The organism is Ensifer sp. 2TAB8 (assembly GCF_052115125.1).
In the GTDB taxonomy this organism is placed as follows: Bacteria; Pseudomonadota; Alphaproteobacteria; order Rhizobiales; family Rhizobiaceae; genus Ensifer.
Window position 1 is genome coordinate 56,423 of record NZ_JBFRGB010000005.1, and the last position, 57,200, is coordinate 113,622.

The window sequence follows — 57,200 nt, forward strand, 5'->3', positions numbered from 1 at the left end:
CAGACGCCCGCCAAGATCGGCATCCAGCTCGGCCATGCCGGGCGCAAGGGTGCGACGAGGGTCGCCTGGGAGGGGATCGACCAGCCCTTGGCTGAAGGCGGCTGGCCGCTCATCTCCGCATCCGCCCTGCCCTACCTCAAGCATTCGGATACACCGCGTGAAATGACGCGGCAGGATATGGACCGGGTCATCGCCGATTTCGTGCACGCCACCGAACGGGCCCGCGACCTCGGCTTCGATATTCTCGAACTGCACGTGGCGCACGGCTACCTGTTGTCGAGCTTCCTGTCGCCGCTCACCAATCTGCGCACCGACGACTATGGCGGCGATCACGCCGCCCGCGCCCGCTTCCCGCTCGAAGTGTTCAACGCCGTCCGTAAGGTCTGGCCCGAGGACAGGCCGATGTCGGTGCGCCTGTCGACCCATGACTGGCACGAGGGCGGCAACACGCCCGAGGACGCGGCGATTTTCGCCCGCCTGTTCAAGGAAGCCGGCGCCGACATGATCGACTGCTCCTCCGGCCAGGTGGTGAAGGAGGAAAAGCCGGTTTATGGCCGGCTGTTCCAGACGCCGTTTTCCGACAAGATCCGCAACGAGATCCAGGTTCCGACCATTGCCGTCGGGGCGATTTCCGAGGCCGACCACGCCAATTCGATCATTGCCGCCGGTCGCGCCGATCTCTGCGCGATTGCCCGTCCGCATCTGGCCGACCCGTCCTTCGTCATGCATGAGGCGGCGAAGATCGGCTACGAGGAGCAGCCCTGGCCGAAACAGTACCATTCCGCTCGGGCACAGTACGTGAACAACCTGGCGCGCGCCGCAACGACGGCGGGCAAGCCATGACCAAGAGACACGCCCTCATCACCGGTGCGGGAAGCGGTATCGGCAAGGCGATCGCGCTGGCGCTTGCCGCCGACGGCCATCTCGTCAGCCTCGCCGGCCGGCGCGCAGCACCGCTTGAAGCCGTGCAGGGCGAAATCTTTGCTTCCGGCGGAGAGGCGCTTGTCCGTGACGGCTTCGATGTGACCGACCCCGCGGCCGTCGAGCGTGGTATTTCGGCCGCGATCGCGGAAGCCGGAGACATCGCCGTTCTCGTCAATTGCGCGGGGGAAGCACCCTCGGCACCGTTCGAAAAGACCGACTTCGCGCTATGGCAGCGGGTGCTTTCCATCAACCTCACCGGCGTCTATCTGGTGACGCAGGCAGCGCTTGCTTCCTTGCGGCGGGCCGGCAACGGCCGGATCGTCAACGTCGCAAGCACCGCGGGCCTCACCGGCTATGCATATGTGTCGGCCTATTGCGCATCGAAGCACGGCGTCGTCGGCCTGACGCGCGCACTGGCGCTTGAGCTTGCCCGCAGCGACGTCACCGTGAACGCCGTCTGCCCCGGCTTCACCGACACGCCGCTGATCGACGGCGCGCTCGATACGATCAGCGAAAAGACCGGCCGCTCGCGCGAGGAAGCCCGCGCCAGCCTTGCCCGTTCCAACCCACAGGGGCGCCTGGTGACGCCGGACGAAGTCGCCCACACGGTCTCCTGGCTGGTGTCGGAAAAGGCGACCGCAATCACCGGCCAGGCGATAGCTGTCGCCGGCGGCGAAGTTCTCGGAGGATAGAGATGACAAACCCGATGCAGGCCAAGAAGCGCGCCTTCAAGGACCACAAGGCCAGGCACTTCCTGTTCGAAACGGATGCCGACGGGCGCGTCGCCACGATCACCCTCAACCGTCCGGAAAAAAAGAACCCGCTGACCTTCGAAAGCTACGAGGAGCTCTGCGATCTTTTCCGCTCGCTTGCCCGCGCCAGCGACGTGCGCGCCGTGGTGCTGGCCGGCGCCGGTGACAACTTTTCTTCCGGCGGCGACGTCTTCGAGATCATCGAGCCGCTGACGCGCATGCCGATGCCCGATCTTCTGGATTTCACCCGCATGACCGGCGAACTGGTGCGTCAGATCCGCGCCTGCCCGCAGCCGGTGATAGCAGCGGTCGACGGCATCTGCGCCGGCGCTGGCGCCATTCTGGCCATGGCCTCGGACTTCCGTGTGGCAACGCCGGAGGCGAAGACAGCCTTTCTCTTTACCCGCGTCGGGCTGGCCGGCGCCGACATGGGCGCCTGCGGCATTCTTCCCCGCATCATCGGCCAGGGCCGCGCCGCCGAACTGCTCTTCACCGGCCGCGTCATGACCGCGACGGAGGGCAATGCCTGGGGCTTCTACAATGCCCTGCACGAGCGTCCGTCGCTGCTTACCGAAGCCCAGAAATTCGCACGCAATATCGCCGACGGTCCCTGGTTTGCCCATGCTATGACCAAGAAGATGCTCGACCAGGAATGGGCGATGGGCATCGACCAATTGATCGAATCGGAAGCGCAGGCGCAGGCGATCTGCATGGCGACCGGCGACTTCCGCCGCGCCTTCGAGGCCTTTGCCGCCAAGGCGAAGCCGGAATTCAAGGGGAACTGAGCATGGGCTCCCCTGATACCGCCATAGGCGCACCGACCCGCGACCATCTCGACTGGCCGTTCTACGATGACAGTCACCGTGCGCTCGCTACGCAGCTCGATGCCTTCGTGGCCCGTGGCGGCCTCGGGGAAGTCGATCACGCCGATGTCGATGCGGCCTGCAGGAAGCTGGTCGCAGCGCTCGGCGCTGCAGGCGTGCTCCGCCATTGCGTGCCGGAGACGTTCGGCGGCGTCAGCGAGGAGATCGACAGCCGGTCGCTGTGCCTCATCCGGGAAACGCTCGCCTACACGGACGGCCTTGCCGACTTCGCCTTTGCCATGCAGGGGCTCGGGACCGGCGCAATCAGCCTGTCCGGCTCCGAGGCGCTGAAGCAGGCCGTCCTGCCTAAGGTCGCCCGTGGCGATTGGATCGCTGCCTTTGCACTGTCTGAGCCTGAGGCCGGCTCGGATGTCGCGGCGATGGCGTGCGGCGCGCGGCGCGACGGCGATCACTTCGTGATCGACGGCGAAAAGACCTGGATTTCGAACGGCGGTATCGCTGACGTCTATACCGTCTTTGCGCGCACTGGCGAAGCACCCGGCACGCGCGGCATTTCGGCCTTCGTGGTCTTTGCCGATACGCCGGGCTTCACGATCGCCGAGCGCATCGAGACGATCGCGCCGCATCCGCTTGCCCGGCTCCGTTTTGACAATTGCCGCATCCCAGCCTCGCAGCTTTTGGGCGCGCCTGGCGAAGGCTTCAAGATCGCCATGCGCACACTCGATATTTTCCGCCCTTCGGTGGCTGCCGCCGCGATCGGCTTCGCCCGCCGCGCGCTCGACGAAGCGGTGTCTCACGCGAAGAACCGCAAGATGTTCGGTGCGACCCTTGGCGATCTGCCGACCGCGCAAAGCACGCTCGGCGAGATGGCGACCGCTATTGACGCAGCAGCACTCTTAACCTGCCGCACCGCCTGGCAGCGCGACGTGCAGAAACGACCAACCACGCGGGAAGCAGCCATGGCGAAGATGACGGCGACCGAGAACGCGCAATGGGTCATCGACCAGGCGCTGCAGCTCTTCGGCGGCCGCGGCGTGCGCGTCGGCGAGATCACCGAGCGGCTCTATCGCGAGATCCGCGCGCTCAGAATCTACGAGGGCGCGACCGAGGTTCAAAAGCTCATCATTGGCCGCGAGCTGATGAAGGGCGCGGGGCGATAACGAGGGGGTGTCGAACATGCATGGTTCTAAGGCGTCATTCGACTGGCAGGATCCGTTCAACCTGGATGCGCAGTTGACCGAAGAAGAGCGCATGGTGCGGCGCACGGCCCAAGGCTACGCCGAAGACCGGCTGGCCCCGCGCGTCCAGGAGGCCTTCCGCCACGAGAAGACCGACCCGTCGATCTTCGCCGAAATGGGTGAGCTTGGCCTGCTGGGTCCGATGGTGTCGGAGGAATACGGTGGCGCCGGCCTCAACTACGTTTCCTATGGCCTGATCGCCCGCGAGGTCGAGCGCATCGACAGCGGCTACCGCTCGATGATGAGCGTGCAGTCTTCGCTCGTCATCGTGCCGATCTATACCTTCGGCAGCGAAGCGCAGAAGCGCAAATACCTGCCGGGACTGATCGCCGGCAGCAAGATCGGCTGCTTCGGCCTGACCGAGCCCGACCACGGATCCGACCCGGGTTCGATGATCTCCAAGGCCGCCAAGGTCGATGGCGGCTATCTGCTGTCGGGTTCCAAGACCTGGATCTCCAATGCGCCGATCGCCGATATCTTCGTCGTCTGGGCGAAGACGTCGGATGGTCTGATCCGCGGCTTCATCCTCGAAAAGGGATGGAAGGGTCTGAGCGCTCCGGCGATCCACGGCAAGGTGGGACTTCGCGCCTCGATCACCGGCCAGATCGTCATGGACGAGGTCTTCGTGCCGGACGAAAACATGCTGCCTGAGGTGACCGGCCTCAAGGGCCCCTTCACCTGCCTCAACTCCGCGCGCTTCGGCATTGCCTGGGGTGCGCTTGGTGCAGCGGAATCCTGCTACGAGACGGCGCGGCAATACGTGATCGACCGCAAGCAGTTCGGCCGGCCGCTCGCCGCCAACCAGCTGATCCAGAAGAAGCTCGCGGACATGGCAACCGAGATCGCCCTTGGCCTGCAGGGCTGCCTGCGCCTCGGACGCATGAAGGATGAAGGCAATCCGCCGGTCGAGCTGACCTCGATCCTCAAGCGCAATTCCTGTGGCAAGGCACTGGAGATCGCCCGAACGGCGCGCGACATGCTCGGCGGCAACGGCATTTCGGACGAATTTCCGGTCGCCCGCCATCTCGTCAACCTCGAAGTGGTCAACACCTATGAGGGCACGCACGACATCCATGCGCTGATCCTTGGCCGTGCCATTACCGGCATCGCCGCCTTTGCCAACTGAGGTCCGGCATCGATGTTCAGGACCAAAAGACCGCTGCGCTTTGGAGACTGCGACCCCTCGGGGATCGCCTATTTCCCGTCCTACCTCAACATTCTCGTCGGGGTGACGGAGGACTTCTTTTCGTCTCTCGGTTTTCCCTGGAAGGCCATGAACGACGAGCGTCGGATCGGCGTGCCGACGGTACGGCTCGATCTCACTTTCTCTCGTCCGGGCTTTCAGGGCGACGAACTGGATTTCGCGCTGGCGGTGCGCGGCATTGGCCGATCGTCGCTCGACGTGGAGCACACGGTCTCCGCGAGAGGCACCGTGCTCTGGACCGCGAAACAGCGGGTCGTTGCCACCTCGCTCGACACTCACGCTTCTTTTGCCTGGCCGGACGATATCCGCGCCGCGCTGACACAACATCTGGAGACCACCGATGCACACCATCCTGCAACCTGAAGGCTGGGCAAAGCCCATCGGCTATTCCAACGGCGTTTCGGCCAAGGGCCGCACCGTCTTCGTCGGGGGCCAGATCGGCTGGAATGCGCAGTCCGAGTTCGAAACCGACGATTTCGTCGAGCAGGTGCGCCAGACCCTGAAGAACGTTGTTGCCGTGCTTGCGGCCGGCGGCGCCGAACCGCAGCACATCACCACCATGACCTGGTACTTCACCGACAAGCAGGAATATGTCGGCAATCTGCGCGGCATCGGCCAGGCCTATCGCGAGACCATCGGCCGGCATTTCCCGGCGATGGCGGCGATGCAGGTGGTGTCGCTCGTCGAGGACCGCGCCAAGATCGAAATCCAGGCCACCGCCGTCGTCCCCGATTGAGGTTTGGCAGCATGGCCGAGATCCGATTTTCCGAGAGTGTGTCCGCCCGACTTCAGGACGGCGTTCTCGTTGCTACCATCGACAACCCGCCTGTCAACGCGCTCTCCGCGCATGTCCGTTCCGGCCTGATGGCGGCACTTGATCATGCAGCCGAACGGCCGGCGATTGCGGGGCTTGTCATCACCGGCGCCGGCAATACCTTCATCGGCGGCGCGGATATCAGGGAGTTCGGCAAGCCGCCGGTCGAACCGGTGCTTCCCGAAGTGATCGAGCGCATCGAGGCCTTCAACAAGCCGGTTGCCTCCGCCGTCAACGGCGCTGCCCTTGGCGGTGGCTGCGAGGTAGCGCTTGCCTGCCACGGCCGCATCGCCGGCGAGAAGGCATCGTTCGGCCTGCCCGAAGTCAAGCTCGGGCTTGTCCCGGGCGCCGGCGGGACGCAGCGTCTGCCGCGCCTGACCGGCATGGTCGCGGCGATCGAACTCATCGGAACCGGGCGTGCCGTCAAGGGCGCCGAAGCTGTGACACTTGGCCTTGCCGACAGCGTTGCCGCCGATCCCGTCGTCGCCGCGCTGGCTTTCATACAGGAACAGGCCGGCAAGCCGCTTCGTCGGACCGGCATGATCGCGGTTCTGCCTGCGGACGGCGAAGCCATCGGCGTGGCGGAAGCGAAGGTTCTGGCGAAGGCCCGCGGCCAGGCGGCCCCCGCCGAGGCAATCCGTCTCGTCAAGGCAGCCGGCGAATTCGACCTCAAACAGGGACTGGCTGAGGAACGCGCGACCTTCTTGAGGCTTCGCGATTCCACGGAGTCCGCTGCCCTCAGGCATGTGTTCTTTGCCGAGCGCGCCGCCGGCAAGGTCGAAGGGCTCGATAAAGTTTCGCCTCGGCCGGTCGTCACCGTCGGCGTGGTCGGCACCGGGTTGATGGGGTCCGGCATCGCCGTCTCCGCCTTGACCTCCGGCTACCGCGTGGTCGCCTTGGAGCAGACGGAGGAAGCCGCAGCCGGTGGACGGGCGCGCATCACCGAGACGCTGGAGAAGACCGTGCGGGCCGGGCGGCTGACCGCTAATGGGCGCGAAGAATGCCTGGTGCGGCTTCAGACGACGGCTGACGCCGCGGAGCTCGCGAAAGCTGACCTCGTCATCGAAGCGGTGTTCGACGACCTCACGGTCAAGACGGAGCTGTTTCAGAAGCTCGACGGCATCGTCGCCCCCGGCGCCATTCTTGCGACCAACACCAGCTATCTCGATCCCGACGCGATCGCGGCGGCCACTGCCGATCCGTCGCGAGTGGTAGGCCTGCATTTCTTCTCGCCCGCCAACGTGATGCGGCTCGTCGAAGTCGTTCAATGCGCGGAGACGGCGCCGGATGTGCTGGCATCGGCACTTGCCTTCGTCAAACGCCTCGGCAAGCTGCCGGTCGTAACCGGCGTCACCGAAGGCTTCATCGGCAACCGCATCTTCTCGGCCTATCGCCGCGAGGCGGAGTTCATGTTGGAGGATGGGGCACTCCCGCAGGAGATCGACGCCGCGCTTGAGGCCTATGGTTTTCCGATGGGCATCTTCGCCGTCAACGACATGGCCGGGCTCGAGATCGCCTGGGCACGACGCAAGCGACAGGCAGCAACCCGCGATCCCGCCACACGCTATGTCGAAATCGCCGACAGGCTCTGCGAGGCCGGCCGTCTCGGCCGCAAGAGTGGCCGCGGCTGGTACGCCTATCCCGATGGGCAGCGGACAGTCGATCCCGACGTCACGGCGGTGATCGAGGCGGCGCGTGCAGCCAAGGGCATCACGCCGCGCGCCTTCGCGACAGGAGAGATCATGACCCGCCTGCTGAGCGCCATGGACGATGAAGGCAGGGCACTCTTGGCAGAAGGCATCGCGGCACGTCCCGGCGACATCGATCTCGTGATGATCAACGGCTACGGATTTCCCGCGCACAAGGGCGGGCCGATGTTCGCCGCCGGGCAAAGCAAAGGATAAATCTCATGGCTGAAGCCTACATCGTCGGCGGCGTGCGCACGCCCATCGGCCGCTACGGCGGTGCGCTGTCGAGTGCCCGCCCAGATGATCTGGCAGCGCATGTGATCCGCGAGGCGCTGGCGCGTGTCGCATCCGTTTCGGCCGAGGCGATCGACGAGGTCGTGCTTGGCTGCGCCAACCAGGCGGGCGAGGACAATCGCAACATCGCCCGCATGGCCGCCTTGCTCGCCGGGCTACCGGAGACGGTCGCCGGAACGACAATCAACCGCCTCTGTGGTTCCGGTCTGGACGCGGTCGGTTATGCCGCCCGAGCGATCCGGCTGGGCGAAGCCGAAATCATGGTTGCCGGCGGCGTCGAAAGCATGTCGCGCGCACCCTTCGTCATGCCGAAGGCGGAAGGCCCGTTCCAGCGCAGCGCCGAGATCCACGACACGACGATCGGGTGGCGCTTCGTCAACCCGGTCATGAAACACCAATACGGCATCGACTCGATGCCGGAGACCGCCGAAAACGTCGCCGCCGAGTTTTCCATCTCGCGCGAAGACCAGGACGGCTTTGCGCTGCGCAGCCAGGCGCGCGCAGCGGCAGCGCAAAAGAGCGGGCGTTTCGCCCGCGAGATCGCCCCCTATGCGATCAAGGGACGCAAGGGTGAAACGACCCTTGTCGAACACGACGAACATCCGCGCGAGACGACGATCGAAAAGCTCGGCAGCCTGCAGACGCCCTTCCGCGCCAATGGCACGGTGACCGCCGGCAATGCTTCCGGCGTCAACGACGGTGCCGCCGCGCTCATTCTCGCCTCGGCCGGCGCAGTCCAGCGTTACGGACTACGGCCCTTGGCGCGGGTCGACGGCATGGCAACGGCGGGTGTCGCACCGCGCATCATGGGCATCGGCCCCGTCTTTTCCACGCGGAAGCTGTTGGAGCGCCTTGGTCTCGGCATCGGCGACATCGATATCGTCGAGTTGAACGAGGCCTTTGCGGCGCAGGCGCTCGCCTGCATGCGGCAGCTCGGCCTTGCCGACGATGCGCCTCATGTCAATCCGAACGGCGGCGCCATCGCGCTTGGCCATCCGCTTGGCATGTCCGGTGCGCGCCTTGCGTTGACCGCCGCATTGGAGCTCGAAGCGCAGGGCGCGAGGCGTGCGATCGCCGCCATGTGCATCGGCGTCGGACAGGGCATCTCCATGCTGCTCGCGCGGCCGTGACGCCTCCATTTCCAACGTCCGCCGGAGATGATCTTCGATCAGATCGAACGCGTGACAGCATCGGGCGGCGGATCCGATGGGTGTGCGCCTGACAAATCACGTCTTGATATTGTCGGCGGAAGCGCCCAACTGATCCGCATCGCGCGCCTTTCGACTTTCCACAGCGGCGCGTCCTCATTCGAAGCGATAGACGTCAATCTCCAAAGGTTCCCCCATGACCCAGTATCCGGATATCCTCCTTCACATCGACGGCACCTGGCGGCCGGCACGCGCGGGCAAGACCATTCCCGTCATCGACCCTGCCACCGAGGAGGCCATCGGCCATGTGGCGTGGGCGGAAATTGCGGATCTGGATGAAGCGCTGAGTGCTGCCCAGAAAGGCTTCCAGGTCTGGCGGTCGACCTCGGCATTCGACCGGGCAAAAGTCATGCGGACGGCAGCCGGTCTGCTGCGCGAGCGCGCCGGCGACATCGCCTGGCTGATGACGCGGGAACAGGGCAAGCCGCTTTCCCAGTCCAAGGGCGAAATATTAAGCGCCGCCGAGATCATCGAATGGTTCGCCGAGGAAGGAAAGCGCGCCTATGGCCAGATCATCCCGCCGCGTGCGCCTGATGTCACCCAGATGACGGTCAAGCTGCCGGTCGGCCCGGTCGCTGCCTTCACACCCTGGAATTTCCCGATCAATCAGGTGGTGCGCAAGCTGTCCGCCGCGCTGACGACCGGCTGCTCGATCATCGTCAAGGCGCCCGAGGAAACGCCGGCCTCGCCGGCCGAACTGATCCGCTGCTTCGTCGATGCCGGCATTCCCGCTGGCGTCGTCAACCTGGTCTACGGCGTGCCGGCGGTCATCTCGGAGTATCTGATCTCCCATCCGGTGATCCGCAAGATGTCCTTCACCGGCTCGACACCGGTCGGCAAGATACTGGCATCCCTCGCCGGCCAGCACATGAAGCGCGCGACGATGGAACTCGGCGGCCATGCCCCGGTCATCGTCACCGAAGACGCCGACATTGAGCAGGCGGTCGCGATAATGTCCGGCAGCAAGTATCGCAATGCCGGGCAGGTGTGCGTGTCGCCGACCCGCTTCCTGGTGCAGGAACGGGTGGCGGACCAGTTCCTCGAAGGCTTCGTTGCCGCATCGAAAAAGATCAAGGTCGGCAATGGCCTGGAAGCCGGCATCGACATGGGACCGCTTGCCAATGAGCGGCGCATCCCGGCGATCGAGAGCCTGGTCGCCGATGCCGTCGAGCATGGCGGCCGGCTGGCAACCGGTGGCCATCGCATCGGCAATCGCGGCTATTTCTTCGAGCCGACGGTTCTTGCCGACGTGCCGCTCAGCGCCCGCATCATGAACGACGAACCCTTCGGCCCCGTTTCCATCATCAACCGCTTCGGCACTTTGGACGACGCGATCAACGAGGCCAACCGCCTGCCGTTCGGACTTGCGGCCTATGCCTTCACCGGTTCGGAAAGAAGCGCCCATCGCCTCGCCACCGAGGTCGAGAGCGGAATGATCTCGATCAACCATCTTGGCCTGGCGCTGCCAGAAGTCCCCTTCGGCGGCATCAAGGATTCCGGCTACGGCACCGAAGGCGGCTCCGAGGCGATCGAAGCCTATCTGGAAACCCGCTTCGTCACGCGCAAGAGCCTGTAATCGTTGCTTCTATGCCTCCCGTTCGCGCCTGATTGCACGGGCGGGAGGCAAGGCCCGCATAGTAGCAACCGCAAATTTACGTCCTCGTTACCAAATATGGCCACCATCCCCGCCAGGCATGATGCCGAGGGAGAGCAATGATGGGCTATGATTGGGATGGCGCGCGTGGCCGCCGCATGAAAATCGCGCGATTTGGCACGGCCGTTGCCCTGGCCGCCCTGCTGGTATCGGTCGCGGCACAGGTCGTGGCCCGGGCGATCTGAACGCGCCCTATCGTTCTCTTCCGCGTCGTCTCCGGAGGGATGTCTGCACATCGGTATGAAGCGGCGACCGGCGAAGCTCCGAAACCCGTTCCTGAGATTGCATTCTTGCGTTGCCCATCGGCCAGCGACCTGGTGATAGCCGGTGTGCCGGGTTTCCAGCGACGATCGAAGCTGATACGTTCCATTTTTGTTCCGAGTCATCTGCCGAAAACGATGGATCAGATCTCCGTGAACCGGAATCCGTGAAGTCTTTCAAAGACATGGACGGGAACAATTCGGAAATCTTGCTGAGAACGCCTGGACACGAATGAGCGCCGCCTATCTCGAAAAACTGAATGACCGCCAGCGCGAGGCGGTGGTGCATGGTGTGGGATTGCCGCATGGCGAGGCCGGTGGCCCTCTGCTGATCATCGCGGGCGCCGGGTCTGGCAAGACGAACACGCTTGCGCATCGGGTCGCGCATCTGATCGTCAACGGCGCGGACCCGCGCCGCATTCTGCTGATGACCTTTTCGCGCCGCGCCGCCGCGGAGATGACGCGCCGGGTCGGGCGTATCTGTCGCCAGGTGCTCGGCGACAACGCCGCGGTCATGACCGACGCGCTTTCCTGGGCCGGCACGTTCCACGGGATCGGCTCGCGGATCCTGAGGATCTATGCCGAACAGATCGGCCTCGGCGCGGATTTTACCATCCATGATCGCGAAGACAGCGCCGACCTCATGAACCTTGTCCGCCACGAACTCGGCTTCTCCAAGATGGAAAGCCGCTTTCCGACCAAAGGCACATGCCTTGCGATCTACTCGCGCGTCGTGAATTCGGAGAGCTCGATCATCGATGTCCTGAAAACCGCGTATCCGTGGGCCGTGAGCTGGGAACAGCAACTGAAGGAACTGTTTGCCGGCTACGTGGAGGCCAAGCAAACGCAGAACGTGCTCGATTACGACGATCTCCTTCTCTACTGGGCCCAGATGGTGTCCGACGCAGAACTGGCCCAGGATATCAGCGGCCGTTTCGATCACATCCTGGTCGACGAGTATCAGGATACGAACCGCCTTCAGTCCTCGATCCTGCTGTCGCTCAAACCCGAGGGCCACGGCCTGACCGTCGTCGGGGACGACGCCCAGTCGATCTATTCTTTCCGGGCCGCGACGGTCCGCAACATCCTCGATTTCCCGAATGCGTTTTCGCCGGAACCCGCCGACGTCATCACGCTCGATCAGAACTATCGCTCGACCCAGCCGATCCTCGCGGCCGCCAACGGCGTCATCGGGCTCGCACGGGAACGGTTCACCAAGAACCTCTGGACCGACAGGCAGTCGGAACAGCGCCCGCAGCTTGTCACCGTCAAGGACGAGGCCGATCAGGCCGCCTACATCGTCGAGCAGGTTCTCGCCAATCGCGAGGTCGGCATAGCGCTGAAGCAGCAGGCCGTGCTGTTTCGCTCCGCCAACCACAGCGGCACGCTCGAAGTCGAGCTCACCCGTCGCAACATTCCCTTCGTGAAGTTTGGCGGTCTCAAGTTCCTCGACAGCGCCCATGTCAAGGATCTGCTGGCAACCTTGCGTTTCGCACAGAACCCGCGTGACCGCGTCGCAGGCTTCCGTCTGCTGCAGATGCTGCCCGGGATCGGCCCGCAGACGGCGGGCAAGATTCTCGACGCGATCGCCGCCGATCCGGAACCGCTCGCAGCGCTGGCGGAAATCCCGGCGCCACCCAAGACCGGAGCGGATTGGGCGAGCTTCGTCGATCTCGTTTCCGCTCTGCGGAAGGTCGACGCAGCATGGCCGGCGGACATCGCGACCGCGCGTGCCTGGTACGAACCGCACCTCGACCGCATTCACGAAGACGCCGAAACGCGCAAGGCCGATCTCGTGCAACTCGAGCAGATTGCCGGCGGCTACCAGAACCGCGAGCGTTTCCTGACCGAACTGACGCTCGATCCGCCCGATGCCACCAGCGATCAGGCAGGCGTGCCCCTGCTCGACGAGGACTATCTGATCCTTTCGACCATCCATTCGGCCAAAGGGCAGGAATGGCGCTCGGTCTTCATGCTCAATGTCGTCGACGGCTGCATCCCATCCGACCTCGGCGTCGGCACGACCGCCGAACTCGAAGAGGAGCGGCGGCTGCTCTATGTCGGCATGACGCGGGCGCGCGATCATCTCCAATTGGTGCTGCCGCAGAGGTTCTTCACCTACGGTCAGAACAGCCAGGGCGACCGGCACGTCTACGCCTCGCGGACCCGCTTCATTCCGGCGACGCTGCTGCAGTTTTTCGAGACGACGAGCTGGCCGAAGGTCTCGGCGGCCGCCGGCGAGCGTAGCGCCAAACAGATCCGCATCGACGTCGGTGCCCGGATGCGTTCCATGTGGAAATGAGGGTGGGGTTGGCGCGAGCGGTGCTCCAGCCCTGAACCGCCGGGCGCCTAGCCGAAATTGCGCTTGTACGTCGCCGCAATCAGCGTCTCGGCCGCGGACGCTGCCGCCTCGCCGTCGCGAGCTTCGATCGCTGACAGGATCGCCTCATGCTGCGCCAGAGACTGGCCGAACCCGCCCGAAGCCGCCATGGTCTTCGGGATGCTAATCGACAGCGCTGCCCGAATGACGGATGCGACGGGCAGCAGAAAGCGGTTGTGCGCCGCCTGGAAGATCTGCAGGTGGAAGGCGATATCGGCCTCGATCGCCTCTTCGACACGCACGCCCCCCTCTGCCATGCGCAGGAATGCGGCGCGTATGTCGGCAAGTTCGGCAGCGGAGCCGCGCTTTGCCGCAAGCCGTGCGGCAAGCGGCTCGATCGAAAGGCGGATTTCGAACAACTCTTCAGCGAGCGCCTCCTGGTCCTCGGCGTCGCCCTGCCAGGAAAGCACGACGGGATCCAGCGTGTTCCAGTGCTCCGCGGCGCGCACCCGGGTTCCGAGGCGGGGCTTCGCTTCGATGAAGCCCTTGGTCGAAAGGATCTTCAGCGCTTCGCGCAGCGTCGTGCGGCTGACGCCGAGCGTCGCCAGCATGTCGGCTTCCTTCGGCAGGGTATCGCCGACCTTCAGCTCGCCGAGCGTGATGCGGCGGCCGATATCGCCCGCAATACGGGCCGGCAGGCCGCGATCCTCCCGAGCGATTGCCTTCATGCCCGCACTCTCCGTTGCATCTCCGCCCCGTTCATAGCCGGTCGCCCCAGTCAGGAAAAGCCACCCATCGCAGCGGCGTAGCGGCGCGTCATCTCGATGCCAATTGCGGTCGGTCGCATGGCCGGCGCACGGTCGTGGATGGCTATGCCCGCCCGCTCGCCGAAAAGGCGCTTGCCGTAACAAAGCAGTGTCTCGATGCCTTGCATGGTAAAGACCACACCGGGCAGCATCTGCCGATAAGCCTCTTCCGCGTGCTCGTCCCAACCGTCTGAAAAGAACTCATAGGCGCGCACGGCGTAGTCGATCGAGTCAGGCGCGAGGATCAGACCATGGCAACCGATGCGCAGGTTCTCGAGCAGCTCAAGGCCCGCACGGCCATTGAACACCGGCAGCCGGCCCTCGGTAACCTCGATGAGATGCGCTATGTCGACGACGGGCCCCTCGCCCTTCACCAGCCGGATATTTGAATGCTGGCGTACAAGCTCGCGGATATCGGCGGCCGTCAGCCCGCGGCCCATCAAGGCCGGGGCATTCTGGATGGCAAGCGGCAGATCGGTCTGATCGGCGACGCGGCCGAAGAAGCGCATGTATTCGGCGGCCGAGAGCTGGCCGACCATCGGCGGCTGGAGGATCAGCCAGTCGGCGCCGGCCCGTGCCGCATGCCGCGCCTGGCGCACCTGCTCCTCGACCGACGAGCCAAAGATCGTCAGCGCGACCGGTACACGGCCGCCCGTGTCCTCGACCAGCCACTCCATGATCGCCATGCGTTCGGCCTCGTCGAGCTTTGAGGCCTCGGTTGCCAAGCCAAGCCCGGCCATGCCGTGCACGCCGCTTTCCAGGCAGATTTCCGTCTGGCGTCGCATGGCGGCACGGTCGAGCTTTTCGTCTGCGTCGAACAACGCGTAGAGGATAGCGTGGATGCCGTGAAGGTTTTCGATGCGGAAGTCGTCCACCGTTGCCTCCTCAGTGGCTTTCGCGCGGAACCGCGTGGCCGCGGCCGCCGACAAGGAAATCGAGATCCGCTCCGGTGTCGGCCTGCATCACGCGCTCGACATAGAGGCCCTGGTAGCCACCTGTCATTTCCGGGATCGGTGCGGTCCAGGCGGCTTTTCGGCGCGCCAGTTCCTCTTCGCTCACGTCGAGATGGAGGCGGCGGCCGACAACGTCGAGTTCGATCCAGTCGCCGTCTCGCACCAGCGCCAGCGGGCCGCCGACAGCGGCTTCCGGCGCCGTATGGAGAACGACAGTGCCAAAGGCGGTGCCCGACATCCGGGCATCCGAAATCCTGACCATGTCGCGCACACCGTTTTTCAGCAGCTTCTGAGGGAGAGCCATGTTGCCGACCTCCGCCATGCCCGGATATCCCTTCGGGCCGCAGTTCTTCAGCACCATGATCGAGGTCTCGTCGATATTAAGATCCGGGTCATCGATACGCGCCTTGTAATGATCGATGGTTTCGAACACGACAGCGCGACCACGGTGCTGCATCAGCGCCGGTGTCGCCGCGGAAGGCTTGATGATCGCGCCATCAGGCGCAAGGTTGCCGCGCAATACGGCAATCCCGCCGCTTGCGGTGAGAGCCCGATCGAGCGGCAGGATGACATCGTCGTCGTAGTTCTCGACGCTTTCGATGTTGGCGCCGACGTTCTGTCCCGTCACCGTCAACGCGCCGAGGTCCAGGAGGTCAGCGATCTCCTTCATGACGGCAGGCAGCCCGCCGGCATAATGGAAATCTTCCATCAAATAGCGACCCGAAGGCATGAGGTTGAGGATGGTCGGGACGTCGCGACCGAGCCGATCCCAGTCGTCAAGCGAGAGTGCCGTACCGATCCGGCCGGCAATCGCCAGGAGGTGCACCACCGCATTGGTGGAACCGCCGATCGCGCCATTGACGCGGATGGCGTTAGCGAAGGCCTCACGGGTCAGGATCTTCGACAGGCGCAGATCCTCTGCCACCATCTCGACGATCCGCCGCCCGGTCAGCCGCGCCAGCCGGGCGCGGCCGGCGTCAACCGCCGGACAGGCCGCATTGCCGGGCAGCGCAAGCCCGAGCGCCTCAACCATGGACGCCATGGTTGAGGCGGTGCCCATCGTCATGCAGTGCCCCGGCGAGCGCGACATGGCGCTTTCGGCGGCCATGAAATCCTGTTGCGACATGACACCTGCACGCACGTCTTCGGAAAACTTCCACACGTCCGTCCCCGAACCGATCGTCCTGCCCTTGAAACGGCCGTTCAACATCGGCCCGCCGGAAATGACGATCGAAGGAAGATCACAGGACGCGGCCCCCATCACCAGTGACGGCGTGGTCTTGTCGCAGCCTGCCATCAGCACGACGCCGTCGATCGGGTTGCCGCGGATCGCCTCCTCGACATCCATCGAGGCGAGGTTACGGAACAACATGGCGGTCGGCCGCAGGTTGGACTCGCCGCAGGAAAACACCGGAAACTCCAGCGGCAGCCCACCTGCCTCGAGCACGCCCGCCTTGATGTGCTCGACCAGCCCTCGGAAATGCGCGTTGCAGGGCGTCAACTCCGAGAAGGTGTTGCAGATACCGATCACCGGCCGCCCGTCGAAGACATCGTCGGGCAATCCGTTGTTCTTCATCCAGCTGCGATGAATGAACGCGTCCTTGTCCAGCCCGCCGAACCAATGCTGCGATCGCAATTTTCTGGTCATGTGCCCTCCGATGCCCCGCCAGGTCTCCCGTGATCCTGACTTTGTATTTCTCATATAATCGGAGTTATTTTTTGGTCAAGCATTTCTGCGGCTACGGAGATCGGCAATCAGGCATTGGGGTCCGTGTGCGAACCATCGCGAACTGACGCTGAGCGTGGCAGGTAGAAGTGAGCGCTCAGCAGAGGACGCGGTAGACGGCCACGTCTGCGGGAGAGGACTGTCGCCCGCTCGTCTGACTGTCTTCATCTCATGATGGCAAAGACCGGTGAAGACAGGTGATCTACCGAGACGTCGCGGTCGTGGCCGATGTCGGCTCGCTCACGGCACGGTTTCTTCCGCGAGCTACATTCGGCAAAATCTCAATGCCCGAAGGGTTCGGGCGCCAACCAGCCGCGGACGCCGGCGACTGGAGGATGGAACGTGCCGTAGCAACCGGCGCCGGCCGCTCGCTGGCACCCGCCTCTGTGGATAGACTTGTTGCGGACCGAAGTCTCAGGGATGATGCAGCACGCTCATCCCGCCATCGACTGTCAGGCAGGTGGCATTCATGAACGGGCATTCGTCCGAGATCATGAAGAGCGCAGCCTTGGCTATTTCCTCTGGGCTGGCAATGCGGCCGCCGGGATGAAGCTTCATCGTGTCCGCCTCGGCGGCGACCGGATCGGGGAACGAATTCCAGTATTCCACGGCCTTCTGCGTGCGGACATAGCCCGGCGCCAGCGCATTCACACGCACGCCCTGCCCGGCATATTCGAGCCCCAGCGCCTTGGTCATGCCGAGAAGCGCATGTTTGGCGACGGGATAGGGGAAGGTGTGCGGGATGATGGTGAAGGCGTGGGTCGAGGCGATATTGAGGATTACGCCGCCTCCTGCCTCGATCATGCCCGGCAGCACAGCCTTGCTGCAATTCCACGCGCCCTTGAGATTGATGTCGAAGCAGCGCTGCCAATCGGTATCCGAGAGTTTCAACGGCTCGAAGAAGACATTGACGCCGGCATTGTTGACGAGCGCATTCGGCTGGCCGATCTCGCGGGCAGCGGCAGAAATGGCCTCTTCGATGGCATCGGCATCGGTGATATCGGCCGTGGTATAGCCGACCGTTCCGCCCGACGCACGCAGGCGCTCGGCTTCGCTCGCCAACAGGTCGCCGTCACGGTCGATGAGGAAGAGGCTCGCCCCCTCGCCAAGGAAGGTTTCGGCGATCGCAAGGCCGATGCCCTGTGCGGCGCCGGTGACAACGACGCGTTTTCCGTCAAGGCGACCCGCCATATCCGCGCTCCCTACCACTCGGCGACGCTGCCGTCGGCGTGGCGCCAGACCGGGTTGCGCCAGCGATGGCCTTCCTTCGCCCGTTCGATCACATATTGCTCATCCACCTCGATGCCGAGACCCGGTCCTTGCGGGATCGAGACAAAGCCATCCGCGTAGTGGAAGACTTCCTTGTTGGAGACGTAGTCGAGAATATCGTTACCGGTATTGTAGTGGATGCCGAGGCTCTGTTCCTGGATGAAGGCGTTGTAGCTGACGGCATCGACCTGAAGGCAGGCGGCAAGCGCGATCGGCCCCAGCGGGCAATGCGGTGCCAGCGCCACGTCGTAGGCTTCCGCCATCGCAGCAATCTTGCGGCACTCGGTGATGCCACCGGCATGCGAGAGGTCGGGCTGCAGGATATCGACATAACCGTCGGCCAGCACCGACTTGAAGTCCCAGCGCGAATAGAGCCGCTCACCGAGCGCGATCGGCGTCGAGCAATGGTTGGCGATTTCCTTCAGCGCCTCGCGGTTTTCCGAAAGCACCGGCTCTTCGATGAACATCAGGTTGAAGGGCTGCAGCTCCTTCGCCAGAACCTTGGCCATCGGCCGGTGAACGCGGCCGTGGAAATCGACGCCGATGCCGATATGCGGGCCGATCGCCTCGCGGATCGTCGCGATGGTTTCGACCGCCTTCTCCACCTTTTCCCAGGTGTCGACGATCTGCATTTCCTCGCAACCATTGAGCTTGATCGCCTTGAAGCCGCGGGCAACCACGTCGCGCGCATTGTTGGCGACGTCGGACGGGCGGTCGCCGCCGATCCAGGAATAGACCTTGATACGGTCACGCACCTGGCCGCCGAGCAGCGCATGCACCGGCTGGCCGTATGCCTTGCCCTTGATGTCCCAAAGCGCCTGGTCGATGCCGGCAATCGCCGACATGTGGACCGCGCCGCCGCGGTAGAAGCCGCCGCGATACATGACCTGCCAGTGGTCCTCGATCAGCAGCGGATCCTTGCCGATGAGATAGTCCGAGAGTTCGTTGACGGCAGCCTCGACCGTCAGGGCACGCCCTTCGACAACCGGCTCACCCCAGCCGACGATGCCCTCGTCGGTTTCGATCTTCAGAAACAGCCAGCGCGGCGGAACGATGTAGGTGGTGAGCTTGGTTATCTTCATGGTGCGATATCCGCTGGGTGAAACAAGGCGGCGAAGGCCGCCCGGGAAAGGGTTTCAGCGCGCCGACGGGGCGGGCCGGTGACGTTCGACGGCAAGCTTGAGGTCGCGTGCTGCCAGATCCAGCATGCGCGTGGAACAGTCGCGCGCCCGGCCCTTGTCGCGCAGGCGCAGCGCCTCGACCAGTTCGCCATGAATGTCGATTGCTTCGTCACGGCGCTCGGCGACTTCGTTAGAGGCGTGCAGCGAGAACTTCAGCGCCGCCTGGATGATGCCGACGAGCTGCAGGAACACCTGGTTGTGGCTGGCCTTGAGCAGGCATGTATGAAAGGCGACGTCGGCATCGGTGAAGCCGACGACATCGCGTTCACCGTCACGCATCGCCTGCCAGGCGCGCTCGAGGTCGGCGATTTCCTGGACGGTGGCGCGCTCGGCCGCAAATTCAGCCGCCGCCGGCTCGATCGCCCGACGCGCCTCCAGAACGCAGTTCAAGAGGTCGAATTCGAAGATGCGCTCGCCGATCCATTCGAGCACCTGGGAATCGAGGATGTTCCACTCGTCCTTGTTGCAGACGATCGTGCCCACCCGAGAGCGGCCGCGAACCATGCCCTTCGATTCAAGGACTTTCAGTGTTTCGCGGATGACGGTCCGGCTGACGCCATAGCGCTCGCACAGGTCGTTTTCGCGCGGCAGAAAGGAGCCGACCGGAAAGACGTCGGTGCAGATATCCGAGGCGATGGCGCGCGTCACATTCTTCTGAACGCGAGGGCGACGCTGGCCGCGCTCCTCCACGCCGTTGCTGTAGTCCTGCTCTTCCACCGCCGTTTTCCTCCCGCTTCCGTCTCCCTGTCGCTCCATAGCGCAGACGCTTGAAGGCGACAACGCAGCGAAGCACATTATCGTTATACATCACTATATCATTCATCATACAAAGGCAATTGACGAATATGATGATTCATCATACACAAATGTTCACTGCAGGAGGCAGTTCACCAGGGAGAGACATCATGCGCTTTATCAAGGCAGCCATTCTGGCTGGTACCGTCGCCGTGTTCGCGGCAACTTCTGCGTTTGCTGCCGACGTCAAGATCGGCTTCATCGTCAAGCAGCCGGAAGAGCCGTGGTTCCAGGACGAATGGAAATTCGCCGACGTCGCCGCCAAGGAAAAGGGCTTCACGCTGGTCAAGATCGGCGCCGAAGACGGCGAAAAGGTTCAGTCCGCAATCGACAATCTTGGCGCCCAGGGTGCGCAGGGCTTCATCGTCTGCACGCCTGACGTCAAGCTCGGCCCCGGCATCGTCGCCAAGGCCGCCGCCAACGACCTCAAGCTGATGACGGTCGACGACCGTTTGGTCAACGCCGACGGCAGCCCGATTGAAGACGTGCCCCACATGGGCATTTCGGCAACGAAAATTGGCGAAGCCGTTGGTCAGGCCCTTGTCGACGAAATAAAGAAGCGCGGCTGGGACATGAAGGACGTCGGCGCGATCCGCGTTTCCTACGATCAGCTCCCGACCGCAGTCGACCGCGTCGAGGGCGCGCTTTCGGTGCTGAAGGCCAACGGCTTCCCGGAAGCCAACATCTTCGATGCGCCGCAGGCCAAGACCGACACGGAAGCAGCACTCAACGCCTCGACGATCGTGCTCAATAAGAATGCCGGCATCAAGAAGTGGGTCGCGATCGGCCTCAATGACGAAGCGGTGCTCGGCGCCGTGCGCGCGACCGAAACGGTCGGCATTCCCGCCGACAGCATGATCGGCGTCGGCATCGGCGGCGCGGATTCGGCGATCAACGAGTTCAAGAAGCCTGCAGCCACCGGCTTCTTCGGCACGGTCATCATCTCGCCGAAGCGCCACGGCTACGAGACCGCCCTCAACATGTATGAGTGGATCGCCAACGGCAAGGAGCCGGAAAAGCTGACCCTGACTGCCGGCCAACTGGCGCTGCGCGACACTTATGAAGCCGTGCGCAAGGACCTCGGCATCGAGTAAACGCCCCTTGCGATACCATCTGCCCGGCGGCTTGTCCGCCGGGCGTTCCGCTTCGGAGCCGCGCATGCAAGACTTTCTTGAATTCCGTTCCATCTCGAAAGGCTATCCCGGCGTCCAGGCGCTGTCGGATGTCTCGTTTTCCGTGCGCAAGGGCGCCGTCCATGGGCTCATGGGCGAGAACGGCGCGGGCAAGTCGACGCTCATCCGCCTGCTGTCCGGCGACCAGGCCGCCGACGAGGGAGAGATCCTGATCGACGGCGCGGCGCAGAGCTATCGGTCCGTGCGCGACGCCTTTCGCGCCGGTGTGATCGTCATCCATCAGGAACTGCAGCTCGTTCCGGAACTGACRGTGGCCGAAAACCTCTGGCTCGGTCACTTCCCCGGCAAGGGCGGCGTCATCGATCGCCGCAGGCTGATCGGCATCGTCGGTGAAAAACTCTCCGAAATCGGTATCGACGTCGATCCGTCGGCCAAGATCGCCTCGCTCTCGATCGGCGAGCGCCAGATGGTCGAGATCGCCAAGGCGGTCATGCTCGATGCACGTGTCATCGCACTCGACGAACCGACCTCGTCACTGTCGTCCCGCGAAAGTGAAATCCTCTTTGCGCTCATCGAACGCCTGCGGTCTAATGGTACGGTGATCCTCTACGTGTCCCACCGACTCGATGAGATCTTCCGTCTTTGCGACGGCCTGACGGTGTTGCGCGACGGCAAGCTTGCCGCGCACCATACCGACATTTCCAAGGTGACACGCGACCAGATCATCGCCGAAATGGTCGGGCGCGAAATCTCCAACATCTGGGGTTGGCGAGCGCGCGACCTTGGGCCTGAGCGCCTGCGCGTCGAAGCGATCTCCGGGCCGAAGCTAAAAACACCCCTAAGCTTCTCGGTCCGGCGCGGCGAGATTCTCGGCTTCTTCGGCCTGATCGGCGCCGGCCGCAGCGAGATGGCACGGCTCGTCTACGGCGCGGACAACCGCGCCCAGGGAACGGTTACCATCGACGGTCAGAAGGTGCCGGCCGACAGCCCGCCCCACTCGATCCGCGCCGGTATGGTGCTGTGCCCGGAGGACCGCAAGTTCGACGGCATCGTGCAGGGACGCAGCATCGAGGAGAATATGGCGATTTCGTCGCGCCGGCACTTCTCGCCCTTCGGCATCCTCGATCTCAAGAAGGAAGCGGAGCTTGCCGAGCGTTTCATCGCCAAGCTTCGGGTGCGCACGCCCTCGCGCAAGCAGGACATCATCAATCTCTCCGGTGGCAACCAGCAAAAGGTCATCCTCGGCCGCTGGCTTTCCGAACAGGGCGTGAAAGTCCTTGTCATCGACGAGCCGACGCGCGGTATCGATGTCGGCGCCAAGTCGGAAATCTATGAAATCCTCTACGAACTCGCCGGTCAGGGCATGGCGATCGTCGTCATCTCCAGCGAGTTGCCCGAGGTGATGGGCATCACCGACCGCATCCTCGTCATGTGCCAGGGCCGCATCGCGGCGGATATCGCGCGCGCCGATTTCGACGAACGCCGCATCCTCGCCGCCGCCCTTCCCGATGTTCCAACCGAGCAGGTTCAGCCGTCATGACTTCCCTAAAAAAACTTCTTCTCGGCGAACAGGGTCTGGTCGTCATCTTCGCCGTCGCCTTCGCCATCGTGGCGCTGACGGTTCCAAACTTCCTGACCGAGCGCAACATGCTCGGCCTGCTGCAGTCGGTCGTGACCATCGGCATCGTCGCCTGCACGATGATGTTCTGCCTCGCCTCGCGTGACTTCGACCTCTCGGTCGGCTCCACCGTCGCCTTCTCAGGCATGGCCGCCGTCATGGCATCGAACGCCTCCGGCTCCATCCTCGTCGGCCTGATTGCGGCACTCCTGTGCGGCGGCTTCGTCGGCCTCGTCAACGGCGTGGTGATTGCGCATTTCCGCATCAACGCGCTGATCACGACGCTTGCCACCATGCAGATCGTGCGCGGCTTCGCACTGATTGCCTCCGACGGCCGCGCCGTCGGCATCAACGACCCGAGCTTCTACCAGCTGGCGCTGTCGAAGTTCCTGGGCATCCCGACGCCGATCTGGGTGATGGGCTTCTTCTTCCTCGTCTTCGGCTTCGTCTTGAACCGCACCGTCTTCGGCAAAAACACACTCGCGATCGGCGGCAACCCGGAGGCTTCGCGCCTTGCCGGCGTCAACGTCTCAAACATGCGCATCTGGATCTTCGCCCTGCAGGGCCTCGTTTGCGCCGTTGCCGGTGTGCTGCTCGCCTCGCGTATCACCTCGGGCCAGCCGAATGCCGCGACCGGCCTCGAGCTCTCGGTCATCTCGGCCTGCGTGCTCGGCGGCGTCTCGCTAGCCGGCGGCCGTGCGGCCATGACCGGCGTAATCGTCGGCGTTCTCATCATGGGCATTGCCGAAAACGTCATGAACCTCCTCAACATCCAGGCCTTCTACCAGTACGTGGTACGTGGTCTGATCCTTCTGCTCGCGGTGCTGCTCGACAATCTGCGCTCAGCTGCCGCTGGTCGTCGCAGCTAGGGGCATGACGGACGACACCGTCCTCCTCGAAAACGAAGAAGGGCTCACCGTCGAGGTGAGCCCGCTTGGCGGCGCCATCCTCACAGCCCGCTGGCGCGGGACGCCGGTGCTTGTGCCGACGCCGACACCGGGCCTCGCCTCGCAGGTGCTCGGCGCCGAAGCCTGCTTTCCGCTCGTACCCTTCGGCAACCGCATCGAAGGCAACGGCTTCCGCTTCGAAGGTCGAGACTACACGCTGGCGCCCAACACGGCCGATCCGCTCGTTCTGCATGGTGAGGGCTGGCTTCGGCGTTGGTCGATCTTGCGCCAGGACCGTCATTCGCTTGCGCTGCACGACCGGCAGGCGGCAAGCGCCGCCACGCCCTTCGCCTATGAGACGGTGCAGACGATCACGATCGACGGCGCGAGCTTGACGTTTTCGCTCACCGTCGCCAACCACTCAGCAGACGCGCTCCCCTACGGCCTGGGCCTCCATCCCTATTTTCCGCGCACGCCGGACACACGCCTTTTTGCCCATGCCAGCCGCCACTGGACCGAGCGGGAGGGTCACCTGCCGGGTGCGGCACAGCCTGTACCGCGCGATAGGGACTTCACCTCCGGCGCCCCTCTGCCGCCAGGCTGGCTGAACAATGCCTTCGACGGCTGGGATGGAAAGATGCGCGTCGAGTGGCCCGAAACCGGCCTCGCACTTTCGCTGGATGCGGACGAGAGCTTTGGTGTCTTCGTGCTTTACTCTCCCTCCACCGAAGCCGAATTCTTCTGCTTCGAGCCGATGAGCCACCGGCCGAACGCCCATCGCCGGCCCGAGGGCGGCGGTCTCGTCAGGCTGGCACAGGGCGAAACGCTGGAAGGCACCGTCACGCTGCGGATCCATGCGCTCGGGCCGTGAACGACACTGACGCACCTCTCTCCGCCAATCCCAAAGAAGAAGGCGGCGCCCCTTTCGGAGCACCGCCTTTTTTCCTTGTATCTGCCGAAGCAGCGTTATGCGGGCTGCTGATCTTCGCGCGTCTTCACGAGGCTCCAGACCACGCCCATGGCGATGATCGCGAAGGTGACGCCGAGCGACAGCGCGGCCGGGAACTTCTCGAGCCCCAGGAGATCGGCGACGAAGATCTTCGAACCGATAAAGATCAGGACGACGGCCAGTGCCGGCTTCAGGTAGCGGAAGCGATGGATCATCGCAGCAAGAGCAAAGTATAGCGCGCGCAGGCCAAGGATAGCGAAGATGTTCGACGTGTAGACGATGAACGGGTCCGTGGTGATCGCGAAGATCGCGGGAACCGAGTCGACGGCGAAGATCACGTCCGCCACCTCGACCATGACCAGCGCCATGAAGAGGGGCGTGATGAACCACGTCATCTTGCCGGTCTTGGGATTTACAAGCTTCACGAAGAAGCGCTCGCCATGGTGCTCTTCGGTGACGTTGAAGCGGCTACGCATGAAGCGGACCAGCATGTTGTCCGAAACGTCGGGCTCGGCCTCCTTCATGACCAGCATCTTGATGCCGGTGAAGACGAGGAACGCCGCGAAGATATAGAGAACCCAGGAGAATTCAGCGACGAGTGTCGCACCGACGCCGATCATGATCGCGCGCAGCACGATAACGCCGAGGATACCCCAGAAGAGCACGCGGTGCTGGTAGATGCGCGGGACGGCGAAGAAGGAGAAGATCAGGGCGATGACGAAGACGTTGTCGAGCGCCAGGGTCTTTTCGACCACGAAGCCGGTCATATAGGCAAGGCCGGACTCGGCACCGAGATACCACCAGACGAAGCCGCCGAAGCTCAGGCCGAGGGCGATATAGAAGGCGGAAAGCTTGACGCTTTCGGCAACGTTGATCTCCTTGTTCTCCTTATGGAGAATACCAAGGTCGAACGACAGGATAGCGATCACCAGGGCGAAAAAGCTCGCCCACAGCCACAGTGGCGTTCCCAGCCACATTACAGACATGAAGGAAAAGTCCACAGACGGGTCCCCAATCGGCACATGTTGTCGGAATAAGGTCCGACATCGCAAGAGTGCCGAAGCTCTCGCCAGAGGGGCCCGGACCAGCGGGTTGGGCGAGAGATGGGTTGCCGAATTTCGCCGTTCAAGAGCGCAACCCCATTTTTTTGAAGAATTTCGAAAAGCGCAGTCGGCTCCCCGATCCGGCTCACAAACCTGGCCCTGTTTGCTCGGAACAAGACGGGGCGTAGCGGCCGCCATGCCTCGCTCTCCGGCTTCGCCGCACCGCCAGCAAGCTCACCGCCACCGCCGCGCCGGCCACCATGGCTGCCACCGGCGGCAGGGCCTGCGGCGACAGGGACTCCAGAGTGAGCCCGCCGACGGCCGTGCCGAGCGCGACGCCCACATGCATCGCCGAGAGATTGAGACCAACCCCCGCCTCCGCCGTATCGGGGCCGGTCGCCATCAGGAAACTCTGCACCACCGGCGAGATCATCCAGCTGATGCACCCCCACACCATCATGACGGCAATGAAGGCCCAAGGGGTCGATGATGCCAGCGGGATGACGAGCAAGGCCAGCAGATAGGCGAAAGGCGCAATGACGATCGCGCGGCGCGGCGTTGCGGCATCCGCAAGCCAGCCGCCGAGATAACCGCCGCTGACCCCCGCCACGCCGAAGGCGACGAAGGCCAGCACGAGTTCCGCCCGGCCGAGACCGACACGGTCGGTGATGTAGGGAGCGAGATAAGCGAAGAGGACAAAATGACCGCCGATCATCAATATCGAAACGAGCTGCCCGGCCAGGAGCGGCAGGGACCTGATATGCTGCCAATAGCCAGACGCACCTTGCGGCCGCCGGCCTGAAGGCTTGAGGCTGACGTAGCAGACGACGAAGATCAGCAGGACAAATAGGGCGAGCGCCACGAATACGCTACGCCAACCAAAGAGGCCGGAGACGACCATGCCGACCGGAACGCCCAGCACCATCGAGCCGCTGATGCCCATGAAGATGACGCCGATGGCGCGGCCGCGCATGCCAGGCCCCGCCAGCTCCGTCGCGAGCATGGTTGCGACCAGACAGACGGTCGCGCTGGCCATCGCCATCGCAATGCGGGCGATAAACAGCATCGCAAAATTCGGGCTCAGCGCTGCGGCAATGTTGCTTGCTACGAACAGCGCAAGCGCAGACAAAAAGATCGTCCTGCGCTCCAGACGCACCGTCAGCAATTGCGCCGCTGGGGCGCTCAGCGCAAACGCGACTGAAAAGACCGCCGTCAACTGACCGGCAAGGCCGACCGAGACGGAAAGTCCTTTGGCGACATCGGGGAGGATGCCGATGACGATGTTTTCGGCGGTCCCGGTTGCGAAGGTCGCCAGAGCCAGAAGAAATAGACGCGGGTTCATGCCACCATCCCGATACATTGCCGCCTTGCGCGGAAGGACGGTAATCCTTCGCGGTCTTGCGGCGAGTTGCGTTATGGGGTTTCGGGGCGCGAGCTTCGGTTATCCCTCACCGGATTGGTATCACGTCATTCGGCGGTCGAAAAGATGGATCGGGATCGGGGATTGAGTGCGGTCTTCGGTCCCAGAAGTCGGTTGCCATCCGCCCACCTCCTGACGGGCGCCGCCGCCTTTTCTGCAAACGCCGGGAATAGGTTCCTCTCTTCGCCGTTCTTCCTGCATCTGTCATGAGGAGAACAGCGATGGCACTCGCCCTTCTGAAGAAACCGCAGCCCCGGCTTACCTTTCTCTGCCGCAGGCAAGATGAAGGTGTGATCCCGGCGCCTGTGCGCGCCAAGACTGTACTACCCGATTGGTTCCGAAAGCTGCCGGCCGTCGATGAAAACCATGTCTCGCCGACGAGCAGCGGCATCACGGTCAAGCGCTGCATGCCCTTCCTCGATGCCATGGCAACCGGCTGGGTCATCGGGCTTGCGGCAACCGTACGCATGGAGATTTCAGAGAGTGGCCGGCAGGTCGATTGCGGATGGGATTTCGACCGGACGATGGTGAGCAACCACGCGAGCCATCAGGTCGCGGGCAATCCGCGCGCGCCGTTGCCGCCCTGCAAGTTCCACAATTACTGGACCATCCGTACGCCGCGCGGCTGGAGTTGCCTCTTCGTGCCGCCGCTCAACCGGTCGAACGGCGTGTTCGAGATCGTCGCTGGGGTCGTCGATACTGACACTTACCAATCGGAAATCCACTTCCCGTTCTTCGCCACCGGTGCAGACGGGTTGCATGTACTGGAGCGTGGCACACCCATCGCTCAGCTCATCCCCTTCCGCCGAGAAACATCCGATCTCGACGCGGACATTCGCGGCGAAAGTGAAACGGAGGGGACGGTCCGCAAGACGATCCTCCGCAAGACGCTTGCTTCCGACGGCTGGTACAGAAAGTTCGCCCGCGCGCAGCGCTAAGCCGAGCCTGCCGAAGACGTTTCAGCGACGCCGCACCCGGCGACGGCGGCGGTGCTTCCATGCCGAATATAGACCACCTATATCATTGAAAAAACTTCTGTTTTCCTGGGAATATGCATGTTCGGCCGACGTTCCTCCCTTGCAGTCAACGAGGCTGTCCCCACGAAGGAGAAACGTGATGAAAAAAGTCCTCGCAGTTCTGAGTGCATTCCTGGTGGTTGGCGCGGCAGGCCCCGCACCTGCCGTCGCCGACGACGACCCGGTTACCCGCTTCCTGCAAAAGGCGACCGGCAAAGGCAAGAGCCATGCGCGCTCCAGCCGGGACGACGGCGGAAGCTGGATCTCCAACCGCAGTTCCAACGGCTCATCGAACTCTTCGCGGAACTCAAGCTCGAATTCGAGTTCGAACTCAAGCTCGAATAGCAGGTCCAATTCGTCGAGCAACTCAAGCTCGAACAGCTCGAGCAACTCCTCGTCGAACTCGTCCTCCAATTCCTCGTCCGACGACGATTGAGACACCGCTTTCAAGAAACAGGAAGCAGTGCGGAGAATATTGTCCCTCGCGTCGATTGGCGTGGGGGATAATTCGTTGCGGCGACTACCGATCCAGCAGGGGCAATGTCCCCTTAGTGCACGCCCTACCTGAGCTCGGCAAGTAGCGCGTCTGCCTCCCACGTCTTGCGCCCAGTGGTCGCCGCTTCCTTGACCAACCCACAAAGCCGTTCATTGACCGGCGCCTGCCGGCCGAGCTTGGCGGCGAGCGCGACGACCGCACCGTTGATCCAATCCACTTCGGGAAAACGGCCGGCTTCAAGGTCGTCGGCCATCGAAGAGCGCGCCGTCGCGTCGATCTTCAGCATGCGACCGGCAATCGCGCGAAACAGGGCGTCCGACAGGCTCAGGACGAGGGGTAACCAGTTCGGCGGGAGCGGTGTCAGCCGCGCCGGGCGGATGCGCCCCTCCGCGGCCAGCAGCCCCAATGCCTCGCGCTGGGCGAGCGCAAGGCAGAGGCGAAAGTCCCGCGTCTGCAGCTGCTCGCGCAGGGGCAGACCGGAGAGCGCATTGATTGCGTTGTTGAGGTTCATCAGCAGCTTTGCCCACTGCACCTCCTCCATGTCGCGACGCAGGTCGAGAGCCAGCCCCGCGGCCTTGAAGAGCGCCGCCGCCGCTGCCATCAGCGGGTCGTCCTCGACGGCAATATTGCCCTCCGTCGCACGATGCAGATGCGCCGGCCCGGGCGCCGTTACGTTGAAGGGAACCATGCCGCGCAGGATCCGTGCAGACGGCAACAAGGTCTGCAGCGTGGTGCTGTTGCCGACACCGTTCTGCAGGCTGAGAACCGGAACGCCGGTGCGCAGCACCGGTGAGAGTTCCGCCGCCGCCTGGACCGTCTGCCCGGATTTGACCGTCAGGAGGACGAGATCGCAACCCGCCAGGCATGATGCTGCATCGGAGTAGACGATCCTCTCAGGCGCGACGAAATCATCACGCCCATCCAGATCGGTCAGACGCAATCCATCCCTTTGCCAGACGGTACCGCGCGCCGTCCGGCCGACGAAAATCACCTTTGCCCCGCCAGCCAGAAGGCACCCGCCGACAAAACCGCCGACCGCACCGGCACCGAACACTCCAATTTTCACGACGCCCGCCCCCTTCGCATGCCAGGGAGTATAGGCCGGGATCGTCGATTTCCAACTCGATGTCTATGATCGAGCGGGAGCCCGTTGACCAAGCCAGATGCTGCCGACGACCAAAAGGACGCCGACACTCTGAGGCGCGCTCAAGGACTGGTCCAGGAACACCCATCCGAGCAGCACAGCCGTCAGCGGGCTAAGGAAGAGAAGCGCTGACACTGCTGCGGACTCCAGTCGCCCGATGCCCCGAAACCAGAGAACATAGGTGAGCGCCGCGCCGATCAGGCTCAACCAGGCGAGAGCCAGCAGGTTGGGAACGGTCGGGAACGGCACCGGCGGCTCGAAGGCAAGGGCGATGGGGATGAGGAGCAAGCCACCGGCGGTCAGCTGCCACGCCGTCGATGTAAGCAGCGATTCCGTCGACTTCCACTTTCGCGCCAGGACATTGCCGAAGGCCATGGATAGCGCGCCGGCAAGGCCCGCGGCAATGCCGATCTCGTCCAGCGCGGCTTGYGGCGTCAGGACCAGAAGCCCGACGCCGGCAATGCCGACAATAGCCGCAACGAGGGACACCGGACGGATCGGCGCCTTAAGAAGGAGCGCTGCAATGAAAACGACGATCAGCGGCTGGACCGCCGCGACGGTTGCCGCGACGCCACCCGGCAGGCGGTAGGCCGCGACGAACAGCATACTCAGGAAGATCGAGATGTTGAGAGCACCGAGCACGAAGGCGCGGAACCACCAGATGCCGCGCGGCAGCCGCCGGACGATCAGGAGGAGCAGCAAGCCCGCCGGCAAAGCCCGCAACAGCGCGACCGTCAGCGGAGAAAAGCCCTGCAGGAACTGGGTGGCAACAATATAGGTGCTGCCCCAGATGACGGGGGCGATTGCCGTGATGGCGATATCGGAAACGTCTGTTTTCATGAGAACTGAAGGACCTCGCCAAGCGGCCTGCGGGGCTTTTGCGGCCAATTTCCGGGAACGGCGCGGCCGACCGCGAGAAGCATTGTGGGCAGTTCGCTGGGCGTCAGGTTGAACTCGCGGGCGACGCCTTCGGCGTCGAACCCGCCCATTGGACCGGTAGACAATCCCAACGCTTCGGCGGCAAAGATCAGGGTCGCGGCACCCAGACTGGCCGACCGCATGGCCTCATCGCGGGCAACCTTTGCGTCGGCATATTGGGCCCGGACAGCCTCCTGCCAACCGGAGGCCATTTCGGTCGGCATGTAACCGGTATCGACGAAGGGGCGCAGTCGTGCGGGCAGCGTCTCGTGATCGGGCAGCAGGCCGCAGATGATGAAGGTCGCGGCAGCGTCCGAGACCTTGGCTTGCCCGTGCGCCACATTGCGCAGCCTGGCTTTTCCTTCCGGCGTGCGCACGGCGATGAACCGCCAGTTCTGCAGATTGTAGGCCGTTGGCGCGCGGGTCGCGAGACGGACCAGTTGCTCGATTTCCGCGTCCGCCAATGTATGGGTCGAATCGAACCGATTGGCGGAGACGCGCTGTTCGATAAGGGCGATCATGGGATGTGTCATTCTTTCAGTCCGATCGAATATCTGTCGGACCGACCGTATTGAATTCACCATTGATTGATAATATGGCCATTTCAAAAGACATCATTCGCCAATGGAAAATTATTGTGGATCGCTACACCGCCCTCCAGGTCTTCCGCCATGTGGCCGAACTCAGCAGTTTCGCGGAGGCCGGGCGCAAGCTCGGCCTGTCGCCGGCCGCGATCAGCAAGAACGTTGCCGAGCTCGAAGCCAGCGTCGGCACGCGGCTCATCAACCGGACCACACGGCGCATGGCGCTGACGGACGAGGGGAAGCTCTATCTCGAACACGTCGTGCGCGGGCTGGATGCGCTGAAGGATGCCGACGCCGCACTCTCGCCCGTCCGCCAGGCGCCGGGCGGGACGCTGCGTGTTGCCGCTCCGATGACGGTAACACTCATGCGCCTTTCCTCCGTCATCCCAGAGTTCCTGTCCCGCTACCCGGACCTCAGGCTCGACCTGCACCTTGACGACAGGCGCGTCGATATCGTGCAGGAGGGGTTCGATCTGGCCATCCGCGGCAGCGACAAGCTGGAGGATTCAAGCCTGATCGCCAGGAAACTCGCGGTCATGCCACATGTTCTCTGTTCGGCACCGGCTTACTTCGAAGCCCACGGAGAACCGATGGATCCCGCTGACCTGAATTCGCACAACTGTATCCGTTTCAGCCTCTCCGGCCATGCGGACTTGTGGGAGTTTCGCAAGGGCAGCCGAACGGAGAAGGTGGCCGTGAAGCCGCGCTATTCGGTGACATCAAGCCTTGCCGTGCGCGATGCGCTGCGCGCCGGCTTCGGGGTCAGCCTGATACCCCGTCCCTATGTCGAGGACGATCTGAAAAGCGGTCGACTGCAGCGCGTGCTTTCCGACTGGGATACGGTCGAAACCACGCTCTACGCCATCTATCCCTCCCGGCAGCACGTTGCGCCGAAGATCCGCGCGTTTCTCGATTTTCTCGCCGAAACATTCAGCCGCCCGTAATCGCGCACCCCGCCGATGGTGCATGGCACGACGCGTATGGGATCCAACCGGCTCCGATCGAACTTGCACTGTTCCCTGGGGAACATCGGCCATACGATGCATCGGTAGGTTACCGGCGCATCTCAACCAGAGCCCGAAGGACCGACCTCATGCGCCTGATTGCCGCCACCCTCTTCGCTTTCAGCCTCGCCGGCTCGGCCGCTGCCGCCGATCTCATGACCTTCTGGGACAAGCCGCAGCACGGCGGCAACAGCTTCAATCGCCTCCCGCCGGACCAAGCCTATTTCAAGGCGCTGGCGGGTTACGGCGCCACCTGGGTGCGCCTCTCCTACGACAAATGGAAACCGGCAAAGCGCGACTACCTGATCGGCGACGCGGACCAATATACGGGCATTCCTGCCGCTGATCTCGAAACGCTCAAGGAGACGCTCGACCGCGCCGACAAGGCGGGCCTCAAGGTGGTCATCGCGCCGCTGTCGCTGCCAGGCATGCGCTGGGCCCAGAACAACGGCAACAAGTTCGACGGTCGGCTCTGGCGAGACAAAATCTGGTGGGACCAGGCGGCGAACTTCTGGCGGGATCTGGCGCGGGAGCTGAAGGACCACCCGGCCGTTGCCGCCTACAATATCGTCAACGAGCCGGCGCCGGAAAAGAACAACGGACTTGCCGAGCACGCCGACCCGCAGGCGATGCAGGCCTGGTACGACGGAAAGCAAGGAAGCGCCGCGGATCTCAGGGCCTTCTATGAGACCGTCATCGCCGCCATTCGCGAGGTCGACCCCGCGACCCCTGTGATGGCGGATGCGGGCTGGTATGCGGCGGCGGATGCCTTTTCCTATTGGCCATCGGCTCTCACGGACCAGAAGATTCTCTACAGCTTTCACATGTACGAGCCCTATGCGGCCACGAGCGCGCCCAACATCAAGCGCGACAAGCCCTATGCCTATCCGGGCTCAGTGCCCTTTGGCGAAAGTGAAGAGACCTGGGACAAGGCGCGACTGGCCGGCTATCTGGCAAAGCCGGTGCAATGGGCCAAGGACAAGGACGTGCCGCTCAACCGGCTCGTCGCCGGCGAGTTTGGCTGCATGCGCCGGTGGGCTAGCTGCAGGACCTATCTCGAGGATGTGTTGACCGCGCTCGATAAGGACGATCTGCACTGGGCCTTCTACAGTTTCCGCGAAGATGCCTGGGATGGCATGGACTACGAGCTCGGCTCGAAGACCGTCGGCTGGAAATACTGGCAGCAGATGGAAGCCAACGAGCGCGACACGACGCCGCGCAAGGCGACGCCGGAGTTCGCACCGATCAGCCAGCGGCTCGCCGCGGATCGCTGATCGCCTTCCGCCGAAACGCCTTTGAACCAGGGCGTGGCGGGCGGCCGAGCGTGGCGGCAATCCGTGTCGGCGTCACAAAAGCGCTCCATTGCGATGCACATCAGGTCGCAGCCTTCGCCCTTCCGACCAGACGCCGGTCTGCTTGGAAAAAGGGCAAGAATCGTTAGAACAACTTTATCCCTGCGAGCACCACGTCAGCCGTGGTGCCGTTTGCAACTTGAGGCATGTCTGTGGACACGACCGGAGCGGCCGTCGCCGACACACGAAAGCGAACCATCTCCCTGTCGCGCACGCTGGCGATAGTGATGGCGGCGCTGGTGGCCCTGACCGCCGCGGTCATTCTCTCGGTCGTCTGGTACATGTCGGCCGGCGCGACGCGGGAATTGCTCGCCCAATCGGCCCATCTCGGCCTCGACGCCGTCCAGACGAAGATCGGCAGCCGGTTTGCGCCGGTTGAAGACCAATTGGCCTTCCTGGCAAAGGAGGTCGCGGCCGGACGCCTCGATCCCGCCGATCCGCTGGCACTGGAGCGGGTGATGACGGGCGCGCTTGCGGCAACCCCGCAAGTTCGCGTGCTCTCCTTCGTCAAACCGAATGGCGAAATCTTTGGCGTGACCCAGGGTCCCAAGGGCGTCTTTTCCTTCGCCGACACGATCAGGACCGACAACGAGCGTGCGGAGGTGGACGAGGCGCGCCGCAGCGGCAAGGCCCAATGGGGGCCGGTCTACTTCGTTCCGGATCCGGCCATACGCACCTCGGTCACGAACCGGCAGCAACCGGCGACCGTCGGGGATCAGTTTGCCGGCGTCTTCCGCGCAACGATCACGGTTGATGCGATTTCGGACTTTCTGCGTCAGATCGCCGTCTCGAACCCAGGGACGACGCCCTTCGTCCTTTATGGCCGAGATCAGGTGCTCGCCCATCCGATGATGGCAGCGGGCCATCCGCTCCTGTCGGCGGAGCACCGGCTGCCGAAGCTTGGCGAACTCGGCGATCCGTTCCTTGCCACACTGTGGGCGGAGGAGCCTCAGACCTTCCATGATTCCGCGCTGGAAGCGCGCTTCGTGGAGGTCGGCGACAAGGATCGCGTCATTCTCACCCGCGAGATCAAAGGTTATGCACCGGCCCCTCTCGTCGTCGGCGTCGAGATACCGATCGAATCCCTGGAGAAGCCGATATGGGACCTCCTGCGCGCCGGCGTAGCCGGTCTCGTGGTTATGCTCGCGGCGATCATCATCGCGTGGGTCGTCAGCCGCCTCATCGTTCGCCCGGTCACCAGCATGGCGCATGAAGTCCGCGCCGTCGGCATGCTCGACTTCGCAGCGCTTCATCCTCTGCCGGGAAGCCTCTTCACCGAACTGAACGAGCAGGCGCGGGCCTACAATACAATGCTGACCGGACTGCGCTGGCTGGAAACCTACGTTCCAAAGAAACTGGTGCGCCATCTGCTGGGAAGCGGTAACCTCGCCTCGACGCAGCGAACGGTGACCATCATGTTTACCGACGTGGTCGATTTCACCGCCACCGCAGAAAAGACCAGCGCTGCCGAAGTCGCCGCACTGCTGAACAGGCATTTCGACCTGCTCGGCCAGTGCATCGAGGATGAAGGCGGCACAATCGACAAGTTCATCGGCGATTGCGTGATGGCGTTCTGGGGTGCCCCCGACGATCAGCAGGATCATGCCGATCGCGCCATTCGCGCCGCGCGCGCCATTGCCCTCGCCGTCGCAGCCGATAATGCTGACCGGCTCAAGAAAGGCCTGTCGCCGCTGCGCGTGCGCATCGGCGTCCATTCCGGTCCGGTCGTCTCGGGCAATATCGGCATGAGCGGACGCTCGGCCTACACCATCGTCGGCGACGCGGTAAACGTCAGCAACCGTCTGGAGCAGCTCGGCAAGTCGGTGGCGCCGAACGAAGAGATCGTCGTGCTTCTGAGCGGACAGACATTCGAGTTCCTCACCGAAGACCGTTCGGACCTCACGCCGCTTGGCAAACACTGCCTTTCCGGGCGGACGGAACAGACCGAGATCTACCGGTTGCCGACCAAAGGGGAATAGGCGACACGAAGCGAGCCATCGCTTTTCCAACGATGCCTTCGTATCAAAACACCGGCCTCAAAGCCATCTCCATGCCCAGAAGGAACAGGCAGGCCAGGAAGCCGCGACGGAAGCCCTGAGCGCTCACCCGGCTGCGGAGCCGTTGGCCGGCCCACATTCCGGCAAGGGCCGGAACGACGGCGACCCCGGAAAGCGCAAGGGTTTCGGCCCGGAAGGTGCCCTGGGCGCCAAGCCCGACCGCCAGTGCGATGGTCGAAACCGTGAAGGAAAGCCCCAAAGCCTGCACGAGGTCATCCTTCGCAAGGCCGAGGGCTTGCAGATAGGGCACGGCCGGAATGACGAAGACCCCGGTGCAGCCGGTCACCAGGCCGGTCAGCATTCCGACAACCGGCGCCAGCCACCGTTCCTGCCGCTCAGAGATGCGGAACGGCGGAGCGAGCAGCGCGCAGCCGGAATAGATGACGAGTGCTGCCCCGAGCGCCGCGGTGGTCAGCCGCGTGTCGCCGCCGACCAGCCATGCGGAACCGAAGAGTGTGCCCGCAACGATCGCCAGCATCATCGGCCAGAACCGGCGCGCGAGCGGCAGGATGGCGGATCCTGCCAGAAGCTGCCAGACATTGGTCACGAAGGACGGAACGACCAGCAGGCTTGCCGCCGCGACCGGAGAAATGAGGGCGCCCAGAGCGCCCATCGCCACCGTCGGCAGACCCATTCCGGTTACGCCCTTGACGAGGCCGGCGACGAAAAACGTCGCGGCAACGGCCAGCAGGAAAGAAAACGACACGTCGAACATGAGACCGGCATATCCGGTTCGCCGGCATAGACAATGCGGAAGTGCCGATGTCAGACTTCGGCTGGTCCGAAGTCTGATTGTCGATTATCCTTGCCGCATGCCCTTCGACCTCAACGATCTTCGCCTGTTTCTCGCCGTCGTGGACGTCGGCAGTATCACCCATGGGGCGCAGGAGGTCGGGCTTTCCCTACCGGCGGCGAGCGAGCGGCTGCGCACCATGGAGGCAGCGGGCGACGTAACCCTGCTGACGAGAGGGCGACGCGGTGTCAGTCCGACGGAGGCGGGCGAAGCGCTCGTCCACCATGCGCGCATGATCATCCGCCAGACGGTGCAGATGCGCAGCGAACTGGGAGCCTATGCCAGGGGCGTGCGCGCCACCGTTCGTGTTCTTGCCAATACGGCCGCGATGACCGAGTACATTCCCGAAAGGCTTGCGGCCTGGATGGCAGCCAACCCGCAGATCGACATCGAGCTGAAAGAACGGCAAAGCGTCGAGATCGCCAGGAGCGTCGCTGCCGGCTTCGCCGAGATCGGCATTCTATCGGATGCGGTGGAGGCGAGCGGTCTGACGCTGCACCCCTTCGCGACTGACCGTCTGGTCGTGGTGGCCGGGCGTGACCATCCGATCATCGAGAGAACGCAGGTCCGCTTTGCCGATCTGCTCGATGAACGCTTCATCGGACTGGCAGGCGGCGCATTGCAGGATCACATCGACAGTCAGGCGGCCAAGCTCGGAGCCAAGCTCAAGATGCGCGTGAAGCTCCGCACCTTCGATGACATCTGCCGGATGGCGGGCGCAGGCGTGGGGGTCGGCATCGTGCCGGAAAACGCGGCCCGCCGATGCCGTCGAGCGGCCCGGATCTCTGTCATTCGCCTGCAGGAAACATGGGCCGTGCGCAGGCTGTCAGTCTGCATCCGCAGTGACGGGCAACTGACGCCGCCGGCACTCAGCCTGTTCGGCCATCTCACAGGCAATGGACAATCCTGAGGCGCATTTACCAGCAGGGAACGCGCGGCGCGCGCAGGTTTGCGCAAAGTTTTAGATTGCTGCTGATAAAAATGCTGCTTTTCGCCGCCTGGAAAGCAAAATTTAACCATACTTCTCCATCTTTTGTCCATCAGTCGTCAAGAAGGGGACAATCCGGAAGTCGCGCAGCGGTGGTCGCTCGCCGGCCTGAGGGCCTTTTGCGTGAATTTCTGGCTTGATTTGCGTTGTTGAGTAAGATCATTCGCCCACAGTCTTTGAATCGTCTGTTGCGTCCATTGCTGATCACTTGCTGCGGCACCGCTCTTGTCGGCGCGGCTGCGTGGTCGCTTGTCAGCATGGCCGCGATGGGCAACTCCTTCGCGCATGGTTCGGGCCGCCTGTTGCCCAAGCCGCAGCTCCATTTGGCCGAGAAGACCAAAGAGCGCGCCTGGGACAAACATGCCAGGATCAACCAGGCGACACGGCTCGTCGCGGCCGCCGCGGCACAGCCGGTCGTGGTCGCCAGCCTGGCCCCCAGCGAAGCGCGGTTTGCGCACGATCCAGAATTCCCGAGAGATGCCGAAATGCTCGGCAAGAGCGCGCGCATCGCGGCGGCCGTGAAGCAGGCGGTCCTGGCATCCGAAAAGCTCGCCAGCAATTCCGCCGCCGCCGCTTCCGCACAGTCGCGCCACCAGAGCCCGACGGTGAGCCTGCCCGCACCGGAACGCTTCGCTCCGATGACCACCGGTTCCACCGACAAGCCCGCGGTGCAGCTTGCCTATGCCACCCCCTCCCAGAGCCACGTGGACGACAACGCGTTTTCCGCCGTGCTGACTGCGCCCGTCGAGGACGATGTCGCAGAGCAGCCGGAACCGGACACGGCTGATGACACGGCCGCGCTGCCGAGCCATGAGGACACGCCATCTGTCGGGCCCATGCCGCAATTCCGCCCGCGCAACGAACAGGCTCAGAAGCCGGCGCCCGAACCCGAGAAGCCCGCAGGCAAACAGGCCGAAGTCGAGGCGGCGATCAAGGCCGAGGAGACCGGGAAGCCTGACGAACGCGAAATGCCGGCAAAGCCGAAGGTCGCCTATGCCCGACCGGAAGACCCGACGGAGAACACTTCCGGCACCGGCTTCGGCCAGGCGCTGCGCAACATCTTCGGCAGCAGCGCGAAGGCCGGAAACGGCGTCGCCGTCTACGACATCACCGCCGCCAAGGTTTACATGCCCGACGGCAGCGTGCTCGAGGCCCATTCCGGCATCGGCAAGATGGCCGACAATCCGCGCTACGTCGACGTCAAGATGACCGGGCCGACCCCGCCGCACACCTATAATCTCAAGATGCGCGAGACGCGCTTCCATGGGGTCGAGGCGATCCGCATGCTGCCGATCGACGGAAAGAACAAGCACGGCCGCGACGGATTCCTGACCCACAGCTACCTGCTGCGCGGCAAGCGCGCCGAATCCCATGGCTGCGTCGCCTTCGCCGACTATCAGCGCTTCCTGACGGCCTTCAAACAGGGCAAGGTCAAGCAGATCGTCGTGGTGCCGAACGGCGGACGCGCGGCCGGCATGCGCCTGGCACAGAACGGCAGGAGTTCCTGACAGGAAGCGTCCGACAGCCGGAGAAGGGCGCCAAAGGACTTCCGCCAATGAGGAACGGACATTAAGATCCGGACCTCATCAGGAGCGAGAACGAAGAGGACCGGGAGCCTGTCATGTGCCGAAACATCAAACCCCTGTTCAATTTTGAGCCGCCGGCCACGGACGCAGAGATCCATGACGCCGCGTTGCAGTTCGTGCGCAAACTGAGCGGAACGACCAAGCCGGCCAAGCGCAACGAGGCGGCCTTCGAACACGCGGTCAACGCAATCGCCGCCTGCGCCCAGGAATTGCTCAGTTCGCTCGAAACATCGCAGCCGCCGCGCAACCGCGAGGAAGAAGCAGCCAAGGCACGCGCCAGAAACGCGGTCCGGTTCGCCTGAGAGAGACGGCGTCCGCAGCTGCTGGCGCCAGTTCACCGCAACCGCTTGGAAGCGCGCCTCATGCCTTGGCGGCGAGCGCGCTCAGTTCTTCAAGGTCGAGGTCGCGCTCCAATTCATGCAATGTCTCGTCGTCGATCTCGCCGGTGCGATGGAGCCGGATGAGTTCGCGCCGCCCGGTTGCGACCGCTTCGAGCACGACATCGAAATGGGCATGCAGGATGGGCGTGTAGTGCTCCGTGCGCGCAGCATAATCGACGATCGACACCGCCCGGCGCTGGTACCGGTCGAGCAGTTGCGGGTGGATGAGATTGCCGCCGTCGTCATAGGCCCGGCTCTGAATGGTCACGAGTTGCGCCTTCGCCATGGCCGCCTCGGCCTGGCTCATGCTGAGGCGCGCCTTTTCCGATGGCGGCTCGACGAGCCCCGCCCATGCGATCACCTGCCCGAGTGTCATGCCCTGGACGAGCACCGTCCCCAGGATGACGGCAAAGGACGTGACCAGGATGAAGTCGCGGCCGGGAAAGCCCTCGGGAATGCTGAGGGCGAGAGCCAGCGTGACGACGCCGCGGACACCGGCCCAGGAGACCACCGTTGCGGCGCGTGCGCCGAGCGGCCGATAGCGCTCAATACCCAGGGCATTGCCGAGGCGGATGACGAGGTCCGAGCCAAACACCCAGGCAAAGCGCGCGACGGAGAGCGCCACGAGAATGGCGAGGATCGGCCACCACATGGTGGCGGCAACGATATCGAAGCCGCCTCCCCGCTCGACGACACCGCGCAGCGACAGGCCGATCAGGATGAAGACGGCCGCCTCCATCAGGAAGACGATGACGGTCCAGAACGATGTGCCGCGCATGCGCGTTGCCGCCGAGAGCACGGTATGCTGATGCCAGCTTGCGATCAGTCCGGTGGTGACCGTGGCGATGACGCCTGAGACATGCATGTACTCGCCGAGCAGGTAGGACGTCCAGGAAAGCAAGGCCGTGGCAGCGATGATCAGATATTCGTCGCCGAGGCGGCGCACCACCAGGACCCAGGCCGTGCCGATGGCGGTACCGATGAGGGCGCCGCCGATCGCCAGCACGAAGAAGCTGCCGACCGCCTCGCTCGCGCTGAAGGCGCCGGTGACGCCGGCGGCAATCGCGAAGCGGAAGAGCACCAGGCCGCTCGCGTCGTTGAGCAGGCTTTCCCCTTCCAGCAGGATTTGCAGCCGCCGCGGCAGCCGCACCCGCTGCAGCACGGCGCGCGCCGAGACCGCGTCGGGTGGCGACACGATCGCCCCGAGTGCTGCGCAGGCGGCCCACGGGAGCGAGGGGAAAAGCAGGTGCGTGACCATGGCGACGACGGCGCAGGTGAAGAACACCGCGCCGATCGCCAGCGAGGCGATGCCGATCAGATGCCGGCGTAGCCGGCCGACGGCGATCGTCCATGCACCGTCGAGCAGCAGCGGCGGCAGGAAGATGACGAGCACCAGTTCGGGATCGACTTCGATCGCCGGCAGGCCCGGCACGAAGGCGAGCAGCGCGCCGCCGGCAAGCAGCGCCACGGACGGCGGCAAACCGAACCTGTGGGCGACATAGTGCAGCGCGATGATCGCCACGAACATGCCAATCACCAGTTCGAACAGATGTGTCGGTTCCACGCGCTCTGCCTCCACCCACCAGGACGAGGGCATTACAGAACGCGTCTTGCGCAAACGCAATTGCCACGGCACATCGGCGGCGCGGTTTGAGCGGAGAAAAGAGGCATGGCCAGAAAAGAAAAAAGGGCCGACGGAAAACCGCGGCCCATAAAGGTGTGAAGGTCAATAAACCTCCAGAGGGGAACAGCTGCTGCGGCGGCATTGGGAGGAGAACCGCCATGTGCATCAGCTATGTGCTTTATGCCTGATTTTTGACCACCTGGAAAACAATTATTGTGCAATGCAGCTATGCGTGCACTGCACATGAGCAGGCCCGCGCCTAGTGTTGCAAGGCCGCGTTCATCGCGTTTGATCATGTCGGGTGAACGGAGCGCGGCGCACCGCGGCGCCCGCGGCCAAAGAAAGATCTGGATAAAGGATCGGGACCGGCACAGTGCACCGGTCCCGATGATATAGCTGCTACACTAACGGCCATGGGATCGACCGCACGTCCATGCTAGAGCGGTTTTCTCGATCAGAAAGCCCGGCTGCATAGCCAGCCAAGTTGTCCGCATTCTATCCACCGGTTATGCACAGGCCGATCCTGTCGCAAGACCTTGGGACAGCTCTCAATTTCCTCGGAACTGTGATTTGCGCTTCTTTCGGCCGGAGCGTTCGGCGTTTTCGTCCGCAGGGTTCACGTCAGCGACGCAAGACGGGTCTCCGCATCGATCAGGCAGGCGGCGATTGCGGCCACCAACAGCAGCCCCGCAAAGGTGCCGATCGCAAGAGCGAAGCTCTGGGTCACCAGAATGCCGATCAAGGAAGGCGCGAGCAGACCGCCAAGCCGCGCCATGCCACCGGCCGCGCCCATTCCGGTTGCCCGCGACTCCGTCGGATAGAGTTCCGGCGTATAGGCATAGAGCGCGCCCCAGGTACCGAGCAGCGCAAAACTCATGATCAGCAGAGACGCTGCGATGACAGCCGCGCCACTTGCCACGACGAAAAGAAGGCAGCTTAGGGCGGAGAGGAGACAAAAGCCGACCAGCGTTGGCCGGCGTCCCCATGCCTCGACGCCATAGGCGGCAAGCGCATAGCCCGGAATCTGCGCCAAGGCGATAAGGACGAGGAACCCGTAACCGCGAACGAAGCCGAAACCTTCCCCCGCAAGCCGCGGCGGCATCCAGGTGAAGACGCCGTAATAGGACACCGAGACCAGGAACCACACGGCCAGGATCAGAAGGCTGCGCCGGCGCAGATCTCCCGAGAAGATGCCGACACTCGGTGAGGCCGCGGGAAGCGCGATCGATACGCTCGTTTCGAGCTGCGGGTGACGATTGGCGACGAGCATTCGGTTGACGATGGCTTTCGCCTCGACAGCCTTGCCCGCACGAAGCAGGTAGAGCGGCGATTCCGGAACGAGGAAGCGAAGACCGAGGCCGAGCACCGCCGGGAGGGCGGTGACGGCGAAGATATAGCGCCATGCGTCCGTCAGCTCCGACAGCGCAACGAGCCATGCCGTCACCGCCACGATCAGCGTTCCCACGGCCCAGAACCCTTCGAGCATCACGAGCCAGCGTCCGCGACTTCGGGCCGGCAGGAACTCCGACATCATGGCGTAATCGACCGGCAGTGTACCGCCGACCGCAGCCCCCGTGAGAAAACGCAGAAGCAGCAGAACACCGAAGCTGGGTGCGAAAATCGACAGCAAGCCGAAGATCGCATCGCAGGCCACGGTGACGATCAGCACTCTCCGCCGACCGATGCGATCGGCCAGCCGGCCGAATCCGACCGCCCCGATCAGCATGCCGAGAAAGAACAGGGTACCGGTCTGCAGTGCCTGCGGAACCGTCAAGCCGAAGGTCGCGGCTATGGACGCTGCGGTGAACCCAACGGCCAGAACCTGCATGGCATCCGCCGCCCAGACCAAGCCGAAGATGCCCATCAAGCGGTACTGATAGGGGCCCGTACCGGCACGGTCGAGCGCTTCGTTCATCGTGATCGTCGTCATTTCGTCCTGCCCTGCAAATCAACGCGCGGACACTACGTCGGCGGATCGCACTTGAACAGCGTCCCGCGAAGCGATGAGCAGGCTGGCTCTTGCGCAGGAAGAACGGTTTGCAGCGCCTTGCAAAGATTCTTACGGGAAAAATCCGAAGTTGCACAAGCGCGGGCGCCATACACGCAAAGATGGCTTTCAGCGGCCGGTTTTGCGCTCTCAACATCGGATCGAGGGCAGGCGAATGCACGCATCCGGGCGCCTTGCAGAGCGTTGCAAGGATTCTTGCACCCTTCTTATTGACGGCACGGAAGATTGCAGAAACGATAGATCCTGCAAATGAACTTGCGGGGCCGTCATGACGATACTCGATCGCATTAAGACGCATTCCAGGCGACTTACCGATGCGGATCAGAAACTGATCACGACCATGCTGGAAAACCGCGCGGAGGCTGCGTTCCTGTCGGGCCCGCAGCTTTCCCAGCGCGCGTCCGTCCACGAGGCCACAGCCACGCGGCTTGCACAGAAGCTGGGCTACAAGGGCTTTCCCGACCTTCGCGCGCAGTTGCAGCGCGAGGTTCTTGACGATCAGGACGCCGCCAACCGCATGCGCCGGTCGGTCTCGAAGGTCGAGCACGGCGACTACCTGACCGATCTGATCGCGGCTGAAATCACCGCGCTTGAAACGCTCGCCCGCTCGGTCGAACAGGCGGATATCGACAGGGCCGCCGACCTGATCTTTTCCGCCCGTCGCGTCTTCATCTTCGGGCAGGGCCATGCGCAATCGGTGGCCGGCTTCCTGCAGCGCCGCCTCGACCGCTTCGGCATGACCACGATCCAACTGACGGGACGCGGCCGGGACATAGCCGAGCGCCTGGTAAGCATGGAGGCCGGCGATCTCGCCGTGGCACTCGCCTTCCGCAAGCAGCCGCAAAGCTACGGCCCGCTGATGCGGCATGCGAGCCGCGTCGGCGCGCAATCGATCCTCGTTTCCGATCTGGCCGGGCCGCTGATGGAACCCGCGGCCGATCTGATGCTCGCAGCACCGAGAGGGCGTTCGGGCAGCGAGTTCCAGACACCGACGATCCCGTTTGCGATCGTCAACGCCATCGTCCTGACGATTGCCGGCCGCCACCAGCGGCAGGTCCTCGGCAGGCTGGAGAAGCTGTCGGAGTTGTTCAACGACTTCGACTGACGGGAATTAAAAAGGGAGGAGCAAGAAATGTTGAAAAGACTGAGCAATGCCGCACTTGCCGCATGTTTCGTACTGCCGTCTATGGCGATGGCGTCCGATCTCGACGGCCTGACCCCACAGCAGCTGCTGCCGCTCGCGCAGAAGGAGGGAAGCGTTACCGTTTTCTCGCTGTCGAGCCGCATCGCCAAGATAGAAAAGGCCTTCGAAGAGGCTTATCCCGGTATAGACCTGATCGGCCTCGACATGAGCTCGACGAAGCAGATCGCTCGCGTCGAGGCAGAGCAGCAGGCCGGCGTGCATGCCGTCGATGTACTCTACATCGCCGATACGCCTGTTGTGTTCACCAAGCTTCTCGAGGGAAAGCGGATCGTCAACTACGTGCCGCCGCGGGTAACGAACGAGCTGGAGGACCGCTACAAGGCGCCGCTCCTGACCCAGCGCCTCTCGACCAAGGTGCTGATGTACAACGAAAAGGCCTTTCCGGACGGTTCGCCCGTCACCAATCTCTGGCAGCTGACCCAGCCCGAATGGCAGGGCCGCGTGCTGATGGTCGACCCGAGCCAACGCGGCGAACTGCTCGACCTCTTGACGGAGATCGCGTTGCATCCGGACGAGATGGCAGCCGCCTACAAGGCGCAGTTCGGCAAGGACATCGAAGTGGAGGGCGATCTTCAGGGCGCGGGCGAGCAGTTCATCAAGGACCTTTTTGCCAACGACCTCATCCTTCTTCCCAACAGCGACGTGCTCAACAAGTCGATCGGTGACGTCAACGCCAAGAATCCGCCCGTCGGCTTCGGCACCTATTCCGACCGCCGCGACAACGAGAAGGAGGGCTGGGCGCTGCAGATCGCCAACAATGTCGAGCCCGCTAACGGCATCCTTTTCCCGGCCGTGCTGACGGTCGCGGACAAGGCGCCCCATCCGGCGGCAGCGCGGCTGCTGATCGATTTCATGTTCGGTGACGACACGCCGACCGGCGGACCGGGCTTCGAGCCGTTCAACGTTCCCGGCGACTACGCAACCCGCAAGTCGATCGCCGGTCATCCGGACTCGGTCAAGCTCGGCGAACTGAAAGCCTGGACGATCGATCCGGCAAAGACGGCCACCGCACGCAGCCGCATCGCCGACCTGATCATCACGCTCCAGTAACGGAAACCGTCTGTCGGCACGCTTTTGCACAACGCGTGTCGACAGACGCCGAGGCTCTGACATGACATCCCTATCGATATCCGCACCATCGGGCAGCCGGCTGCTCCGATCGGGCTTCCTCTTGCCGGCTCTCCTCGTTGCCATCGTCGCCATTCTCGTCGTCGCTCCGCTCTTGCGCATCCTCGTCACCACGCTGACGCCCGAGGGGCTTGCGGCGTGGAAGGCGGTTCTCGTCAGTCCGCTGTCGGCCAATCTCTGGTGGCGGCCGCTGCTCAACACCATGATCCTTGGCTTCAGCGTCGGCGCCGGCTGCCTGCTCATCGGCGGCTTCCTCGCCTGGCTGGTCGTGCTGACGGACGTGCCGGGGCGCCGCTTCCTCGGCCTAATGGCAACGTTGCCCTATATGATCCCGAGCTTTGCCGCAGCCCTTGCCTGGGGCACGCTGTTTCGCAACTCGCGCCTTGGCGGTTCGGCCGGCTTCTTCGAAACCAACGGCCTCCCCATTCCCGACTGGCTGGCCTGGGGCCTGATCCCGACGGCGATCGTACTGATCGCGCATTATTATTCGCTCGCCTATACCATCATCGCAGCGGCCTTGAGTTCGGTTGGTGCCGATCTCGTCGAGGCGGGCCAGATGGCCGGCGCCAAGCGCCCGCGCATCTTCTTCGGTATCATCCTGCCGGTCGTCACACCGGCGCTGATCGCGGCCACGTCGCTGACCTTCGCCGGCGCCGTCGCCAACTTCGCGGCACCGGCCCTGCTCGGTCTGCCCGTGCGCATGCAGACGCTTTCCACCCGCCTCTTCGGCATGATCGAGACGGGGCAAAACGAACGTGGCTTCGTCCTCGCGCTGCTCCTCATTGCGGTTTCGGCGCTGTTCCTCTGGCTGTCCGATCGCATCGTTTCGGGTCGCAAGGCCTTCATCACCGTGACGGGCAAAGGCGGGCGCACCAAACGCTTTCCGCTTGGCGCCTGGCGCTGGCCACTCTTCGCCATCGCCGTCGTCATCGGACTTCTGACCACGGTCCTTCCGGTTCTCGTGCTGGCCGCGTCGAGCCTGGCGCCGCAGAGCGGGGCACTCTTTTCCAATTGGACGTTGCATTTCTGGATCGGCGAAGGCGGCGGCGAGATCGCGCAAGGCCAAGCCGGAATCTTCCGCAATCCGGTGCTGATCGACGCGATCTGGAACACGATCCGCCTCGGCCTCGTCGTCGCCTTCACGACGATGCTGCTCGGCCTCGCGCTCGCCTATACCATCGTGCAGCGCAAGGGCAGCCTGCTTGCGACGCTCCTCAGCCAGCTCGCCTTCCTGCCGCTTTTGGTGCCGAGCATCGCCTTTGCCGCCGCCTACATCGCGCTCTTCGGTGCGCCGATCGGACCGCTGCCATCGCTCTACGGCACCTTCGCCCTGCTGGTCATCGCAGCATCCGCGCATAACCTGCCCTTTGCCGTACAGTCCGGCCGCTCCGTGCTCGGCCAGATCTCCGCCGATATCGAGGAAAGCGCCCGCTTGACCGGTGCGGGCCTGATCCGTCGTCTCTTCGCGATCATCTTTCCGCTTGCGATCCGCGGCCTGTTTGCCGGCGCGATCCTCGTCTTCGTCAAGATGGTGCGGGATCTCTCGCTGGTCGTGCTTCTGTTCACCGCCACCTCGCCGGTGCTCAGCATGGTCGCCTACCGCTACGCAGCCGAAGGCTTCATGCAGTTCGCCAACGCCATCACCCTCGTCATCCTCGTCGTCTGCCTGGCAGCCTCGTTCCTGGCTCATGCCCTGCAGAACCGTGTCCAGAAATGGAAACAACCATGAACGCCATCGCAACCGGCGCCGCGGAAGCCATCAAGATCCGCAACCTCGTCAAACGCTTCGGCGCCTTCACTGCCGTCAAGGACGTCAACATCTCCGTGCCCGCGGGTTCCTTCCTGGTTCTTGTCGGCCCCTCCGGCTGCGGCAAGTCGACCCTTCTGCGCATGCTGGCCGGGCTGGAAAGCCCGAGCGAAGGGGAAATCGCCTTCGTCGGGCAGACCGTTTCCAGTGGTGCTGGCGGCGTCATCGCCGACGCCGGCCGGCGCAATGCCGGCCTCGTCTTCCAGAGCTATGCGCTCTGGCCGCACATGACCGTCGCCGGCAACATCGCCTGGCCGCTGAAGGTCGCCAAATGGGCGCGGGAGAAACGGGAAAAGCGCGTCAGGGAAGTGCTTACGCTTCTCGGCATCGATGCGCTTGCCGAACGTTATCCGGCAGAAATCTCCGGCGGCCAGCAGCAGCGCGTGGCGATTGCCCGAACGATCGCGCCGGAGCCGAGCATACTGCTCTTCGACGAGCCGCTGTCGAACCTCGATGCCAAGCTGCGCATCGAGATGCGCAGCGAGCTGATGCGCATTCACCGGGCAACCGGAGCGACATCCGTCTATGTCACGCATGACCAGGTCGAGGCCATGACCATGGCGACCCATGTGGCCGTGCTCAACAATGGCCGGGTCGAACAGTACGGCAAGCCGATCGATCTCCTGCGCGACCCGCAAACCACTTTCGTTGCGACCTTCCTCGGCACGCCGCCGGCAAACCTCATACCGGTCCATCGACTGGATGACAGGCTGCACTTCGGCGAACTGGCGCTCGCGCCGGCAAGCCTTGCGGCCGGCCACGACGCGGCGCAACTCCTCTATCGCGCCGAGGATGTCAGCGTCGGCTCGATCGCCGGGGCACCATCTCTCACGGCCCGTTTTGCCGAAGCCGCGCCGATTGCCGGGCGCACCATGGTGACGGCGATGGTCGGCGACCTGCGCGTCACCGCCATGGCCGACGGGTATTTCACCGCCACACCGGGGGAAGCGCTCCCCCTCTCCTTCATTCGCACACCCGATGCGGTTTTCGCCGCGACCGGAGAAAGGATCCATCAATGAGGCTCATCCTCATGCGCCACGGCGAAACCGAGTGGAACGCCGAGCAACGCCTGCAAGGCCAGGACAACTCGCTCCTGTCGGAGCGCGGCGTCGCACAGGTCAGGCGGTTTCGCCCCTATGCCAAGGCATTGAAGCCGGTTCGCATCATCGCCTCCGATCTCGGCCGCACCCTGCAGACGGTCGCGCTCATCGGCCATCCTGATGCACCGACCGACGAGCGGTTCCGCGAGCTCGACATGGGTGAGTGGACCGGGCGGCGCAAGCCGGATCTGATCGCCGAGCGCCCGGAGGAATATGCCGCCTGGCGCGCCGGAACCTTCACGCCCGCCAATGGCGAAACCTGGGGCGCCTTTCGCGGACGCGTGGCCGAAGGCGTGCACGACTGGATGTCGCGCACCGAGGGGGACCTTTTGATCGTCGCCCACGGCGGCGTCGTCCGCGCCGCCTGCCACGAGTTCCTGGACCTTCCTCCTTCGCGCGTCGTTCCCGTGACGCCGGGGACGGCCACGATCCTGCATTTCCCGCGGCGCGGCAGCATGGCCGCGCAACTCGAAGGCTACAATATCGGCTCTGTCGCCCCCGACGAATCCGTCGCCGACTGACGCTTGCGACGAGGGCAGTGATATGAACTCCGGAACTTTGGTTATCCTGGAACTCCTTGGCGGCGTGGCGCTGCTTCTGTGGGGCGTGCGCATGGTGCGCACCGGCGTCATGCGAGGCTGGGGCGACCGGCTGCAGCGCTTCGTCGAGGAGCGCCTGTCGAACCGGGTCACTGCCTTCGGCGGCGGGGTCTTCGCGACCGCCGTGCTCGGCAGCGCCACTGCCATGGCGCTGATCGTTGCCGGGCTTGCAGGTGCAGGGGCGATCTCGGCACCGACAGGTCTTGCCGTCCTGCTCGGGGCGGATATCGGCTCGGCGCTGGTTTCAGGCCTCTTCGCCTCCGGCTCGTCGCTTGCGGCGCTGCTCAGCCCGCTCTTTCTGTTCGCCGGCTATATCGCCTTCAGCGCGTCCAGCGAATTTCGCCCGCGAAATGCCGGTCGCATCCTGATGGGCCTCGGCCTGATGCTGATGGCGTTGAAGGTGATCGTTTCGGCGACCGCGCCGCTGCGCCAGGCGACGCTCTTCCACGATGTGCTCGGAGCCGTTGCGGGAGAACCGGCGCTCGGCTTCCTCGTCGGCGCGCTGCTGGCATGGCTCTGTCACTCCACGCTCGCGGTCATTCTGCTCGTGGCATCGCTTCTGATGAACGGCAGTCTCGAAATTGCCGGAGCCGTGCCCCTGATCCTGGGCGTCAATTTCGGCGGCGGCCTGCCGGCAGTCAGCGCGACGCTCGACCAGCCACCGGTGGCCCGCAAGCTGCCGCTTGCCAACCTCTTCTGCCGCGGCCTGCTGGCGCTTGCGCTGCTACCCTCCGCACGCGAGATCGTTGAGCTGGCGGGGCACGTGCCTGCCGAACCACTCCATATTGCGGTCGGTCTCCACGCTTCGTTCAACCTGCTGGTCGCAGCCGTGTTCCTGCCGCTGTCGCCCGTCGTCATCCGCCTGGTGGAACGGCTTGTCCCGGCACGCCCTGCCGCCGACGACCCGCTGGCATCCCCGCGCTACCTCGACAGAAGGTCGCTCGAGACACCGGCAATCGCGCTCAGCAATGCGACGACGGAAACGATCCGCATGAGCGAATTGCTTGAACGCATGTTCCTGATGTCGCTGACGGCGCTGCAATCCGGCCGGATGGAAGGTTTGAAGGAACTGCCCTCGATCGATGCGCGGCTTGGAAACTACATGGCCTCCGTCCACGCCTATCTCGGGCAATTGACCCAGGACGAGCTTTCGGCAGGCGACACCGGCAGAGCCCATGAAATCATGCTCTTTGCGAGCAATCTCGAGCATGCCGGCGACGTCATCAAGCTCAGCCTCGCCGACCGGATCCGTGCCAAGGTCAAGCAGAACATTGCCTTCAACGCGAGCCAGCGCGAGGCGCTCGATGCCCTCTCGGCGGTGATTGCCGCTTCACTCCGGCTTCTTCCCGCAGCGCTGTTGTCGCGCGACGTTTCGGCTTCCGCCCGTCTCGCCGCGCAGAAGGATTGTTTTCGCGAACTGGAGGATGAGGTCGTCGGTCGACATCTCGGCCGCGAGCGCATCGAGGCGGCCGCCGATGCGAAAGGCAATGCGCTCTTCATCGACCTCGTGCGTGACCTGCACAGGATCAATTCCGATATTGCCGCCGCTGGCTACCCGCTGGTTCAGGCGGCTGGACTGTTGAGCAGCAGCCGCATCAGAAACGTCGCGCCGGTGGCCGCTCCCGGCTGATCGGGCCTGAAGGCGGGTATGAAAACACGACGGGCGTCGGCGCTCGTCAAGCGGCGGCTTTCTACCGAAAGCCTACGGTGCGTCAGTAGGGCGAAACGCAGACCTGCCGCGGACCATAATAGGGCTGGAACGTATCGTCGTAAGCCCTGTAGGACCGGTAGCGTGCATAGCACCAACTCGTATGCGCGTTGCCGCCGCTATAATAGGTCTGACGGTAATAGCGCGGCGCGTAGTATCGCGGCGCGTAGTATCGCGGACGGTAGTATGACGGGCCGTAGTAGCCTTGGTCATAATAGCCCTGATCGTAATAGCCCGAGCCGTAGTAGGGCTGCGCCAAGGCGCCACCGATGATCGCACCGGCAGCCAGCCCGCCGAGCGCCCAGGCCCACTCGTCGCCGCCGCCGTGGTGATGCCCGTGATAGTAACCGCCGCCATAGTAGCCGCCATGGTAGCCGCCACCATATCGCCTGTATTGAACCAGTTGCGCCTGCGTCGCCTCGATCGTCGGGGCGTCCGCTGCCATGGGAAATGCCATGGCTGGCGAAACGCTGGTCAGCGCCGGCACCATGGACAAGGCAATGATCGTTAGCCTATTCATTGGCTTACCTCCATTTTCCCCGCTTATCCCGAAGTATACATCGGAAAAGGCGCAGAAGCACTGCGTTTTGACGCTGTTGGCTGCCGGCTGCAACGCGCTCCCGGCCGCGCTTCGCTCGAACTATGCGCGCGAAAAATCCACGCGGGCGCGTGCCACGAGCAAATCGTCCTTCAAAATCTCGGCAGGACGATCGGCCCGAACCCGGCGAAGTGATCGCCAGCCATAAGTGGGAATGGCCGACAACCAACGGCGACGACTGCAGGCAAGGTCATATCCGCTACCAGAGGGTCGATGCTGCGCGTGTAGCAGCCGGTATTGATTGCGCTACGAACTGGCAGATACGGCCAGAGAGGCCGACAAAGTCGGAAGCTTTGCCGGCCTCTCTCCGATTTCGGATGGACCGCCTGACGACCTTCCCCTCATTCTCACGCTTGACCCGGCGCGTGACGACATGGTTGCCATCTGCCCGAGATCGAACCGGCGCTCGAAACCCATCCCTGCAATCGCCCAGACCGCAGAGCGAACCGAGCTTCCGACTAGCTGTAGAGGCTGACCGGCGGTATCCGGCCGTTCAAGGCAAAGTCGCCGACCTCACGCGCCTTGTAGGCGACGGGGTCATGCAGCGTGTGGGTGCGGATATTGCGCCAGTAGCGGTCGAAGCGATAGTGCCCGGCGGTGGCACGTGCGCCCATCAGTTCGAAGATCTTTGTCGTCACGTCGAGCGAGACGTGGGTCGAGTGAACCTTGGCGGCATAGGCCTCGATCGCCGCTTCGCCACGCGTTTCGGCCGTCACCGAGCTGCCCTGCGACAATGCCGCCTCGACGGAAACCGCTGCCGCATCGGCCAAGGCAACCGATGCCTTCAGGCTGGCCCGGAGTTCACCGATCCGTTCGAGGATATAGGGATCATCGCTGGCCCGGTCGACGCCGGATGTCACCCAGGGGCGCGTCGTGGTGCGCACGTAGTCAAGTGCCGATGCAAGTGCACCTTCGGCCGTACCAAGGTAGAAATTGACGAAGACCAGCTGGATCAGCGGCGTGTTGAACGTCGCCTGGACCGTCGGCGGATCGGAAGGGTCGGCAAGCGGCAGGATGAAGTCGCGCTCGTAGACCGGAAAGTCGCGAAACTCGACGCTGCCGCTGTCGGACAGGCGCTGGCCGATATTGTCCCAGTCGTCGTTGGTGATATAGCCGGGGCGGTCGGTGGGCACGACGAAGTTGGCAATCTTGCCCTCGATCGCAGCGTTGACGTTGATGCGGTCGGAAACATGCGCGCCGGTCGAAAAGGTCTTGCGGCCGTTCAGCACATAATGGCCGCCACGCCGTTCCAATGTGAGGCCGGGATCACGCGGGTTGACCGCAGCACCCCAGTAGAGCTGCCGCTCCACGGTCTCTGCGCCCAGCACCCAGGCTTGTTTCGGATCGGCCGCCGCCCAATAGACATACTGGCTGTTGACGTAGTGGTAGCCGAGCAGTTGCCCGATAGAGCTTTCCCCACGCGCAATGATGCGCACCAGCCGCAGCCCGTCGATCCAGCTTAAGCCCGCACCGCCAATCTCGGGCGAATGCAACGCCGTCAAAAGGCCTGCCTGGCGGAGAGCCTCGATCTCATCGCGCGGCGGCGCGCCCACCCGGTCAAGTTCGGCGCCACGCCGGGCGAGATCATTTGACAGCGCCTCAGCACGGACAAACAGGTCCCGCCGTCTTTCGTCATGCTCTGCGTTGACCGGGGCCGGTTCCCTGAGGAAGTGTACGTTGTTCATCCGCCTCTCCTTGGTTGAGAGGCAATAATTAACTTATTCTATAGACAATAACAGCAAATGAATTGCGAGTTGGGCGAGAGGGCGAGAAAGTCCTACCGCCTCAGTTCACCGTCGCTGGGTGCGCGCCCCTCTTTCGATGACACGTGCGGAAGCGGGACTGCCCCATGCGCCGGCTTCAGGCCGGGCTTCGCGAAATACGGTAGACGCTCGCAGCCGGCAGGTTGAGTGGCACCCAGCGCTGGAAGGACGCTTCGAGACCAAGGCCCGCCAGAATCTGCGGCGAGATCGGGCATCGCGGCCCATAGGTGAACTGGAACAGGCTGGCGCCCTCGGCGAGGTGATGAAAAATTGCCGAGAGGATAGCCTGCACGGCCTGGGCGGGCATGGAAAGCAACGGCAAGCCGCTGATCGCGGCGCCGACCGACTTCACCGCCGGCAGGCTCAGGTGCTGCGCGTCGCCCTCGATCAAGGTTGCGCTCGGATACCGTTTGCGCAAAAGCGTCGCGAAGGCCGGGTTGCGCTCCACCAGGATGAGATTGTTCTCGTATACGCCTTTTCGCAGAAGCGCCCGTGTGAAGGCGCCCGTGCCTGGCCCAAGCTCCAGCACGTTGCCGGAGAACGGACCGATCTCGGTGGTCATGGCCATCGCCAGCCGCCTGCTCGACGGGGCAATCGCCGCGACTTCCAGCGGCCTCGCCGCCCAGGATCTGAGGAAGAGCAGGAAATCAGATGCCGTTTTCTGTTTGATCAAGATAAGCCTCCGCTTTTGCAACGGTGGCCGGTATTGCTCTTCGTCGGAAGTCGCGCATTAACCCGGGTTAAGCTTGGCGGTGCCTTCCGCACGAACGCGCGTCGCGATGCGGCTGAGGCCGACCGGCGTGATGCCGAGATAGCCAGCAAGATCCTTCTGCGGGACGCGTGCCACCACCTCCGGTTCTTCAACGATCAGCGATCGGTAGCGCTCCTCTGCACTCAGCGTCAGGAACTGGCGTTCGCGGCGTTCCTTGCGCTCCGCAAGCATCATCAAGGCGCGGCGGATCATGCGCGACCAACCGAGATCGGTATCTGCCAGGGACTGTAGCGTGGAGAACGGAATTCTCTCGAGGCGGCCACCCTCGACCGCAACAGCCGAAAAGCTCGCACGCCCGCTCGGCACCAGCGCCGAGAGGCTCGCAAAGAACCGCCCCTCGAAGGCGAAGGATTTGATCCACTCCTCGCCGTCGGCACGAAGATAGGTAAGCGTCACCAGGCCGCTTTCGATGACGTAAACGTAGGGATGCGGTTCGTCCTGATGGAAGACGGTTTCGCCGGCCTTCACGCTGCGGACGTGGATCGCCTCGGCGAGACGCTCCGCCTGCGCCAGCGAATGCCCGGCGATGCGCTCGAACAGCGAAATAGCAGCACCCTGTCCGCGCTTAACCTCGGTTAATGCCATTCCCGTCCTCCGGTTGCAGACTCGACTGCGCAACATCGGGAAATAGATCACATGGCACGTTACGTCGTCACCGGGGCAAGTTCCGGAATCGGTCGGGAAATCGCTCTGCAATTGGCATCCAAGGGACACAGCATCATCGCGCTTGGCCGCGACCGGGAGCGGCTTGCGGATCTGGAATTGCGAGACCGGAGGATCCAAACGCGCGCACTGGATCTCCGCGATCGGGCCGCCGTCATCGCCTGCGGTACCGAAATGATGGCGAGCGATACGATCGACGGCCTCATCAACAACGCTGCGATCCAGCACAATGTCCGCTTCGATGACCCGCACTATGATGGCGAGCAGATCGCCGCCGAAGTCGAAACCAATCTGCTTGCGCCGATGCTGCTGTCGCGATTGCTTCTGCCGAAGACGCCGGGGCGCCCCTTCCTCATCGTCAATATCGGCTCAGCACTCGCCTGCCACCCGAAATCGACATCGGCAGTTTACAGCGCGACGAAGGCAGGGCTGCGCATGTTTTCAGATGCGCTTTGCGTCCAGCATCAGGCAACGTCGGTCAGAGTGGTCGATGTCGTGCTGCCGCTTGTCGACACCCCGATGACATCAGGACGGGGGCGAGGCAAGGTCAGTGCAGTTTACGCCGCGAAGGAAATCCTGCGCGCACTAGAGCCTGGAGGGCACCGAATTCATGTCGGCAAGGCACGATTGTTGCGGCTGTTGGAGATCATAGCGCCGCCCGCTGCGGCCGCGATCATCAGAAAGCTGTGACGCCGCGATCGCCTGGCCGCATCTCGCGATCGCAGGCACCCGATCAAAGAGCATGCGCGAAGGTCAGCCGGCTTCCGCATCCCTCAAGGCCACGATCTCGGTGGCGTTGTCGTTGGCGGCAAACTGCTCCAGCGTCATGTTGTCGAGGATCGAGGCGATCGCGTCGCGAACGTTGCTCATCGACTTGCGCACATGACAGTTGACCGGATCGGCACAGTCGTCGCAGGCCTCGAACGCAGTGCGGCTGGCGCAGCGGATCGGTGCCAGAGGACCGTCGAGCGTGCGGATGACCTGGCCGATGCGGATGTCGGAGGCCGGCCGGGACAGGGAATAGCCACCGCCCGGGCCCTTCTTCGAGCGCAGGATGCCGGCATTGCGCAGTTCGAGCAGGATCGCGTCCAGGAACTTCTTCGGAATATTGTTCCGCGTGGCGATCTCGGTGATGAAGGCGGTCTCTCCGGGCTCCAGTTGAGCCAGGTCGACAAGGGCCTTGAGCCCGTATTTTCCTTTTTTGGTCAACATGTCACTTCACTTTCCTGAACAAGGAAAGCCGCCACAAGTCCGCGTGCCACGGCATTCGCCGGGGGGGCAACGGGTTGTGACGGCCGCACTCTTTCGCTTAGGATGTCCTACACCCAAACCGCACCATTCTCAAGAAATTACGTCAGTTACTGCATAGATTTAGTGATTTTAGAAGGCGCTTTTATGGCAGGGGCGGATTTCCGCTCCCTTGGGCAGGCAGCTTGCCTCAAACACCTGCAGTTGCTTCCCTCAGACGACAGAAAAGCAGGGATCGGAGCCGCCGCAGGACGCCCCGGTTCAGGATCGATGCGATCACACCGTGAGATGCCGGCGCGCCTCTGATGTGTCCAGCGTTTCGGGTGCGCCCTCGTGGACCACAGCGCCCCGGTCGAGGATGTAGACGTGGTCGGCGAGCTCGCGGCAGAAATCAAGATATTGCTCGACCAGGAGGATCGCCATGCCGGTGGAATCCCGGAGATAGCGGATCGCCCGGCCGATATCCTTGATGATCGAGGGCTGGATGCCCTCGGTCGGCTCGTCAAGCACCAGGATCTTCGGCCGTGTCACCAGCGCCCGGCCGATTGCCAGTTGCTGTTGCTGGCCGCCGGAGAGGTCGCCGCCGCGACGGCCGAGCATCGAGCGCAGAACCGGGAAGAGGTTGAAGACGTCCTCCGGTATCGAGCGGTTGCCGCGCTTCAGCGGCGCATAGCCGGTTTCGAGGTTCTCCTTCACGGTCAACAGCGGAAAGATCTCACGCCCCTGGGGCACATAGCCGATGCCTTGTTTGGCCCGCCGATAGGGCGCCAGGCCGGCGAGCGATGCACCGTTGAAGGCGATGGCGCCGGCGCTCACCGGATGCTGGCCGGTGATCGCGCGGAGCAGGCTCGACTTGCCGACACCATTGCGCCCGAGCACGCAGGTAATCTTGCCCATCTCTGCCGTGATCGACACGTTGCGCAGCGCCTGCGCGGCCCCGTAGTGAAGGTTGACGTTTTCGACGCTCAGCATGGCGCGCGCTCCTCGTAGATTTCCGGCATGAGATGTCAGCGGCCGAGATAGTTTTCGATCACCTTGGGATCGCTGCTGACGAAGTCTATCGAGCCTTCCGCCAGCACCGCCCCTTCGGCAAGGCAAGTGACCTTGACGCCGAGTTCGCGGATGAAGCCCATGTCGTGCTCGACCACGACGACGGACCGGGTCTTGGCGATCTCCTTGAGCAGAACCGCCGTCTCGGCAGTCTCCGCATCGGTCATGCCGGCCACCGGTTCGTCGACCAGCAGCAGTTCCGGCTCCTGCGCGAGCAGCATGCCGATCTCCAGCCATTGCTTCTGGCCGTGCGAAAGGTGGGCGGCGAGGTCGTCACGCCGAGAGGACATGCGGATGATCGACAGGATTTCCTCGATACGGCCCCTATCCTGTGATGTCAGACGGTAGAACAGCGTCGGAAACACCCCGCGCTTGCGGTTCAGGGCGAGTTCGAGATTGTCCCACACGGTGTGGCTTTCGAAGACGGTCGGTTTCTGGAACTTGCGGCCGATGCCGAGCGAGGCGATCTCCGCCTCGTCTCTCTTCGTCAGGTCGATCTCACCCTTGAAAAAGACTTGCCCCTCGTCCGGCCGGGTCTTGCCGGTGATGATGTCCATCATCGTCGTCTTGCCCGCACCGTTCGGGCCGATGATCGCCCGGAGCTCGCCGGGTTCGATGACGAAGGAGAGCGCGTTCAGCGCCTTGAAGCC

Annotated in this window: 52 protein-coding genes and 1 pseudogene (2 of these 53 running past the window's edge); 30 read left to right on the forward strand and 23 right to left on the reverse strand. The window is 63.7% G+C overall.

Annotation, left to right across the window (positions count from 1 at the left end):
* The 12 genes from AB4Z53_RS11260 to AB4Z53_RS11315 form a co-directional block, all read left to right on the forward strand.
* A protein-coding gene (locus AB4Z53_RS11260; protein WP_441595872.1) for a bifunctional salicylyl-CoA 5-hydroxylase/oxidoreductase crosses the window boundary here: on the forward strand, positions 1-843 show its end. The gene continues 1,479 nt to the left of window position 1, outside the view; 843 of the gene's 2,322 nt are visible here — the last part of the coding sequence; the start codon falls outside the window, past its left edge; its stop codon occupies positions 841-843.
* Positions 840-1,616 carry an SDR family NAD(P)-dependent oxidoreductase gene (locus AB4Z53_RS11265; protein ID WP_441595873.1) on the forward strand — a complete coding sequence of 259 codons (777 nt, stop codon included), beginning with the start codon at positions 840-842 and terminating at the stop codon, positions 1,614-1,616. The genes AB4Z53_RS11260 and AB4Z53_RS11265 overlap by 4 nt, the downstream gene beginning before the upstream one ends.
* 2 nt (positions 1,617-1,618) lie before the next feature.
* A complete protein-coding gene (locus AB4Z53_RS11270) occupies positions 1,619-2,461 on the forward strand; it encodes an enoyl-CoA hydratase family protein (RefSeq protein WP_113538461.1) in 843 nt (280 codons plus the stop codon).
* A 2-nt stretch (positions 2,462-2,463) separates the two neighbouring features.
* On the forward strand, positions 2,464-3,660 hold the full coding sequence (locus tag AB4Z53_RS11275; RefSeq protein ID WP_441595874.1) for an acyl-CoA dehydrogenase family protein: 1,197 nt from the start codon (positions 2,464-2,466) through the stop codon (positions 3,658-3,660).
* Between the two features lie 16 nt (positions 3,661-3,676).
* Entirely contained in the window at positions 3,677-4,864 is a 1,188-nt protein-coding gene (locus AB4Z53_RS11280; protein ID WP_441595875.1) for an acyl-CoA dehydrogenase, read from the forward strand.
* 12 nt (positions 4,865-4,876) lie between these two features.
* Positions 4,877-5,305, forward strand: a complete 429-nt coding sequence (locus AB4Z53_RS11285) for an acyl-CoA thioesterase (RefSeq protein WP_441595876.1) — start codon at positions 4,877-4,879, stop codon at positions 5,303-5,305.
* Entirely contained in the window at positions 5,283-5,678 is a 396-nt protein-coding gene (locus AB4Z53_RS11290; RefSeq protein WP_043612409.1) for a RidA family protein, read from the forward strand. The genes AB4Z53_RS11285 and AB4Z53_RS11290 overlap by 23 nt, the downstream gene beginning before the upstream one ends.
* Positions 5,679-5,689: 11 nt before the next feature.
* A complete protein-coding gene (locus AB4Z53_RS11295) occupies positions 5,690-7,660 on the forward strand; it encodes a 3-hydroxyacyl-CoA dehydrogenase NAD-binding domain-containing protein (RefSeq protein ID WP_441595877.1) in 1,971 nt (656 codons plus the stop codon).
* A gap of 5 nt (positions 7,661-7,665) precedes the next feature.
* Complete coding sequence (pcaF, locus tag AB4Z53_RS11300) at positions 7,666-8,868, forward strand: 3-oxoadipyl-CoA thiolase (protein ID WP_441595878.1); 1,203 nt, start codon at positions 7,666-7,668, stop codon at positions 8,866-8,868.
* 214 nt (positions 8,869-9,082) lie between these two features.
* Positions 9,083-10,522, forward strand: coding sequence for an NAD-dependent succinate-semialdehyde dehydrogenase (locus AB4Z53_RS11305; RefSeq protein ID WP_291148868.1), 1,440 nt, complete (start codon positions 9,083-9,085; stop codon positions 10,520-10,522).
* A 140-nt stretch (positions 10,523-10,662) separates the two neighbouring features.
* Positions 10,663-10,785 carry a hypothetical protein gene (locus AB4Z53_RS11310; RefSeq protein WP_291148867.1) on the forward strand — a complete coding sequence of 41 codons (123 nt, stop codon included), beginning with the start codon at positions 10,663-10,665 and terminating at the stop codon, positions 10,783-10,785.
* 307 nt (positions 10,786-11,092) lie between these two features.
* Positions 11,093-13,162 (forward strand): ATP-dependent helicase, encoded by a 2,070-nt coding sequence (locus tag AB4Z53_RS11315; protein ID WP_441595879.1) that lies wholly within the window; start codon positions 11,093-11,095, stop codon positions 13,160-13,162.
* 47 nt (positions 13,163-13,209) lie between these two features.
* On the opposite strand, the gene AB4Z53_RS11320 is transcribed toward AB4Z53_RS11315, so the two are convergent.
* The 6 genes from AB4Z53_RS11320 to AB4Z53_RS11345 all read right to left on the reverse strand — a co-directional run bounded on the left by AB4Z53_RS11320 (position 13,210) and on the right by AB4Z53_RS11345 (position 19,832).
* Complete coding sequence (locus tag AB4Z53_RS11320) at positions 13,210-13,908, reverse strand: FadR/GntR family transcriptional regulator (protein ID WP_441595880.1); 699 nt, start codon at positions 13,906-13,908, stop codon at positions 13,210-13,212.
* A gap of 50 nt (positions 13,909-13,958) precedes the next feature.
* Complete coding sequence (locus AB4Z53_RS11325) at positions 13,959-14,861, reverse strand: dihydrodipicolinate synthase family protein (RefSeq protein ID WP_441595881.1); 903 nt, start codon at positions 14,859-14,861, stop codon at positions 13,959-13,961.
* 10 nt (positions 14,862-14,871) lie between these two features.
* Entirely contained in the window at positions 14,872-16,587 is a 1,716-nt protein-coding gene (gene araD, locus AB4Z53_RS11330) for an L-arabinonate dehydratase (RefSeq protein WP_441595882.1), read from the reverse strand.
* A 492-nt stretch (positions 16,588-17,079) separates the two neighbouring features.
* Entirely contained in the window at positions 17,080-17,856 is a 777-nt protein-coding gene (locus tag AB4Z53_RS11335; protein WP_441595883.1) for an SDR family oxidoreductase, read from the reverse strand.
* A gap of 11 nt (positions 17,857-17,867) precedes the next feature.
* Positions 17,868-19,016, reverse strand: coding sequence for a galactonate dehydratase (dgoD, locus tag AB4Z53_RS11340; RefSeq protein WP_223727939.1), 1,149 nt, complete (start codon positions 19,014-19,016; stop codon positions 17,868-17,870).
* 54 nt (positions 19,017-19,070) lie between these two features.
* Positions 19,071-19,832, reverse strand: a complete 762-nt coding sequence (locus AB4Z53_RS11345) for a FadR/GntR family transcriptional regulator (protein ID WP_441595884.1) — start codon at positions 19,830-19,832, stop codon at positions 19,071-19,073.
* A gap of 188 nt (positions 19,833-20,020) precedes the next feature.
* Here AB4Z53_RS11345 and AB4Z53_RS11350 point away from each other — a divergent pair, with 188 nt between their 5' ends.
* From AB4Z53_RS11350 to AB4Z53_RS11365, 4 genes are all read left to right on the forward strand, one after another.
* Positions 20,021-21,004 (forward strand): arabinose ABC transporter substrate-binding protein, encoded by a 984-nt coding sequence (locus tag AB4Z53_RS11350; protein ID WP_223727937.1) that lies wholly within the window; start codon positions 20,021-20,023, stop codon positions 21,002-21,004.
* A 64-nt stretch (positions 21,005-21,068) separates the two neighbouring features.
* Positions 21,069-22,583, forward strand: coding sequence for an L-arabinose ABC transporter ATP-binding protein AraG (gene araG / locus AB4Z53_RS11355; protein ID WP_441595885.1), 1,515 nt, complete (start codon positions 21,069-21,071; stop codon positions 22,581-22,583).
* Positions 22,580-23,530 (forward strand): L-arabinose ABC transporter permease AraH, encoded by a 951-nt coding sequence (araH, locus tag AB4Z53_RS11360; protein ID WP_113538447.1) that lies wholly within the window; start codon positions 22,580-22,582, stop codon positions 23,528-23,530. Before araG ends, araH begins: the two co-directional genes overlap by 4 nt.
* Positions 23,531-23,534: 4 nt before the next feature.
* Positions 23,535-24,419, forward strand: coding sequence for an aldose 1-epimerase (locus AB4Z53_RS11365; RefSeq protein ID WP_441595886.1), 885 nt, complete (start codon positions 23,535-23,537; stop codon positions 24,417-24,419).
* Positions 24,420-24,514: 95 nt separating this feature from the next.
* Here AB4Z53_RS11365 and AB4Z53_RS11370 read toward each other — a convergent pair whose 3' ends face one another.
* Positions 24,515-25,483, reverse strand: coding sequence for a TerC family protein (locus AB4Z53_RS11370; RefSeq protein WP_441595887.1), 969 nt, complete (start codon positions 25,481-25,483; stop codon positions 24,515-24,517).
* 202 nt (positions 25,484-25,685) lie between these two features.
* A complete protein-coding gene (locus AB4Z53_RS11375; RefSeq protein WP_441595888.1) occupies positions 25,686-26,882 on the reverse strand; it encodes an MFS transporter in 1,197 nt (398 codons plus the stop codon).
* A 299-nt stretch (positions 26,883-27,181) separates the two neighbouring features.
* Between AB4Z53_RS11375 and AB4Z53_RS11380 the strand changes: the two genes are divergently transcribed.
* Complete coding sequence (locus AB4Z53_RS11380; protein ID WP_441595889.1) at positions 27,182-27,898, forward strand: DUF6065 family protein; 717 nt, start codon at positions 27,182-27,184, stop codon at positions 27,896-27,898.
* Positions 27,899-27,919: 21 nt separating this feature from the next.
* Here AB4Z53_RS11380 and AB4Z53_RS11385 read toward each other — a convergent pair whose 3' ends face one another.
* From AB4Z53_RS11385 to AB4Z53_RS11400, 4 genes are all read right to left on the reverse strand, one after another.
* Positions 27,920-28,390 carry a hypothetical protein gene (locus AB4Z53_RS11385; RefSeq protein ID WP_441595890.1) on the reverse strand — a complete coding sequence of 157 codons (471 nt, stop codon included), beginning with the start codon at positions 28,388-28,390 and terminating at the stop codon, positions 27,920-27,922.
* A 146-nt stretch (positions 28,391-28,536) separates the two neighbouring features.
* Positions 28,537-29,538, reverse strand: a complete 1,002-nt coding sequence (locus AB4Z53_RS11390) for a 2-dehydropantoate 2-reductase (protein WP_441595891.1) — start codon at positions 29,536-29,538, stop codon at positions 28,537-28,539.
* Positions 29,539-29,601: 63 nt separating this feature from the next.
* On the reverse strand, positions 29,602-30,456 hold the full coding sequence (locus AB4Z53_RS11395; protein ID WP_441595892.1) for an EamA family transporter: 855 nt from the start codon (positions 30,454-30,456) through the stop codon (positions 29,602-29,604).
* On the reverse strand, positions 30,453-31,067 hold the full coding sequence (locus tag AB4Z53_RS11400; RefSeq protein WP_113538440.1) for a nitroreductase family protein: 615 nt from the start codon (positions 31,065-31,067) through the stop codon (positions 30,453-30,455). The genes AB4Z53_RS11395 and AB4Z53_RS11400 overlap by 4 nt, the downstream gene beginning before the upstream one ends.
* A 104-nt stretch (positions 31,068-31,171) precedes the next feature.
* Here AB4Z53_RS11400 and AB4Z53_RS11405 point away from each other — a divergent pair, with 104 nt between their 5' ends.
* The 3 genes from AB4Z53_RS11405 (at position 31,172) to AB4Z53_RS11415 (ending at position 35,453) form a co-directional block, all read left to right on the forward strand.
* Positions 31,172-32,062, forward strand: coding sequence for a LysR family transcriptional regulator (locus tag AB4Z53_RS11405; RefSeq protein WP_441595893.1), 891 nt, complete (start codon positions 31,172-31,174; stop codon positions 32,060-32,062).
* 149 nt (positions 32,063-32,211) lie between these two features.
* Entirely contained in the window at positions 32,212-33,396 is a 1,185-nt protein-coding gene (locus tag AB4Z53_RS11410; protein WP_441595894.1) for a glycoside hydrolase family 5 protein, read from the forward strand.
* Between the two features lie 224 nt (positions 33,397-33,620).
* Positions 33,621-35,453 carry an adenylate/guanylate cyclase domain-containing protein gene (locus AB4Z53_RS11415; protein WP_441595895.1) on the forward strand — a complete coding sequence of 611 codons (1,833 nt, stop codon included), beginning with the start codon at positions 33,621-33,623 and terminating at the stop codon, positions 35,451-35,453.
* A gap of 43 nt (positions 35,454-35,496) precedes the next feature.
* Here the strand turns inward: AB4Z53_RS11415 and AB4Z53_RS11420 are convergent, their stop codons facing one another.
* Positions 35,497-36,246: a sulfite exporter TauE/SafE family protein gene (locus AB4Z53_RS11420; protein WP_441595896.1), complete on the reverse strand. Its 750-nt coding sequence runs from the start codon at positions 36,244-36,246 to the stop codon at positions 35,497-35,499.
* Positions 36,247-36,343: 97 nt separating this feature from the next.
* Between AB4Z53_RS11420 and AB4Z53_RS11425 the strand changes: the two genes are divergently transcribed.
* The 3 genes from AB4Z53_RS11425 to AB4Z53_RS11435 all read left to right on the forward strand — a co-directional run bounded on the left by AB4Z53_RS11425 (position 36,344) and on the right by AB4Z53_RS11435 (position 39,200).
* On the forward strand, positions 36,344-37,234 hold the full coding sequence (locus AB4Z53_RS11425; protein ID WP_441595897.1) for a LysR family transcriptional regulator: 891 nt from the start codon (positions 36,344-36,346) through the stop codon (positions 37,232-37,234).
* A gap of 266 nt (positions 37,235-37,500) precedes the next feature.
* Positions 37,501-38,820, forward strand: coding sequence for a tlde1 domain-containing protein (locus AB4Z53_RS11430; RefSeq protein WP_441595898.1), 1,320 nt, complete (start codon positions 37,501-37,503; stop codon positions 38,818-38,820).
* A 113-nt stretch (positions 38,821-38,933) separates the two neighbouring features.
* A complete protein-coding gene (locus AB4Z53_RS11435; protein ID WP_441595899.1) occupies positions 38,934-39,200 on the forward strand; it encodes a DUF2277 domain-containing protein in 267 nt (88 codons plus the stop codon).
* A gap of 58 nt (positions 39,201-39,258) precedes the next feature.
* On the opposite strand, the gene AB4Z53_RS11440 is transcribed toward AB4Z53_RS11435, so the two are convergent.
* Positions 39,259-40,842 (reverse strand): Na+/H+ antiporter, encoded by a 1,584-nt coding sequence (locus tag AB4Z53_RS11440; protein ID WP_441595900.1) that lies wholly within the window; start codon positions 40,840-40,842, stop codon positions 39,259-39,261.
* 676 nt (positions 40,843-41,518) lie between these two features.
* Positions 41,519-42,832 carry an MFS transporter gene (locus AB4Z53_RS11445; RefSeq protein WP_441595901.1) on the reverse strand — a complete coding sequence of 438 codons (1,314 nt, stop codon included), beginning with the start codon at positions 42,830-42,832 and terminating at the stop codon, positions 41,519-41,521.
* 346 nt (positions 42,833-43,178) lie between these two features.
* On the opposite strand from AB4Z53_RS11445, the gene AB4Z53_RS11450 reads away from it, so the two are divergent.
* The gene (locus tag AB4Z53_RS11450; protein ID WP_113538431.1) at positions 43,179-44,015 is read left to right on the forward strand and encodes a MurR/RpiR family transcriptional regulator; all 837 of its coding nucleotides are present in this window, start codon (positions 43,179-43,181) and stop codon (positions 44,013-44,015) included.
* 30 nt (positions 44,016-44,045) lie between these two features.
* Positions 44,046-45,164, forward strand: a complete 1,119-nt coding sequence (locus AB4Z53_RS11455; protein WP_441596111.1) for an ABC transporter substrate-binding protein — start codon at positions 44,046-44,048, stop codon at positions 45,162-45,164.
* Here the strand turns inward: AB4Z53_RS11455 and AB4Z53_RS11460 are convergent.
* Positions 45,151-45,204: pseudogene (locus AB4Z53_RS11460) on the reverse strand (hypothetical protein); the annotation flags it as partial. The gene AB4Z53_RS11455 and the pseudogene AB4Z53_RS11460 sit on opposite strands and share 14 nt — an antisense overlap.
* A 21-nt stretch (positions 45,205-45,225) precedes the next feature.
* Between AB4Z53_RS11460 and AB4Z53_RS11465 the strand changes: the two are divergent.
* The 4 genes from AB4Z53_RS11465 to AB4Z53_RS11480 are packed head-to-tail and all read left to right on the forward strand — an operon-like array spanning position 45,226 to position 50,378.
* A complete protein-coding gene (locus AB4Z53_RS11465) occupies positions 45,226-46,971 on the forward strand; it encodes an ABC transporter permease (RefSeq protein ID WP_441595902.1) in 1,746 nt (581 codons plus the stop codon).
* Positions 46,968-48,068 (forward strand): ABC transporter ATP-binding protein, encoded by a 1,101-nt coding sequence (locus AB4Z53_RS11470; RefSeq protein ID WP_441595903.1) that lies wholly within the window; start codon positions 46,968-46,970, stop codon positions 48,066-48,068. The genes AB4Z53_RS11465 and AB4Z53_RS11470 overlap by 4 nt, the downstream gene beginning before the upstream one ends.
* Positions 48,065-48,670 carry a histidine phosphatase family protein gene (locus tag AB4Z53_RS11475; protein WP_223727913.1) on the forward strand — a complete coding sequence of 202 codons (606 nt, stop codon included), beginning with the start codon at positions 48,065-48,067 and terminating at the stop codon, positions 48,668-48,670. Before AB4Z53_RS11470 ends, AB4Z53_RS11475 begins: the two co-directional genes overlap by 4 nt.
* A 22-nt stretch (positions 48,671-48,692) precedes the next feature.
* Entirely contained in the window at positions 48,693-50,378 is a 1,686-nt protein-coding gene (locus AB4Z53_RS11480) for a Na/Pi cotransporter family protein (RefSeq protein ID WP_441595904.1), read from the forward strand.
* A gap of 82 nt (positions 50,379-50,460) precedes the next feature.
* On the opposite strand, the gene AB4Z53_RS11485 is transcribed toward AB4Z53_RS11480, so the two are convergent.
* The 4 genes from AB4Z53_RS11485 to AB4Z53_RS11500 all read right to left on the reverse strand — a co-directional run bounded on the left by AB4Z53_RS11485 (position 50,461) and on the right by AB4Z53_RS11500 (position 54,174).
* Positions 50,461-50,976 carry a BA14K family protein gene (locus AB4Z53_RS11485; RefSeq protein ID WP_441595905.1) on the reverse strand — a complete coding sequence of 172 codons (516 nt, stop codon included), beginning with the start codon at positions 50,974-50,976 and terminating at the stop codon, positions 50,461-50,463.
* A gap of 536 nt (positions 50,977-51,512) precedes the next feature.
* The gene (locus AB4Z53_RS11490) at positions 51,513-52,739 is read right to left on the reverse strand and encodes an acyl-CoA dehydrogenase family protein (protein WP_441595906.1); all 1,227 of its coding nucleotides are present in this window, start codon (positions 52,737-52,739) and stop codon (positions 51,513-51,515) included.
* Between the two features lie 175 nt (positions 52,740-52,914).
* The gene (locus AB4Z53_RS11495; RefSeq protein ID WP_441595907.1) at positions 52,915-53,490 is read right to left on the reverse strand and encodes a class I SAM-dependent methyltransferase; all 576 of its coding nucleotides are present in this window, start codon (positions 53,488-53,490) and stop codon (positions 52,915-52,917) included.
* 57 nt (positions 53,491-53,547) lie between these two features.
* Positions 53,548-54,174 carry a Crp/Fnr family transcriptional regulator gene (locus tag AB4Z53_RS11500; RefSeq protein WP_441595908.1) on the reverse strand — a complete coding sequence of 209 codons (627 nt, stop codon included), beginning with the start codon at positions 54,172-54,174 and terminating at the stop codon, positions 53,548-53,550.
* A gap of 51 nt (positions 54,175-54,225) precedes the next feature.
* Between AB4Z53_RS11500 and AB4Z53_RS11505 the strand changes: the two genes are divergently transcribed.
* Positions 54,226-54,942, forward strand: a complete 717-nt coding sequence (locus tag AB4Z53_RS11505) for an SDR family NAD(P)-dependent oxidoreductase (protein WP_441595909.1) — start codon at positions 54,226-54,228, stop codon at positions 54,940-54,942.
* A gap of 63 nt (positions 54,943-55,005) precedes the next feature.
* Here the strand turns inward: AB4Z53_RS11505 and AB4Z53_RS11510 are convergent, their stop codons facing one another.
* From AB4Z53_RS11510 to urtD, 3 genes are all read right to left on the reverse strand, one after another.
* Positions 55,006-55,464: an RrF2 family transcriptional regulator gene (locus tag AB4Z53_RS11510; protein WP_060522010.1), complete on the reverse strand. Its 459-nt coding sequence runs from the start codon at positions 55,462-55,464 to the stop codon at positions 55,006-55,008.
* Positions 55,465-55,776: 312 nt separating this feature from the next.
* Positions 55,777-56,472, reverse strand: a complete 696-nt coding sequence (urtE, locus tag AB4Z53_RS11515) for an urea ABC transporter ATP-binding subunit UrtE (protein WP_113538423.1) — start codon at positions 56,470-56,472, stop codon at positions 55,777-55,779.
* Between the two features lie 35 nt (positions 56,473-56,507).
* Positions 56,508-57,200, reverse strand: partial view of an urea ABC transporter ATP-binding protein UrtD gene (gene urtD, locus AB4Z53_RS11520; RefSeq protein ID WP_113538422.1) — the 3' portion only. The gene runs 72 nt beyond the window's last position; 693 of the gene's 765 nt are visible here — the last part of the coding sequence; its start codon lies beyond the right edge, outside the window — the gene reads right to left on this strand; it ends in the stop codon at positions 56,508-56,510.

Coding starts and splice junctions, on each gene's coding strand:
- AB4Z53_RS11265 (WP_441595873.1), top strand. CDS start 840: ATGACCAAGAGACACGCCCTCATCACCGGTGCGGGAAGCGGTATCGGC.
- AB4Z53_RS11270 (WP_113538461.1), top strand. CDS start 1,619: ATGACAAACCCGATGCAGGCCAAGAAGCGCGCCTTCAAGGACCACAAG.
- AB4Z53_RS11275 (WP_441595874.1), top strand. CDS start 2,464: ATGGGCTCCCCTGATACCGCCATAGGCGCACCGACCCGCGACCATCTC.
- AB4Z53_RS11280 (WP_441595875.1), top strand. CDS start 3,677: ATGCATGGTTCTAAGGCGTCATTCGACTGGCAGGATCCGTTCAACCTG.
- AB4Z53_RS11285 (WP_441595876.1), top strand. CDS start 4,877: ATGTTCAGGACCAAAAGACCGCTGCGCTTTGGAGACTGCGACCCCTCG.
- AB4Z53_RS11290 (WP_043612409.1), top strand. CDS start 5,283: ATGCACACCATCCTGCAACCTGAAGGCTGGGCAAAGCCCATCGGCTAT.
- AB4Z53_RS11295 (WP_441595877.1), top strand. CDS start 5,690: ATGGCCGAGATCCGATTTTCCGAGAGTGTGTCCGCCCGACTTCAGGAC.
- pcaF (WP_441595878.1), top strand. CDS start 7,666: ATGGCTGAAGCCTACATCGTCGGCGGCGTGCGCACGCCCATCGGCCGC.
- AB4Z53_RS11305 (WP_291148868.1), top strand. CDS start 9,083: ATGACCCAGTATCCGGATATCCTCCTTCACATCGACGGCACCTGGCGG.
- AB4Z53_RS11310 (WP_291148867.1), top strand. CDS start 10,663: ATGGGCTATGATTGGGATGGCGCGCGTGGCCGCCGCATGAAAATCGCG.
- AB4Z53_RS11315 (WP_441595879.1), top strand. CDS start 11,093: ATGAGCGCCGCCTATCTCGAAAAACTGAATGACCGCCAGCGCGAGGCG.
- AB4Z53_RS11320 (WP_441595880.1), bottom strand. CDS start 13,908: ATGAAGGCAATCGCTCGGGAGGATCGCGGCCTGCCGGCCCGTATTGCG.
- araD (WP_441595882.1), bottom strand. CDS start 16,587: ATGACCAGAAAATTGCGATCGCAGCATTGGTTCGGCGGGCTGGACAAG.
- AB4Z53_RS11335 (WP_441595883.1), bottom strand. CDS start 17,856: ATGGCGGGTCGCCTTGACGGAAAACGCGTCGTTGTCACCGGCGCCGCA.
- dgoD (WP_223727939.1), bottom strand. CDS start 19,016: ATGAAGATAACCAAGCTCACCACCTACATCGTTCCGCCGCGCTGGCTG.
- AB4Z53_RS11350 (WP_223727937.1), top strand. CDS start 20,021: ATGCGCTTTATCAAGGCAGCCATTCTGGCTGGTACCGTCGCCGTGTTC.
- araH (WP_113538447.1), top strand. CDS start 22,580: ATGACTTCCCTAAAAAAACTTCTTCTCGGCGAACAGGGTCTGGTCGTC.
- AB4Z53_RS11365 (WP_441595886.1), top strand. CDS start 23,535: ATGACGGACGACACCGTCCTCCTCGAAAACGAAGAAGGGCTCACCGTC.
- AB4Z53_RS11370 (WP_441595887.1), bottom strand. CDS start 25,483: ATGTCTGTAATGTGGCTGGGAACGCCACTGTGGCTGTGGGCGAGCTTT.
- AB4Z53_RS11375 (WP_441595888.1), bottom strand. CDS start 26,882: ATGAACCCGCGTCTATTTCTTCTGGCTCTGGCGACCTTCGCAACCGGG.
- AB4Z53_RS11380 (WP_441595889.1), top strand. CDS start 27,182: ATGGCACTCGCCCTTCTGAAGAAACCGCAGCCCCGGCTTACCTTTCTC.
- AB4Z53_RS11400 (WP_113538440.1), bottom strand. CDS start 31,067: ATGACACATCCCATGATCGCCCTTATCGAACAGCGCGTCTCCGCCAAT.
- AB4Z53_RS11410 (WP_441595894.1), top strand. CDS start 32,212: ATGCGCCTGATTGCCGCCACCCTCTTCGCTTTCAGCCTCGCCGGCTCG.
- AB4Z53_RS11415 (WP_441595895.1), top strand. CDS start 33,621: ATGTCTGTGGACACGACCGGAGCGGCCGTCGCCGACACACGAAAGCGA.
- AB4Z53_RS11420 (WP_441595896.1), bottom strand. CDS start 36,246: ATGTTCGACGTGTCGTTTTCTTTCCTGCTGGCCGTTGCCGCGACGTTT.
- AB4Z53_RS11425 (WP_441595897.1), top strand. CDS start 36,344: ATGCCCTTCGACCTCAACGATCTTCGCCTGTTTCTCGCCGTCGTGGAC.
- AB4Z53_RS11435 (WP_441595899.1), top strand. CDS start 38,934: ATGTGCCGAAACATCAAACCCCTGTTCAATTTTGAGCCGCCGGCCACG.
- AB4Z53_RS11445 (WP_441595901.1), bottom strand. CDS start 42,832: ATGACGACGATCACGATGAACGAAGCGCTCGACCGTGCCGGTACGGGC.
- AB4Z53_RS11450 (WP_113538431.1), top strand. CDS start 43,179: ATGACGATACTCGATCGCATTAAGACGCATTCCAGGCGACTTACCGAT.
- AB4Z53_RS11465 (WP_441595902.1), top strand. CDS start 45,226: ATGACATCCCTATCGATATCCGCACCATCGGGCAGCCGGCTGCTCCGA.
- AB4Z53_RS11470 (WP_441595903.1), top strand. CDS start 46,968: ATGAACGCCATCGCAACCGGCGCCGCGGAAGCCATCAAGATCCGCAAC.
- AB4Z53_RS11475 (WP_223727913.1), top strand. CDS start 48,065: ATGAGGCTCATCCTCATGCGCCACGGCGAAACCGAGTGGAACGCCGAG.
- AB4Z53_RS11480 (WP_441595904.1), top strand. CDS start 48,693: ATGAACTCCGGAACTTTGGTTATCCTGGAACTCCTTGGCGGCGTGGCG.
- AB4Z53_RS11485 (WP_441595905.1), bottom strand. CDS start 50,976: ATGAATAGGCTAACGATCATTGCCTTGTCCATGGTGCCGGCGCTGACC.
- AB4Z53_RS11490 (WP_441595906.1), bottom strand. CDS start 52,739: ATGAACAACGTACACTTCCTCAGGGAACCGGCCCCGGTCAACGCAGAG.
- AB4Z53_RS11500 (WP_441595908.1), bottom strand. CDS start 54,174: ATGGCATTAACCGAGGTTAAGCGCGGACAGGGTGCTGCTATTTCGCTG.
- AB4Z53_RS11505 (WP_441595909.1), top strand. CDS start 54,226: ATGGCACGTTACGTCGTCACCGGGGCAAGTTCCGGAATCGGTCGGGAA.
- AB4Z53_RS11510 (WP_060522010.1), bottom strand. CDS start 55,464: ATGTTGACCAAAAAAGGAAAATACGGGCTCAAGGCCCTTGTCGACCTG.
- urtE (WP_113538423.1), bottom strand. CDS start 56,472: ATGCTGAGCGTCGAAAACGTCAACCTTCACTACGGGGCCGCGCAGGCG.